Below are 57671 nucleotides of genomic sequence, written 5' to 3'. Positions count from 1 at the left end.
GCTATCTCTTACAAGAAAAATCCGTAATATCTTCGTCGCATTATTCCTGTGTGCCTGGTGTATAAGTGCGGTGCATCTTGGCAAACAGCATCTGAAAGCTTCCAAGGCCAGTAAGACGGAAATAGAAAGTGTAATTCCTTCCTCCACAACAGCCAAATCACTGGAAAATACATCGTTGTTGGTGACAACTTTTGTAGGCGTAATCCATTACTTTTATCAAAAGTAGAGGTTGCCTGTGCGCGTAATCATCCTTCTTTTTTGCATCTTGTGTTTTCATTGCGGAAGTGATTCTGCCTCTGAAATGATTTCTATGAATAATCAAAGTGAGCAAAAAGAAATGCGGCAGTTCCTTGCATTGGGCGATTCTTATACGATTGGTGAATCCGTGGGGGAGGATGACCGCTGGCCTGTTCAACTTGCAGAGGAGATTAATAGTTTAGCTGACTCAGCATTTGCAGCTCCGGTAATCATCGCCAGAACCGGATGGCGAACGGATGAGCTGATCTCTGCAATTGGTGACAGGAAACCTACAGACGATTTTGACCTGGTTAGTCTTCTGATCGGGGTGAATAATCAATATCAGCAGCGTCCGGTTGAGGATTATCGAAAGGAATTCCGTGACCTGGTCGAAATAGCGATTCAAAAAGCCCGGGGTAATCCCGATAGAGTGTTGGTTGTGTCGATCCCTGACTATGGCTATACACCGTTTGGTGCCGCCAACAAGGAGAAGATTTCTGCCGAACTGGATAACTATAACGAGATAAACAGATCCATCGCCCAAGAATATGATGTGATTTATGTTTCCATTACCGATATTTCCCGGAGTACCGATGCGTCACTCGTGGCAGATGATAATCTGCACCCATCGGCAAGGCAATATGAGTTATGGGTGGAGCGGATTCTGGCCAGCGAACGATTTGCCGCAGAATTTCTGAATGATTAAGCGCCTTTGGCTACCCGCAAGGTTCTTGCAAGTAAAAGGGCCAGCAGACTAAAAACGACGGCGATCCATCCTACATTTTCATAACCTACCAGTGCCTTGGCGCCTTCAGTAACTTCCGATGGTCGTTCTGTGATCATCGTACCCGCTATCAGTGTTGCCAATCCGCTACTCATTTGCTGAATGGATGACCGTGCGCTCATGAAGCTTCCGCGGTTCTCAGGCCTTATCACAGAGGTAACCATGGTGGTCGACGGGACCATTCGTCCATTCGCCAGCACAAAAAATAATCCACTCACAACCAACGCCTCCCACAATGGGATTGGCGGCATATGTGTTATAATGATGATTGGTATGAGCACGAGAAATCCGAATATCGTGAATACTTTCAGTCTGCCATTCTTGTCTGCCATTCTGCCTACCCAGGGCGATGAAAATATGGTAAGAGCACCGCCAACCAGGTAGATATAGGTAAGCTCCTGTTCGGTAAAACCTACATTTCCCACCATGTAAGGTGCAATGAACGGGATGATCGTGAAGTGACCAAACATAAGAACTGAAGTGAATAAGAGTCCAAGAAGCGGATTCTTTCGCCCAAAGACATTTTTTATAACTTCCTTAATACCAGCAGGTTTTTGCCCTTCAGCTAAATGAGATTTGAAAGCAGGCACCAGGAACCTGATCATAAAAAGGATGGCCAGGGAAATTCCTGCCAGGAAGAAGAAGGGTGCCTGCCAGCTAAAGAGGCTGGCCAGATACAATCCGAACGGAACACCAAAAACTGAAGCAGCCGAGAACGATGCCATCACAATCCCAATACCTGCTGCCCTGCGTTCAAGCGGAATGGCATCGCTGACAATTGAGAGGATTAGCGCTCCTAAAACACCGCCAAAAGCACCTGCAAGGCAGCGGGACAACAGGAGGATTTGATAATTTGGCGCCAGAGCGCAAGCGATCGTACCGAGTAAAAAGCCGGTATAAATGAAAACGAGACTGCTTTTACGATCGAATCGGTCAATCAGAAATGCAGCAAGGAAACCACTTGCACCCGCTGTGAATGAATAGGAAGATACCAGGAAGCTAAATTGCTGCGGGGTAATATCGAAAAGGCGCATTAGTTGCGGACCTAGCGGCATCATGATCATGAAATCCATAATATGGGTGAACATGGCACTTGCCAGGATCAGCAGGAATAATCGCTCTTTGTTCATTCGGATGTCATCAAATATCGTTTATTGTTCAATCCACTTGCCTTCACATGCCAGCGTGTTTAGCGGCAGCCTTTTGCGGGGTGCGCGTTCGCTTTCTTCCAAATCCTCAGGCAGGACCGATGGATCTCCCCCGTAATAGCCCACTGCTACAGCCGTGGTAATGTGAAAGCCTTCCTGAACATTAAATATTTCCTGGAGTTTCTTCCAGTCCAACCCTGCCATGTGATGTACAGCCAGTCCCATGCTTTGGGCCTGTAAACTCAGATTACCCATGGCTAGTCCGAGGTCGTGCAACGCGTGAAAATTTTCTTTACCCGAGTTAAACTTTTCTTTATATGCGGTCAGAATGATTACAGGGGCATTTTTTACCCACTGTTGATTAAATTCCGCCAGGTGTTTCAGTATTATTTTATAGGCATCTGATTCTCGTTTTGCATAGATGAATCGCCATGGCTGTTCGTTCATTGAGCTGGCAGCCCACCTTGCTGCTTCAAAAAGTGTATAGATGGCCTCGTCGCTTACGGGAGTATCTGCAAAAACGCGTGGACTCCACCGGGATTTAATTAAAGGGTGAATAGGAAAGGTTGTATTTGCTTCTTTTATCATAAGATGGAAAGTTAAATAAACTAACGGAAAACTAACGGAGAAGTCCTGAACGTTGTTCATTAAAATACAGTCATTAATTCGTGGTGAAAGAGGCAACATAATAACGCACGTAAGTAATGGTTGGGAATTCAAATGTTTAGCTAGCAATAAATTGCAATCTTCGAGATACAGAAAATTTCTACCGTTTACCGAAAATTTCTGTTCATTGGTCTTGAAGTTTATGTCAAAATTCAAAATGAACGTACCTTCAATGATTGAATGAGGGGTTTAAATAGTGATTCATAATTGTATGATTAAGAGGGATTTGATATTATTGGTTGAGGATGATGATACGGATGCGTTCATCGCACGTACATTATTGTTGCGGCAGGAGCCCGGGTTAAAGATTGAGAGACTCAACCATGGACTTGAAGCGCAAAAATATCTGGACGAGTTCGATGAGATGCCGTCGCTGATTATTCTTGATCTGAACATGCCTTTCCTGAATGGGCGTGATTTTTTAAAGGAACTCAGAAGTTATCCCGAAGGCAGAGAATGTGAAGTGGTTGTGCTGAGCAGTTCTGAAAATAAAGAGGACCTTCGTCAGTGTAAAGAACTGGGTGTCACCAATTATTTCATTAAGCCTCTTACACTTGATATGGCCAATAAGATTATTTCTCTTTCACGGTCTACTGCAGGTTGATAAACTTTTATCTTTGACGGCCGTCGATATTTACTTATTTTTCTAAAATATTAATCAACCCTTTCACACATGAAAAGATTACTGGTACCCACTGATTTTTCGCCAGCATCCGAAGATGCATTGAAACTTGCTTCCAGCATCGCAGATAAATCAGGCGCAGAAATATATCTGGTCAATTTTACCGAACACCCCTTTGATGAATCCTTTACTACAACAGGGGACATGCGAGCTAAATTTGATGATGAGGAAACACTCTTTACAGTCCAGTTGATACGCAGGAATAATGAGCGTCTTCAGGCACTGGCTACTAAATATACTGAAGGCCGCGTAATCAATATCCAGGTTTACGGACAGGACCTGGTAGACGGAGTTGAAGAATATGTGCATGATAAAAACATTGATCTGATCGTGATGGGAACAACCGGTGAGGAAACTGCACGAGAATTCTTCACAGGAAATCATACCGAGCAAATCATTGAAAAAGCCACCGTTCCCGTGCTTTCGCTTAGAAGCGGACAGGAAAACGTAAACTTTGAAAACGTGGTAGTGGGTATTGAACTGGATTCAGATTCCAAGGATAATTTCCGTGCGGCCACTCAACATCTGAATGCCTTCGCAGCCGCGATGAGCTCCAAACTACATCTGGTCCATATCAGTAAACCTGGTGATAAGAACAGGGATGAGGTAGAAGCCCAGATTCATTCTTTTGCAAAAAAATTCAACATTGAAAATTACACATCCAATCTTCATTATTCCGATGATATTGAAGATGGACTAACACGATTTGCGCGATTGAATGAAGCAGGCATAATCGCTGTTCTGTCACATGCGGAAGGAGGTTTTTTCAGGATATTTTCGTCCAGCGTGTCCGAAGAACTCAGTAAAGAATCTGAAGTGCCTGTCTTAAGCATTAATCTGCACAATGTATAAGGCAGATTAGCCTCAAAAAACATTTTAAAGCCAGTGGAATCACTGGCTTTTTTGTTTCTTTGATGTAATGTTTAACCGGAGTTTATTATTATCAGGGATCATTCTGAGCCTGTTTAGCCTGCTAAGCCTCAGCGCATGCAATACGGTCAAGCCTTATTATGCCAAACAGGAGAAGGAATGGCAGACGCGTCCACTGCCCGAATCTGAGCCCGACCACGTGGTTTATCTTATCGGTGATGCCGGTGATCTTCAGGCAGAAGATCCCATAGGAACAATCCTGACCACACAGCTCGCAACCCATCCTGATGGGGCAAGTTCATTAATATTTTTGGGGGATAATATATATCACTACGGTCTTCCGCTGCCAGACGCGCCCGATAGAAAGGAAAAGGAAGAGATCATCGAAAACCAAATGAAACTGGCTGATGGTTATTCCGGAAACACCTTTTTTATTCCGGGAAATCATGACTGGAATAAGTCAAAGGAGGGAGGTCTCAGTGCGATTCGCAGGGAGGAGAATTATGTAGAAGCCCATTTTGGCGGTCAGAATGTTTTTCGCCCTGACAACGGATGCCCCGGCCCGGTAGAATTGCAATTAACCGATTCCCTGGTTTTAGTTATAATAGATTCAGAATGGTGGCTTCATAAATATGAGACAGGGCTTGGCATTAAGGATGGCTGTTCGGTAGATTCCCGGGAACAGTTTGTTGAGCAGCTTTATGCGGCACTGGAATCTAATTCGGAACGGGAAGTACTCCTGGTTGCACATCATCCGGTAGTTACAAACGGTGTTCACGGAGGTCATTTCGGGTTTTTGGATCACCTTTTTCCTTTGCGTAATGTTCGGAATTACCTGTATGTCCCGCTTCCTGTAATTGGTTCGATTTATCCGGTTGCCCGAATGAGTGGCGTTTCCAGGCAGGATACACCCAATAAGGTTTTTAAATCTTATAAAGCTATCATCGATACAGCTTTCACTAAACATCCCAGGCTGATTTACGCTTCAGGTCACGAGCATAATCTGCAAATGATTGAAAAGGACAACATACGGCAGATCATAAGTGGAGCTGGTTCAAAACTCAATTATGCTGCAAGTGGTCATAAAGCAAACTTTGTGCATCAGAACAGGGGATACAGCCGAATGTTATACTATGCTTCCAGCGAAATTTGGGTAGAATTCGTAGCTGTTGATCCGGAGAATGGAGAAGGAAGGGTGGTGTATCGCAAACAAATTTTTTAGTCTTTTTTCATTGAAAATAAATTCGCTTTTACCGCAAATTCATTTTTTTAATATTTAATGCGGAGATTCGCATTATGAGCAAAATCGTGATTTCATTCCTGATCGCCGCTTTATTATTGATAGCGTTTTTCACGTATCAGGCGTATACTTCTTCAACACAATCCCTGAAGATCCGGTATAATGTGCAAACTACACTCGCTGCGTATGACGATATTACACTTCAGATAAAGGATGCGTATGAGCAGGTATTGATTTTTAATCTTTCTGGCGACCGGAGCCATATCGACCGGTACCTTGGCTCTGAAGAAAATATTTATCGAAAACTCTCGGAAATTGAAGGGATGGTTTCTGAATTGGGACGAAGCGACTTGCCCTCAGATAGCCTTCGAACCCTGATATCGCGCCAGTTTCTGCGGATGGAGAAATTCCGGCTGCGAAACGACGCATCACTTGTTAACGATACGCTTTCATTAAAGCTGCTGAATGAATCCCTGGAAGATCAAAACCGTATTCAGGAAACGATAGATCATGATAAAGACAGTATCGCGGGATTATCGGAAAACCTTGGACAATCAGGGGTTCTAACTCCGGCATTCATCGCATTTCTTGCGCTTTTGGGAATCGGAAGTGTGGTTTATATTAGCCGGCAGGTAGTGAAAATGGAAGGGGAGGTCGCTGGAATCGAGGAAAAATTGCGTAAAAATCAACAGATTCTGAGTGAGGAGATTGAAGATCGGGAGAGGCTTGAATCTTCCAGGAATCTGATCCTGAATATTTCAGATGAGTTTTGGGTGGAAGTTCGTCCGGTTCGTGACCTTGATGAAACTGTTGATTTCCACGTGAACATGATGAATTCGAAGGCTGATGCGATCCTCCGTCCGGATGGGGAAACATCTCTTCAACGGATTCTTTCAAAGACGCTGACTGAGGACACCCGGGACCAGTTTCTGGATGAATTGATTGAAGCTTCAGAATCAGGGGATTTAAGGACAACCCAATTCAGACTCGAGCATGAGAATGTGGCAGGTGAGTACGGTGTGCTGATTCAGCCTCATAAGGATATTCTGTTACTGAAGGGATTATACAAAGGATATGTCTCTGAACTCGAAATGAGAATATCAGAATTAGAGCAGGAAAACAGTTATTGGTTCAATGAGTCCGGAAATTATCTGGCGGTTTTAAATTCCCAGGGAAAAGTTATCCGAATGAATCAGGCCTTCTCTGAATTTGCGGGAGCTGCAGAGTCCGGTCGTGACTACCTCTGGGATATTCCGGTATTTGAGAAATCCGAATCTGACAAGCATGAACTTCGGCAGGCCATCCGTGAATTGTCGGAATCAAACATTATCGTAACCATTAGTAAGATTGTTTCCGGCGGGAAATTGCATGGAATTCTGGATAAAAGGAACCAGATCAATTCAATTTTGGTAATCATACCAGAAACCACTGAAAAAGATTAAATTTTCTCTGAATGAAATCTATCAATCCATATAATCTGAGTGTCATCCGTGAGTATGAACCCATGTCCTGGGCACAGGTGGATGATCTTTTGCATAAAGGTGCCAATGCCTGGGAAACATGGAAGTTCAGCAGTTGGACATTGCGTTCCCATCACATGAAAAAAGCCGCAGCCATTTTACGCGAAAGGAAACATGCCCTGGCAGATTTGATGATGGAGGAGATGGGCAAACGCAGAAAGGACGGTATTGGCGAGATTGAGAAATGTGCCTGGGTTTGTGACTATTATGCTGAGAATGCCGAAAGTTTTCTCAGAAAGGAAGAAATAGAAAGTGATGCATCACAAAGCTTTGTCGCTTTCAGGCCACTTGGGGTCGTGCTGGCAGTTATGCCCTGGAATTTTCCGTTTTGGCAGGTTTTCAGGTTCCTGGCACCAGCCTTAATGGCTGGTAATGCCGCAGTATTGAAACATGCTTCAAATGTTACCGGATGTGCACTGGCCATTCAGGATATTATTTCCAGTGCAGGATTCCCCAGGAACCTGTTCAGCACACTTATCGTTCCTTCCTCGGATGTGGCTGATATTATTGAGCACCCGGTTATCAAGGCGGTGACCCTCACGGGAAGCACGCCAGCAGGGAGGTCCGTAGCAGAATCTGCAGGAAGGGCCATTAAAAAGTCGGTTCTTGAACTTGGAGGGAGTGATCCTTATGTAATCTTGAAAGATGCGCCCCTCGAGGAAACAGTAGAGTCATGTGTTACCAGCCGACTGATTAATGCGGGACAAAGCTGTATTGCAGCGAAACGATTTATTGTTCATGCCGACATATATGATGAGTTTTTGGATCGCATGAAATCTAAGATGTCTGAGGTTTCCATGGGTGACCCTGCCGATGATCATACAGGCATCGGGCCTATGGCGCGTATCGATCTGCGCGATGAGCTGCATAAACAGGTCAAAGATAGTATCAAGGCAGGTGCGGTGTGTATACAGGGAGGAGATATTCCGGATTTGCCTGGAGCCTTTTACCCGCCTACCATTCTTGCTGATGTTATTCCCGGAATGCCGGCATTCGATGAAGAGCTATTCGGACCGGTTGCGGCTGTAATAAGAGCTGAAAGCGAAGAGGAGGCTTTTGATCTTGCCAATCAAACAATATTTGGACTGGGAGCGGCTGTATTTACATCCGATATAAATCATGGTCGTGAAATCGCTGAAAAATACCTGGATGCAGGCTGTTGCTTTGTAAATGATTTTGTGAAATCAGATCCGCGGTTGCCCTTTGGCGGGATAAAGACCTCGGGCTACGGACGGGAATTATCCTCGTTTGGAATTCGCGAATTTGTTAATATCAAGACGGTCTACGTAAAATAAAAAAGGCCCTCCGGGTATTCAGGAAGGCCTTTTTCTCCAAGCTAGGATCTGATTAATTTCTTCACTTCCTTTCGAAGATTATCCAAACTGGATTCCAGTCTTTCAATCCGTTTCGAATCGATTAATCCGGCAGAGGTAAAAGCGGTTGTCACTTTTCCCTTTATGACCCAGATTTCATCGATCTTGTCGTGATGTAAATTAAGATTCTTTACTTTTCGGTTGTCACTTTTCAGAATAAGAACGTGTTTTTCATTGGCATAGAAATGTACCCGCCGGATGATAACCCCGTCTTTATTCACGATTACCGCCAATGTGCCGTTTTCAATGGTTGTATGATCTGAAACAGGTGTACCGATCACATATTCCTTTGGTGATAATGATGGAGCCATAGCATCGTCTGCGACCTCAAACATGCGATAATTACCATCTTCAAAGCCTGGGATCAGAAACATGTCCAGTCCCTTTATAAAATCACCCTGATTGAACTTTTTGGCATATTGTTTTTGCTGACTGGCTTTCACCAGTGGAAGCCCCGGCTTCTTCACCCCGGTCGCTTTTACTACGACTTGTTTTACTTCTTTTTGTTTAGGGTGTTCACTTTCACCATTCATGAAAATGTTTCCCTGCCCGTTTACTACCCAATTGCAGTTTACATTCAGCTCATGGCTGATGTTTCGTAATGTCTCGAGCGAAATTTGCGATTTTCCATTTTCGATTTGCGATAAGGCGCCCTGCGAAATGTGGATTTTCTTTGCAAAATTCACCTGCGACAATTGCAGCATGTTGCGAAGCATAATGATTCGCTCTGGTTTGAATTCGTTGTCAATGTTCATGAAAATAAGGTTACTTTAGTTGAGTTGAATTTTTATATTACTTCATATAGGTTGGTTTTTATTGAGTTAGCAATATACCATTAATTAATAAGTTAAACCAGTTACAAGGTCCAGCAAAGCTACAATTCACTGCCATGATCTGGACTGCTGGTATAGACTTCCGAAACTTGATCAGCGACCCTGTTTAACTGTCCTATACGCTGCTTTAAAATTTCAGCATGCTGCGGTCCAATACGGTTGTAAATTGGTTCCGGGTAGGCCCTGAAAGCGTCTTCAATTACCGATTCAGATAAATTGGTTTGCAGTGAATCAGCGATTCTTATCCATTCTTTTGATGAAATCGATGGCAGTAACACCGAATCTAATTCCTTTCCATTGATCAAATAGCCGGAAATATCATCTATGTCAGCCACAAATGACTGGAATTTAGGGTTTACGCGAATCGCTAATGCATTGATCAGCCCGTCGTGAAACTTGTAAAATGCCATATCCCTGTCCATGGGAAGTGGATGTGCGGTAAATGTCGAATCGACTGACCATTTCCACTGCTTTCCGTGCCGGTCCCAGTCGCCTATTGCAATATCAAATAACCTGCAATAGGCATATTCAGAGACATTAACTTTGATCTTACCTGCTGATAAAAGTTCAAGCATACTGGTGGAAGAGATCACCGTCTGAGGACGACCGGTTAGATCATGGCCTTGCCAGGTTTGATCAGGCTCTATCTCCAGAAGCATTATTCTGTTGGCGAGCAACTTTTTGTATTCTTCCGGAACCATATGGCTGTCTTTGATGAAATACAATTTCGGTTGTGTGGAAAAAATTCCCGCGGATCGTGCCAGCCGATCGACAACAGTGGCAGCAAATGGGTCCAACGCTGAGGCCTGATCCCTGAATAGCGTGCGAATTCCTGTTTTTTGCAACCAAAATGGTAAAGCGTTGGCCTGATCTTTATTTACCGAACGTAACGTATATGATAATCCATTTTCATCTTCCAGAGCAAAACTCGTTGTCTGCTGCCCGCCGCCGAGTTCAGTAATTAACAAACGCGATGAATCATTCATCCATTGAAATACAGGTAGTGTCACCGGGACAGACCAAAGTTCACGATGATGCGTTCCCAGTAACCACGTAATCACTGTTCCACGGTCATAGAAATCAGAAATGCCAGCGGTAGTGTATGTATCGGAGTCCCTTATGATATACCTGCCGGATAAACGGTCGGAACCATCAAAAGCCGCTGTTTCACGGGCGTTGAAAATATTTGGCAAAAGCAGCAGGAATACCCCTGATACAAGTATCATGATGGTTTGAACGCGAATAATACGATGCATCATGCCGAATTCGATTCAATATTACAATCAACTATTTCCAGCTCCCCGGCAGTTCCAGACGATAATGATACACATTCCGGAAAGGACGAAAGAAAACCCATCCCATGCGGTAAAAATCAATAGTCATGGTTACTGAATCATGCTGCCGGATTTCATTCCATGCAGCAGACATTTCAACAGACCAATGAATATCATCCAGTATCACAATGCTTTCCTCATTCACATAATGCAGAATTTTGTTGAAGTAATCAATGGTTGGGGAGAAGCGGTGATTGGCATCGATGTAGGCAAGATCTACATGTCCCATTGTTTTTAGCGCCTGATCAAGCGTGTCATCTATATTTCCACGGATTAGCGAAATATTCTCCCGATTTATTTTTTTAAAATTTTCAAGAGCCAGCCTGATCAGATCAGGATTTGCTTCCATCGTGGTCACCTGTACGTCAGGATTATCAGAAAGATAAAGTGTGGTAAGTCCGAGAGAAGTACCAAGTTCAAGCACATTCCTATATTTTCTTTCTGAAATAAGTCGGTTGATCACACATGCGATCTGTGGTGTTGTACTTCCATCACGGGCAATTTGACGAAGAGACCTGTCGCTCTGATGAGATATAGCACCAAAAGTTGGTAATTTGATATGTTGTTCTGAAGTATAGCCCTGACGAATTTCTTCGATCAGTGGAAAAGATGCAGGACGCTCTTTTCCGCAAATGACACGATCATATAGATCATATATGAATGGTTCATGCAATGAATGACGCCCGGTTGAAAGCAACCAATGGCGCAGAAACATCGTTGCCTGATGGGTGAATGACAATACTAGTTGAGCTTGAAGGGAACAATAAGGCTGAATTCCGGAATCTTCACCTCAAACTGCTTACCGTCAACAATGCGTTCCATAAGGTAAGTACCTGTCATTTTCCCTAAACCTGATTTCAAATTACATCCCGAAACATATTCATGCTTCTGACCGGGTTCGAGCACAGGTTGTTGCCCGACAACACCTTCGCCTTCCACTTCCCGGGTTCGGGCACCGGCATCATAAATGTGCCAATGGCGTCGCAACAGCTGAATTGTGTTTTCACTTTGGTTCTCAATATGTACGCGATAGGTGAAAACAAAATGATACTGACTAGGGCTGGAGTACACTGGTTGATACTCCGTGACCACGCTTACTTTGATCCCCTGTGTGATTTCAGTCACCATATTCAATAATACGATTATTTATAGTATTAACGTCGTTAAAAGATAAGAAGTTATAACTTTAAAAGAGTATTTTTTCTATTGCAAAACATATGGATGTACGAATTGAACCTTCCTGGAAGGAGAAGTTAAATGGGGAGTTTGAGAAACCTTATTTTCTTGATCTGGTGAAATTTGTAAAGGAGGAATACCAGCAATTCACGATTTATCCCCCCGGGCCGAAAATCTTTAACGCTTTTGCACAATGCCCTTATGATCAGGTTCGAATCGTCATACTGGGTCAGGATCCCTATCACGGTGCCGGGCAGGCACACGGCCTCTGTTTTTCGGTTCCTGACGGTATTGCTAAACCACCATCACTTCAGAATATTTTTAAGGAGATTTCGAATGATATAGGAATTCCGGTCTCGGAAAGCGGAAACCTTGAACGTTGGGCGGATCAGGGCGTGTTACTGCTGAATGCGACGCTTACAGTGCGCGCATCCTCGCCGGGCTCCCATCAGAACAAGGGCTGGGAGATTTTCACCGATGCGGTGGTCAGAAAGTTGTCGGAAGATAAGAATGGCCTCGTGTTTCTGTTATGGGGTGCTTATGCACAGCGTAAAGGAGAAATAATCGATACTAACCGACACCTTGTACTCAAAGCCGCTCACCCTTCACCCTTTGCAGCACACAAAGGCTTCTTCGGTTGTCGCCATTTCAGTAAATCAAATGAATTTCTGACCAAAAATGGTCGTAGTCCCGTCTTATGGTAATTTAGTTGAAATGAGGCAGGTAAATTTTATTACATTAGGGGTCTTTATTATGAGAAAGGGTGCCATACTTTTTTTTATGCTGTTCCTGTTCAGCGGATCCTTTGCCCAGGCGCCGGTTCTGAACAGTAATCCCGGATCTGTCCGCTGGGACCAGGTGGTTACACCTTCCTTTCAGGTTATCTTCCCGTCGGGTTACGATCAACAGGCGCTGCGAATTGCTAATACACTCGAACATCTGAAGGGGCAGGAGGCAAAGACCATGTCTGTTACGCCTGTACCCAGAATTCCAATCGTTCTTAATCAGTTTCAATCAATCAGCAATGCATTTGTTACCATGGGCCCATGGCGTTCTGAGTTCAATCTGATGCCATCTCCGCGGCCAGAACTGTTAGGTACCAATACGTGGGACGATCTGATTTCGGCCCACGAATATCGCCACGTTGTTCAGTTTCATCATAGCCGCAGAGGTATAAACAAGATCCTGTATTACATATTCGGACAGCAAACACAGGCTGGAATGGCCTTTGCCGCGGTGCCCCGATGGTTTTGGGAAGGGGATGCCACACTCATTGAAACCCTTTATTCAGGAAGCGGGAGGGGACGCATTCCCGCCTTTGGCCGGGTGTTCCGGGCCAATTTACTTGAAGAAAAAAGATATAATTACAACAAACAGCACCTTCGGAGTTATAAGGATTTTGTGCCGGATCATTACAAGCTTGGTTACTACTTTGTTGCTCATATACGGCGCAGGACAGGAGATCCGCAAATTTGGGAAAAGATTACGGGTGATGCCTTCAGTAAGTCCCTGGTTCCATTTACGTTTTCAAATTCCATGAAGAAGTACACCGGTACTCACCTGGTTCCGAATTATGAAATGATGATGGATGAGTTGTCTGAAATATGGCAGGCAGAAGAGGCGGAAGTCATTTTCGATAACCCCGGTGACGTGAACCGCAGGAAGGAAACAACGTTTACCGACTATTTATATCCCCAGCAGTTGGAGGACGGCCGAATTGTAGCCCTCATGAGCGGCCTGGGTGATTTTTCGCAGTTTGTTACGTTCAATAGTCAGGGGTTCCCTGAAAAGCTCTTTATCCCGGGAGTGATCAACGATGCCGGAATGCTGTCAGCGCGGGGAAGTAAAATTGTATACAATGAATTCCAATTCGATCCGAGGTGGCGAAACCGTACACACAGCGTGTTGAAAATGTATGATATTTCCACGGGACGAATTAAAACTCTTTCAAAAGGCACGAGGTACATAGGTGCAGATCTCGCTCCTGATGAACGGAAGGTGGTGACCTCAGAATCAACCACAGATCAGACGGGCAGGCTGGTTGTCCTTGATGCGCTCACTGGAACCCGGCTGAATACAACATCTAATGCGGCTGGCTCCGTGTATCTCATGCCACGATGGAACGGGGATGAGGTTATCGCGGTCAGGCTGGACGACCAGGGAAAAAAACTCATTGCATATGATTATCTGCGTAATACAGAACAGGTTCTCTGGGATGCAGGGGATGAAAACATCGCCCACCCTGTACCGTATGATTCTGTAATATTTTACAATACACCTCGTACGGGCATCGACAACATTTTTGCATTCGACCGGTCGGCAGGTATCCACTACCAGGTGACCAACAGTCGATATGGCGCCTATAATCCGGAGGTAAGTGAAGATGGTCAGTGGATCATCTACAACGAACATCGTCTCAATGGCATGGATGTGGTGCGCAAAAGGATCCAGCGTGATCTCTGGCAGCAGGTTCCGGATTCTGTGCCGCAACCGGAAATGTATTTCGAACCTTTGCTGGCGCAGGAAGGAGGGGATATACTCGATTCGATTCCGCAGCAGGATTTTGTGGTACAAAAGTACAGCAAGGCGGCCCATATGTTTAATATCCATAGTTGGGGACCGTTGGCTTCCACCGATCTCAATTCCATTGAAGTGGGTGTAGCGAGCAAGGATGTCCTGAGCACCACACAGCTACGAGCCGGTTATATATATGATCTTAGTGAAGAAACTGGTGATATTTACGCAGAAATCAGCTATCAGGGGCTATATCCGATCCTTGATTTTGGTGTGGAACTGGGCAACCGCCGATCCAACCGGGGAGGATTTGACGACGGTCGGGAAGTGGTGTTTGACTGGAAGGAAACCACTATTTATGGTGGAGTTCGATTGCCATTCCTGCTGACCAGATCCAAAATGCTCAGTGAGTTTACAATTTCGGAGAGGGTGGAGTATACGCGCGTTTCTCAATTCACAAATCCAACAGCTCCGCCAAGGGTGGATGATTCGGTGTTTGTGCAGCGACTGGTTCCACTCTTAAGGAGTCCGCGTGACAGCCTTGCATTGTTTTTTGAAGATGAGCTGGCTGATGGGAACCTCATTTCGAACAACCTGTCTGTTACCTATTATGCGCTGTTGAAGCGCAGTGAGCGCGATATCAACAGTCGGTATGGCATTATTTTGAATGGCCGCTGGCTTTCCACGCCATTCGGAGGGGACTTTAGCGCGCATACATATGCGGCAAGGGCAACGGTTTATCTGCCGTCGCCATTGCAGCTGACCGGAATGCCTGCCTTTAAGCATCATTCGCTTTTTTTTACTGGTGCCTGGCAGTCTTCAGACATGGAGTTGACCAAAGATCTGTATGTCTTCAGGAATCAAATACCGCGACCACGGGGATATTCATATCCCTTGTATCCTGAATTCCAATATGCCGGAGTAAATTATACGCTGCCACTATGGTATCCTGATATTTCACTGGGGCCGGTCCTTTTCATCAAACGGTTGAGAGCCAATCTTTTCTATGATTATGGTAAAGGGACAACAAAATTCTTTTTCTATGATTACAAGAATAATGTCGGTTTGGAAACACCGGAGCAGACAGATATTTTCAGGTCTGCAGGCATAGAAGCCTCCCTTGATTTGCATGTGATGCGCTTCCCGCAGGAGTTTGGTGTGGGGGTACGATATTCAAGACTTTTAACAACTGGAGAAAACACTGTTAATATTCTTCTGAATATTGATTTCTGAAACTGACTAAATTAGAAATCATTTATTTTGTCAAAAGTAGATATAACCGCTATTTTTGACGTTCATTTACGTAAAGACAAAAATAATGGCTGAAGTAATTCGAATGCCCAAAATGAGCGACACCATGGAGGAAGGTGTGATTTCCTCCTGGCTGGTAAAGGAAGGCGATAAAGTAAAATCAGGCGATATTCTCGCCGAGGTTGAGACTGATAAGGCCACCATGGAACTCGAGTCATATGAAGACGGGGTATTGTTACATATTGGTGTAAAGGAAAAGGATAGTGTTCCGGTTGATGGCGTGATTGCGATCATCGGTGAAAAGGGTGAAGACATATCAGGTCTTCTGAAAGAAATGAATTCCGAAGGAGGCGAAGCTAAAAGCGATTCTTCTGCACCGAAGGAAGAAAAGAAAGAGGAGGCTCCTGCTGCAGCAGAGATTGATACATCGTCAATCAATGCATCGGTCATCACAATGCCGAAAATGAGTGATACGATGACGGAGGGAACGATTGCTTCCTGGCTGAAGAAGAAGGGTGATGAAGTGAAGTCCGGAGACATACTGGCAGAAGTGGAAACCGACAAAGCGACCATGGAGCTTGAAGCGTATGAAGACGGAACGCTTCTCTACGTTGGGGTTGAAGAAGGGAATGCGGTGCCGGTAGATGATGTAATCGCCATTATCGGGGAAAAAGGGGCCGACTACGAAACACTGCTGAAAGCCCATAAACAAAAGTCAGCCTCCGAAGAAAAAACAGAAAAGGAACCTGCTAAAGAAGAAGCGGTGAGCACTCCTGCAGCCAGCAATGGTGCAGCGAAAGCAACACCCGTTCAGCAACCTGCGGTAGCGCAGTCCGGTGGTGCCAGTAATGGCCGTGTGAAAGCTTCTCCACTGGCTAAAAAGATGGCCGAGGATCTTGGATATAGGCTCGACGAGATTCCTGGCAGCGGGGATAACGGCCGAATTGTGAAGCGTGATGTTGAACAGTTCACACCTGCCCAGGCTCAGCCAGCCGCAACCACGTCCGGCGCTGCAGAAATGGCTATTCCTGCCGTAGTAGGTGAGGAACGGTTTACTGAGGAAGCAGTCTCCCAAATGCGTAAGACAATTGCGAAGAGACTTTCAGAAAGCAAATTTACCGCACCGCATTTCTATCTGACCATGGAGATCAATATGGATAAGGCCGTTGAGGCCCGTAAATCCATGAATGAATATGCTCCGGTGAAGATTAGTTTTAACGACATGGTGATCAAGGCGGTTGCGGCAGCGCTTCGCCAGCATCCGGATGTGAATTCTTCCTGGCTGGGTGATAAAATCAGGTACAACCAGCATATTCATATCGGAGTGGCAGTCGCGGTTGATGAGGGACTCCTGGTTCCGGTGATCCGCTTTGCTGATAATAAATCATTGTCCCATATTTCCGCTGAAGTAAAGCAACTTGCTGAGAAAGCACATAGCAAAAAGCTTCAGCCGAGTGACTGGGAAGGAAATACATTCACCATTTCGAATCTGGGAATGTTTGGCATTGAGGAATTTACGGCCATCATTAATCCGCCTGACGCCTGTATTCTGGCCGTCGGAGGTATCAAGCAAACTGCCGTAGTGAAAGACGGGGCACTCGTACCGGGCAACGTGATGAAGGTGACCCTGTCTTGCGATCACCGCGTGGTGGATGGCGCAAAAGGTGCTGCATTCCTCAAAACCCTGAAGGGTCTGCTTGAAGATCCGGTCAGGATACTGATTTAAGACAATTTTAAATTCGAACCCTGACCGTTACCGGATCAGGGTTTTTTTTACCATAGGAAATAATGACGAGAGTAAGATCAACAACAGTACTGGCGATAGTCCATAACGGTGAGGTGGCGATAGGCGCTGATGGTCAGGCGACCATGGGAAATTATGTGGCCAAGAGCAATGTGCGTAAAATCCGTAAGCTTCAGGAAGGAAAGATTGTTACCGGTTTTGCCGGTTCGACGGCCGATGCCTTTACACTGCTGGAGCGGTTTGACGAAAAGCTCAACAGCTACGGCGGAAATATGAAAAGGGCCGCCATTGAATTGGCAAAGGACTGGAGAACAGATCGTTATCTTCGAAAACTGGAAGCGATGCTTATAACGGCCGACAAGGACGAACTGCTGGTGGTTTCGGGTACAGGTGATGTACTGGAGCCGGATCACCAGATTGCTGCGATCGGGTCGGGTGCGATGTATGCACAGGCAGCCGCACTGGCACTGAAAAAACATGCATCTGGATTAACCGCGGAAGAAATCGTTAAGGAAAGTCTTCATATCGCTGCAGATATCTGTATTTACACGAATCATAATCTGATTATAGAAACGATCAAGTGATGCTTACCATTTACCATAACCCACGATGCCGGAAAAGCCGGGAAACGCTAAAAATTATTGAAGATGCCGGCCAGATGGTGCAGGTGGTTGACTATTTGAAGATGCCTCCATCCAGAGGTGAACTTGAGCATATTGTTGAGAAGCTGGGAATTAAGCCCGCTGAACTGATCCGTAAGGGGGAAGCCATATACAAGGAAAAATACAAAAACCAGTCACTCACCGATGCGGAGTGGCTGGATGTTCTGGCTGAAAACCCCATATTAATGGAGCGTCCTGTAGTAGTTGCCGGAAATAAGGCGGTTATCGGCAGGCCGCCTGAAAATGTAAAGGAGTTATTTTAGGGAATCAAAGCATTCCTGTATTCTTCTGCATGCTTCCCTGATCTCACTGTCGGTAATTGTTAGCGGGGGCGCAATCCTGAAGCTATTGGGGTTGGAAAGAAACCAAAAGCATATAATGCCTTTTTCAATGCCAAGTCTGACGATCTGATATACCTCATCAGGCGTGTTGAATTCAATGGCGAACATAAGTCCCTTTCTTCGTATTTCCTTTACCCGCGGATGTTGTAAAAGCGACTCGAAGAGTTTGCCTTTTTCTTCTGCTTGCGGTAAAACCTGATCCACCACATTGAGAGTTGCTAATGAGGCAGCACAAGAAACGGGATTTCCTCCGAAAGTTGTAATGTGTCCCAGCATGGGGTCGTGCGTCAGCGTTTGCATCATGTCATAGGATGCAATGAATGCGCCCAGTGGGAGTCCGCCACCCAATGCCTTGGCAGTGGTAAGGATGTCTGGAATAATGCCATAATGTTCGAACGCGAATAATTTTCCGGTACGTCCGATGCCTGTCTGAATTTCATCGAATATCAGGATTGCCCCGGTTTCATCACAGCGCTGCCGCAGAGCCTGTAGAAATGTTAAATCTGGAATCCGGACCCCCGCATCACCCTGGATCGTCTCAATGATCACAGCAGCCGTTTTGCGCGTTATTTTATCCAGGTCCTCCACCTTGTTGAAAGTCAAGAACCGGACATCAGGCAGGAGGGGGCGGAAAGCGAATTTCTTGTATTCATTACCGGAAACACTTAGTGACCCATGTGTACTTCCGTGATAGGATCCTCTGAACGCAATTAATTCGGTTCTTCCGGTCACACGCTTTGCCAGTTTGAGGGCCCCTTCATTGGCTTCGGTACCGCTATTTGTAAAATAACAGCAATTCAGGTTTTGGGGAAGGAATGAAATGAGGCGATGAGCGAGCAGGTTGGAGGAAGACTGTACAAATTCACCATAAACCATCACATGAAAGTGTCGGTCAACCTGGTCTTTCACAGCCTTGACAACATCGGGATGACGGTGGCCGATATTGCTTACGGCAATTCCTGAAATCAGATCCATGTATTTCTTCCCGGACGGACTGTACAAATACAACCCTTCTGCTTTTTCAATGTCCAGCAGGAAAGGTGATCCGGTTGTCTGGGCAATATTTTTCAGAAAGACATCGTGACTGAATTCCATGCCTCAAAAGTACAAAGGAAATTGAGACCTGAGGAATACCGATGTTAAAATACTGTGAAATCGATACGAGGTGCCGACGTGTTGCTCGCGAGGGGCTGGTTTCCTGTAATGGATAGCAATGTCTCATCTACACCCATGTTCACCATCAGGCTTTTTACACGTTCCATACGTTCGGCTGAGGCCTCTGCCGAGCCTAAATGTCCGTCGATAATAATGATCCTGCCCTGTCTGCCAAATTCAACAGCCATGAGGAAAGGTCGCATGTTTGTTATTTCAAGCTGACCATTATTGTCTTTAAACAACAGTGGGTCAAGTTTGAGCGGTGCGCCGTCCTTCTTATTAGCAATCATTTCAGTTACCTCACTACGGATGTCTTCCATTTCATCATCAGAAGGCATTTGCATGCTGTTGAAAATGATAACATTGGTTCCGGCAAGACCTGCCTCGGTAGTTGTTGACTTCTGCTGTTTCACCTTCTTTTTAGTAGGTGCAGACACAACGGACGATTCGGTTTCAGCCATTCTAAACGGCTTGGGATCTTTGGATTTCTTAACGCGTGGTCGGCGGGACACAGATCTGTGATATTTTCCCTGACGCTTTTTAATAAGGACTTTACACTGCTTCCCGGGACTTATGTTTTGTGCAGACACAAAAGATCCGGAAACAGAGAAAATCAAACATAATATCGTAAATAACGCTACTCTCATCACTTTCCCTTCCGCCGTATAACGACAGATTCTTACCTTTCATACCCCCTGACAGGGTACAGTAACCTCTTTCTTCGACGACGAACGGCTGGAAACGATGAACGTACAGCCTTTGCCGTTAAAATACAGTGATGTGTAAAGGAGAATTGTCGAAAAGTGCCTGAATCATCGTTTTTAGGCCGTTTTGACGGTTTTTAGATAGATTGAAGGAGAAATAAAGAGGTGAGATTCGGATCATTTAAACGGCTGTAGAGGGAGTTTTTGCCGGTAAATATCTGGGGGTTAGTGCTTTGAGGCAATTGGTCATTGCCGAATTTTGCTGATCAAACATTTTATATCGGATCCAGCTAATCAATCATGCCATACAATTTCAGGTAATCATGAATTTCGTTGCGTACGTCACGTGCATTTCTTCCGTCAAAAGGGGCTGTGGCAATGGCCTTAAAGAAGTCCCCAACCAGCGATGTGTCGATTCCAAGTTCCCGGGCATACAATATTGCAATTTCCAGTTCGATATCTTCCACAACGTCATCCAGATAGATCATATACACGAGATTGTAAAGAGATCTTGCCTTATCTGCGGTATCGGTAAACTCTTTTCTAAGCGCAATACTTTCGTATGCCTTGATATCCTGAACATTCACATTCAGGTGAACACCCCATTTGAGAAGACACGTAATATATTTGGTTTCAACGACTTCCTTGCTCAGGAATAATTTGAGAATTTGTATGTAACTGTCTTTAACTGAACTGATTTCTTCGGGAGTAAGCTGCATGATTCAGAGTTTATGGATGCATGATAGATTGATTTTCCATTTCTTCAAAGTTAAAAACCACAATTTGAACGCCGGAGTGCTTCAGCCTCTTCATTTCCTAATTCAGTGGCTTTCGTCCAATCTGCACAAGCTTTACGAACGTCTTGCTGCCGTAAATGCATTCGGGCACGAAGCATGTAGGGCGCAACCAGGGTTGGCCGAAGAAAGACAGCCCAGTTACAGTCGGTAATGGCTTCTTCAATATTGTTCAGGCGCGAATTCAGATCAGCCCGTTTCATAAAAAGTTCGAAGTAGATATCAGGTGTTTGGTCGACAGGCATGACGAGCTCGAATGCCTCCCCGTAACTGGTTGCCTGGAATTTCTTAAACAGTGCCTTGGCATCGTTGTAATATGCCAGAGCTTCGGTGGGTTCATTGAGGTTATGATCGTATATGCCCGCAATTTCGAGCAACAAGGAGAGGTTATTCCTGTCACGTATAAGAATATAATCAAGGGCATGGACCGCTTTCCGGTATTCACCCATCTTATATTCACACATGGCAATCTGGTACCAGGTATTCAGGTTGAGGGGTTCCTCGAAATCCTTGACAATTACATACGTTTCCACCGACTTGTCATAACTTCCCTCGTTGAAATGATCTGCTGCCTTGCTGCGAAGGAAATTTAGCATTTGGTCCCTGGCCTCGCTGTATCTTTCTTCATTGGGTATACGTACGGCGAGTGTTGAGACCTCCTGAAGAGCTGTTCGGTAATCCCCCCGGGAGAATATTTCCTGTGCTTCATTTAACCTTGAGATGCTTTCTTCACGAATCCTAAGCATTTCGCGATGCGATATATAATCGTTGAGCCAGTAAAAGCCAAGGAAGAAGCCGCTTAGAATGACGAATAAACCCAGTGAAAGAAAGAGGTCCCGGAAATACTTCCTGTCAACCTGATATTCCTTATGCCTGCCGAAATCGGTGCCTCCGTAATCCTTAAACCGTGCATAGCGCGGATAGATCGGTGGTCTTTTACGAACAGGCTCCTGTGCTTTTTCGAACGCGGAATAGGCGATATGGCCGTACTCCAGGATAAAATCATATCGGGAACGTTTCTCAGGGTTCGACAGAACCTGATAGGCTTCATTGATCTGTTTGAATTTTTCCTCTGCGGCAGAATTTCCGTCATTTTTATCGGGATGATGCCGTATTGCAAGCTTTTTATATGCTTTCTTTATTTCATCGTCCGATGCAGTGGAAGAAATCCCAAGCAATTCATAATAATTCTGCATGCATTCCTTTTATGAAGTCTTTGAAGTTTTCCTGACATTAATGTAGTTACGCCGATAAAAGTAAACGGCTGCCGCAATTACAAGCAAAGAAATAAATTGGGAATGTGATAAAATTCCTTCAATCACATAACCGCGGCTTTCATCGCCACGGAATATTTCAACGACCGACCGGCCAATTCCGTATAGGATAAGGTACAATAAAAACACCTGACCCGGAAACATCTTACGCCGTTTTACCATCACCAATGTCAGGCCTATTGCTGCGATCATGAAGGCTGAATAGAGCTGAGTAGGGTGAAGGGGTGTATCCAGGGGACGGGCAAAACAAGCCGGATCGGAAAAAATGACCCCCAGCCATCCATGGGTTTCTTTTCCGTAGCAACATCCCGCCATGAAACAGCCAATACGTCCGAATCCATGCACAATTACAGTTACGATTGCCATGATATCAAGCATAGGTAGTACGGGTAATTTATTTTTACGGAAATACCACAGCATGACAGGAATACAGAAAAGCAGCGAACCATAAAACACAAATCCGCGTCCTGAGAAAAGATCTGCCGGGTTTTCCCTGTAATACGGAGGGTTCTCAAAAAACAGGAATACCTTTCCGCCAATGAAGGCGCTGGCCAGCAAAAGAAGGAAAAGGTTATTAATGGTATCGAAGGGTACGTTAAATTCCTTCCTTGCCTGACGCGCCAGGTAAATAACGGCGAGAATGGCGCCAAGAACAATGAAGAAACCATAGCTGTAAACCGTGAATTCCTTACCGAATACTTCAAAACTAAACAGTATGGGATGCATAGTGTGGCATTTTCCCTGAAGATAGGAAATTTAGCCAAGTTCGGTTGGGGCAAGTCATTTCAAATCGTGTTATTTAGGGCATGATCTCAAGAGGAGTAGGCTTCATGCTGCTGGCGACATTTGTTTTTGCCTTAATGAACGTATTCGTCAAACTATTGCCAGCGATTCCTGCTGTTGAGATAGTGTTTTTTCGCTCACTGATCTCGCTGGTGATCAGTGTGGTTATTCTGCGTTCGCAGGGTGTATCCATTTGGGGTAAAAGCAGGGGTTGGCTTCTCCTGAGGGGAACTGCCGGAGCAATCGCGCTTGTCCTTTATTTTATTACCATACAGCTCATTCCTCTTGCCACTGCAGTTACAATTCAGTTCATCACCCCGATCTTCACCACTATAATTGGCATTTTTATTAACCGTGAACGGGTCGCACCTGTGCAATGGATATTTTTTCTTATTGCCTTTTCAGGGGTGCTGCTGGTACAGGGATTTGATCCGCGCATTACCCCGCAGTTATTACTGATTGGTGTTGTTGCTGCATTTTTTAGCGGATTGGCCTATAATTTTATCCGGAAATTGAAGACTTCCGAACACCCGCTGGTGATTATATTTTATTTTCCCCTGGTCACCATGCCACTTACAGGTGCTTACAGTGCCTTTAAGTGGGTTCAGCCTTCAGGTTGGGAATGGGTTTTCCTGCTTATGGTGGGTGTTCTTACACAAATTGCACAGTATTATATGACCCGTGCCTACCAGGAAGAGGAATTAAATAAGGTGGCAAGCGTGAGCTATATCGGGATATTCTATGCCCTGATTTTCGGGTGGGTGATTTTTGGTGAAAACTTCAATCTTCAAACTTACCTGGGTATGGCCGTTGTTTTACTCGGAGTTGTTCTTAATCTGTGGTACAAGCAATATCGGATGCCAAAAATTAATTAATTTTACAACTGGATCATTTTTATTCAATTTATGGCAGGACATAGTAAATGGGCGAATATAAAACATCGCAAGGGTGCCCAGGATGCGAAAAGAGGTAAAATTTTTACGAAACTGATCAAGGAAATTACCGTTGCTGCAAGGGAAGGTGGCGGGGACCCCGATATGAATCCGCGCCTGCGGCTGGCGATTCAGAATGCCAAGGGGCAAAACATGCCTAAGGATAATATTGACCGGGCGGTCAATAAAGGGTCAGGAAAGGATGCAGTCGACTACCAGGAACTTACCTACGAAGGCTACGGTCCTAATGGCGTCGCAGTATTCGTGGAATGTGCCACCGACAATATAAACCGGACTGTTTCCAATGTGCGTAGTTTGTTCTCGAAATATGGTGGAAGTCTTGGGGTAAATGGATCTGTGGAATATTTGTTTGAGCGTAAGGGCAGTTTTCTCATCAAGGAAAAAGACGGAATGGATCATGATGACATGACCCTGGAACTCATTGATGGCGGTGCCGAAGAAGTGGAATTTGACGAAGGATACATCAGTGTGACCAGCGCGATGGAAGATTTTGGGAGTATGCAGACAAAGCTGGATGAACTTGGGCTTGAAGTTGAGGAGGCGGGTCTTGTGAGGATTCCTACTACCAATGTAAGTCTGGATAATGATGGGTTTGAAAAAGTGATGAAACTGATTGAGGCGTTGGAGGACGATGATGATGTGCAGAAGGTTTATCATAACCTTGATGCCACCGAAGAGCAGCTTGAATCTTTGTAACTGATTTTGAAAAGTTAGAAGGCATGTCCGGGACATGCTTTTTTTATACCTAAAAATGAGTATTTCCCTTCTCAATTGACTGTAGATCATTGATTATCAGCTGAAAAAGTTGTAAATAATAGTAAATGCAACTTGCCATGAAGCTGAAACTATGGTCATGTTTTTTATTGCTTGTCACAGCCATATGCGCAAAGGCTCAATCGCCGCAGGTCTTTATGGAACATTATACTGTGGAGGATGGGTTGCTCAACAACAAAGTGTACCAACTTGCGCAAGATTCCTCAGGTTTTTTGTGGATGGTTACCCAGGAAGGATTGAGCCGTTTTAACGGTACCAGTTTCAGGCATTACCTGAATAACGAGCTTTCAGGCCCCGGATTTCCGGAAACATCCGCCATGCGTATTTACAGGGATCCGCACGGTGGGATTTGGACAGCCACAGCATCTGGTGCCATTTTGTCCTATGACCCCCTGAGGGATTACTTTGAAATACGTAATGACTCAACTACCCGCCTTCCGGCCGTGGCGCTCTCGTTTTATCAGGATTCACTTCAGAATTTCTGGATCGGAACCCTCAACAGCGGATTGTGTTTCTGGAACCGTCAACAAAATACCCTCAGAACATATCGCATGTACAATCACCCGGATAGCTTATCCGATAATCTGATTACCGATATTTCGCCGGGTACAGAGCAGGGCTTTATAACCATCAGTACGACAAAAGGTACTTGCCTGTTGAACATTAAGGAAGAAAAGTTTTACCGCCTCTGGTATAATTCGGAAAACCCAGAAGATAACTATAAGCACAATGTGATCCGTGACTTTCTTGAAACGGAAGACGCATTTTATGCAGGAACATATGGAGGGCTGCATATTACTTCCAAATCAGATTTCTCAGTGCGCCACTATTATTCTACCGGGGAAGCTGGAAAATCATTGAACTATAATTCAGTTTGGGCTCTGGTGGAAGTTGGTAACGGGGACATTTGGATTGCAACCTATGGGGGTGGTATTAATATTTATCATCCTGAAAAGAGAAATTTTTCCTACATAACGCGTGAGAACTCATCCCTGATGGAGGATAATATCACCGGCCTGTTCAGGGACCAGGATGAATCTGTTTGGGTGCTTACCGATAATACCGGGTTATTTAAAATTGATGCCCGTAAAAAGTGGATTCAGCAGTTCACGCATGATCAATTATCTATTGATGGAATCATGTCTGCTGCGTCTCTGTCTGATTCCATTGTTTGGATCGGGGCCAACGGCGGGGGACTGGTAAAATTGAATCTCATCACGAATCAAATAGATCACTTTAAGCATGATGCCTCCAATAAGTCTTCAATTGGCTATAACCATGTGAGCGGTGTGAGTATAGACGGTAAGGGCGACCTCTGGCTCAGTCTGGCTGGGGGAGGTCTTAATCACTTCAATGTTCGGGAGGGGATATTCGATCATTACCTGTTTGAAGCAGGGAGAAACAGTGTCTCTAATAATGCACTTAGTACTGTCCTGGCTACCGACAGTGTTATATGGTATGGGTCATATGGGAGCGGCTACGGGACCTATAATCCTGATACAGGTGTTTTTGGCAATTATAACTTTCCAAAATCCTCATTACAGGAATACGTTGATGTAAACAATATTTACGAGGATTCATCCGGTAATGTATGGATCCTGACAAGTTCGGGAGTTGTCCTCTATGACAAAAAACTACATGAGTTCGTAAGCGTAATCGATAATGCAAAGCCTGAAATGCCGGTCAGTAATTTCAATTTTTACAGTATTGCTGAGTCGCCTTCCGGAAGAATCGTTCTCCTCAATGATGCAAATGATCTCATAGAAGCAACGTACAATGGCATGTCTTCAGTTGATTTCAGGAAGTTCGACCTGCCCCCCGGGATTGTCAAGGATAAGCGGCTGATCGAAATTATGAAAATAACAGATTCGGTCACTTGGTTGGTCAGTCGGCGGGATGTACTTCGGCTCGAATCCGACGGAGGATACAACCAGTTTGACCGTAAAGATGGATTGACAGGTACAGAATTTTATTTACTGCACCGATCAAGGCCTGATATCAGCATGGTCATATCTGATAAGGGGCTTAATATCTTAAATGAAGATGAATTTCAGTCCCCTGTTGATGGGCCTTCCGTGCATTTTGAATCGCTCAGTATTCTGAACCGGCCGGTACGGGTGGGGGTTCGGGATAGCATACATGGTGTTTCGTTGGAGAGGAACCTGGATTATACTGACCAGATCAAACTTAATTACAGGCATAAGGAATTTACCATTGGATATGGCGCGCTGCAGTTTTATTCAAGCGGGTCTTCGGAATATCGCTATCGACTCAAAGGGTTTACCGATGAATGGGTGAGTGGCATTTCTGATTCTAAAGTATCATTTACAAACCTGGATCCCGGAAACTATACGTTTGAGGTTCAGGCTTCTCTCGTGCCAGGAATTTGGGGCCCACCTGCTCAACTTGATATTCTGATCCATCCACCGTTCTGGCAGACCTGGTGGTTCATTTCGCTGGCTATAGTGCTGGTTGCCGGATTGCTTTATTTTCTTCACTATTATCGTTTACAGAAGGCACTCGCCGTGGCAAACCTTCGAAATCAGATTGCCCAGGACCTGCATGATGATATTGGATCATCACTCACCAAGATATCTCTTTATTCGAGTCTTCTTAGTAATAGCGAAGAAGATGACCAATCAAATGGATTTCTGAGAAATATTGGTGAATTAAGCCGTGACGTGATCAGTCAGATGAGCGATATCGTCTGGTCGATCGATCATAAAAATGATACGGCAGGCAACCTCATCATACGTATGAAACAATTTGCCACAGAAACGTTTGAGGCATTCAATATTGATCTCGAATTCACCGTAAAGGGCGTGCAATCCGGTGCATTTATTGATCCGCTTTTCAGACAGAATTTCTATCTGATTTTCAAGGAGTCGGTAAATAATATTTGCAAGCATTCACGGGCAACAAAGGTATTGGTGGAAGTAATGTTTGATCATGGAAAATATTCGTTGCGCGTAACCGATAATGGTAGGGGTATGATGCTGGAAAATGGAACCCGGCAGAACGAATTGAATGTTTCCATTAAGGAACAAAAGGGTAATGGTTTGCAAAATATGCAAAAACGTGCCGATCGGATAGGTATGAGATTCGCCATGGATTCGATGCCGGATCGGGGTACCACCATTGAGGTGGGGTGACCATTTGGCACCACATAATCATGTGGTTTACACGAAACGATGCTTTTGGTATCTTGAAATCACTTTACGGGACAGATATGATCGGAATTGGTATAATTGAGGACGATGCGCAGATCAGGACGGTATTACAAACGTATATAGACCGTCAGTCGGAATTCAATTGCCTGGGTGCGTATGAAAGTGTTGAGAAAGGATTGTCCGGGTTTAGTGAAAACCTCATGCCTGACGTTATGTTGATGGATATAGAGCTGCCGGGTATGTCGGGAATTGAGGGAGTGAAGCTGCTCAAGCAGCGTCATCCCACAATGGAATTCATCATACTTACCATATACCATGATGTCAATAAGATTTTCCCGGCGTTAAGGGCAGGTGCAAGTGGTTATCTGTTGAAGAACACACCGCTCCCCGATATCAAGGAAGGAATTTTACAGGTGCAGTCGGGAGGCTCACCCATGTCGCCCCAGATCGCCCGGCTGGTCATTGAGACCTTTACCGGCAAAAGGGAGAAAGAGGAAAACCATCGGAACGTGCTTACTGATCGTGAACAGGAAATAGTGATTGCGCTGGTGGATGGGTTGAGTTATAAAATGATTGCCGATCGGATGTCTATTTCGATTGAAACGGTACGGTATCATATTCGAAACATTTACAGCAAGCTTCATGTGCACAGCAAAGCTGAGGTGATTGGCAAATCCCTTCGGGGTGAGATATAAAAAAAGGCCTGGTTCACAGGCCTTTTTTTAATAATGCTGATCAGGTATTACAGTCTTGCGATTAAATCTGCAACACGGTTTGAATATCCGGCCTCGTTATCATACCAGGATACTACTTTTACCAAATTTCCATTGGCTGTTGTAACGCCTGAATCGAAGATGGAAGAGTGTGGATCACCAATAATATCTGTTGAAACGATCGGATCTTCCATGTAGCAAAGGATTCCCTTCATTGGTCCATCGGCTGCCGCTTTCATCGCTGCGTTGACTTCCTCGGCAGTTACTTCTTTCTTCAGGATACAAACCAGGTCGGTAAGCGATCCGGTAGGAGTAGGAACGCGTACTGCATTTCCATCCAGTTTCCCTTTCAGTTCCGGAAGTACAAGTCCAACCGCCTTAGCCGCACCGGTAGTAGTAGGAACGATGTTAAGTGCCGCAGCACGTGCACGACGAAGATCTTTATGCGGGGCATCCTGCAGGTTCTGATCTGCCGTATAGGCGTGGATCGTAGTGATAAAACCTTTTTCAATACCGAATGTGTCATTCAACACCTTGGCTACAGGAGCAAGGCAGTTGGTGGTACATGATGCGTTGGACAGGATGTCTTCGTCGCCGGTAAGGGTGTCATCGTTTACGCCGAGTACAACGGTTGTAATGTCTCCTTTGGCAGGGGCAGAGATTACTACTCTTTTGGCTCCGGCTGCAAGGTGTTTTCCGGCACTTTCGCGGTCGGTGAACCGTCCGGTAGACTCAAGTACGACATCTACCTTATTTTCTCCCCAGGGCAGGGCAGCAGGATCGCGTTCTGCGAGGGCAAGGATTTTCTTTCCGTTAACAATGATATGTTCATCGGTTGATTCAACGGTGCCATTAAATCTTCCGTGGATAGAATCGTACTTCAGAAGGTGAGCGAGTGTGGCGTTATCGGTAAGGTCGTTGATGGCAACCACTTCGACATTCTCTTTTTCCAGGAGGATCTTGAATGCCAGTCGGCCAATGCGACCGAAACCATTGATAGCTACTCTAGTCATGGGTATAAGTGTTTAAGTTAGAATTTCTTTCTTTTTTTGAGAGCGGTAAAATTACATTACCTGCAGGCGAAATGCAAAGGAAGCGCCGGAGTAAAAAATGAAGGTATTGTAAATTTTTTTTCGGGGAAGTTTTGCAAATATTTAAGAGCCATCTATATTTGCAACTCCATTTAACAAATGGCCCGTTCGTCTAGGGGTTAGGACGCCAGGTTTTCATCCTGGAAACAGGGGTTCGATTCCCCTACGGGCTACAATGCGAAGGCTACCAGAAGGTAGCCTTTTTGCGTTGTAGCCCTTCGTGGAAGCTTGCGCGACAGGCTGGCCTCTTCGCTAAAAAGCTCTACTGGAGCTTTTCTTATCACCCGGTGCTCCTATTGCATCCGCCGTAGCTTTAGCGAAGGTGGACGGGCTACAAATGCAGAAAGAGAAAGAGAATGAGAAAGAGAATGAGAATGAGAAAGAGAATGAGAAAGAGAATGAGTGATTATTCTACTCAATCTCATTTACCGGTGATTCAGAAGGCATTTCATTAAAATGCTCCATCCAGCTCATAAATCCAGTCATCCTCGATTCGATAACGTTTATTGAAATTTTTGGATCTTACCCCAAGGTAGATCATGGCCGAGCCGGGGATGATCAGTAAAAATCCTGCCGGATTACCGAACGCCCCAATAAGGACTCCTATTCCTGTAACAACCGCCCCGCCATAGATGAGTACTCCGCGGGTAAGTGCCGATTGTAAAATGGGAACACGTTGAATCTCCTGGATATTTACTAATTCTATGGTCTTTCCGTCAATTGATATCTTTCCCCGGTCAGTAACGACAAATCGTCCCGCGAATTCCTGTCCGAATCTATTCTTAACCCGCACTCTTTTTGATTCCTTAATGAAGATCTCCTTGCCCGATTCCCGATTTATGATTCGCAGACCAGGCTCCTGCGCAAAAACGGCTATGGAAAACAGAATGCCAAAGAAAATAAGCGTGATGGTTTTCATGTATCTTAAGGTCTATTTAGCTATTATTCATTTAATAACTGCTTAATAATCAAAATGTTGTAGAGGGATCTGACTTTTTAACTCCACTCACTTCAAACTTTTGATCCATGCGATGTGGATCAGTCATTTCTTATCGGATTTATATTCGTTACCCTTCGTCGAAATTCGCATAAAATACGCGAACCGCAATAGGAAATAGATTTCTACGTTTACCTTTCAATCGCCGGGGTTATGTATAGGCATACCCCTGAGGAATTGTCTAAAGGCTTTATTTATGAACAGAAGTAAATTTTTAACGGCACTGGCTGCCGGTGTTATTCCTCTGTCATTACTACCGGCAGGTTTCATTAACGCCCTTGATAACGACTCAATCGTGGATGCCCGCAGAAATTTCATGCGGATATATAAGGATGAAAAACTGCGGAATGAATTCTTTCTGTTTCTGCAAAATGTATTCAACCTCTATCCCGAAGATGATTTCCACAAACTGATCGGACAGGTGGTAAGCGTGAAAGAGGGTGACCGGGAAGTTTACCTGGAAGTTCAGTCGAAGCTCAAGGAAATCACCCCATTATTTTCAATATTCAAGTATCAGCTGCCTGCTTTATTTCATCAGAAGGATGTGATGGCAGCGCAATCCATGGAGTTGCTCGGGAAGAATAGCAGTTATAATGGCTACCTGGAGATTGGTTCATCGGGCAGATACCTGGATTACCTTGAAGAAAAAGTAAAAATAACCGGGGAACGCTATTATGCCGATGGAAAGAAGCCCGGCTATTCTATTACTGAAATGGTTGATCGGGGTCAAATCCCAATTGGAGCCAGCTATATTCCCTTTACAAATTATGAAACGCAGTATGGATGTGAAATCCCAAGGGGAAGCCTCGACCTCGTGACAGTCTATATCGGCTTTCATCACTGCCCGATTGAATTACGAACATCCTTTATTTCTTCCATTCGCGATACCCTGCGAACAGGTGGTAAACTGGTTTTGAGAGACCACGACTGTGATACAGAGGAACAAAAAACACTTGTGGCCCTGGCCCACGATGTTTTTAATATGGGAACGAAGGAGCCGTGGGAGAATAATGAAAAGGAGATTCGGAATTTTTACTCCCTGGCATTCATTCAAAACTTTGTATCCAACCTGGGTTTCAGGTATGAAGGATGTTCCCTCTACCAGGCGGGTGATCCAACCAAAAATGCGCTGATGCTTTTTACCAAAATTTAGAGACCAACTCATGAGACTGTTGAAAATAATTTTCATTAAGGCGTGGGTTGTACTCGTCTGGATATTTCGGTTCATTGTAAGAACCATTACCTCATTTTTCAGATTCATCAATAAGAAAAAGAGGAGGGCTATTCCGTTTTACCTCGTTTGTGCATACTTCCTCTTTGTCTTCATACTCATCGCCATTTCGGGTGATTCGGAATATCAAAAAGTACTTCCCGATAAACGTGTAAATGACGTTACCGAGCTTAATCCTGTCATGGTGGGTAAGATCGTTCAACCGCATTCGGTTGATGATATCGTAGACGCCATTCGGTCTACCACAGGACCCATATCAATTGGGGGAGGTAGATTCAGCATGGGCGGACAGACTGCGTTTGAAAATAGTCTGCACCTGGATATGCGGCAATTCAATAAAGTGCTGGACCTGGACGTAGAAAAAAAACAGGTTACCCTGCAGGCTGGGATCGTTTGGCGCGACCTTCAGAAGATTATCGACAAGGAAGACCTTTCCGTAAAAATTATGCAAACCTACGCCAACTTTACCGTGGGTGGATCGATATCGGTTAACTGTCACGGACGCTATGTTGGTCATGGTCCGATCATTTCTTCTGTGATTGCATTGAAAATAGTTACGTCCGATGGCGAAGTGGTTAACGCAAGCCGGCAGGAGAATTCCGAACTGTTTCGGGCAGCGATCGGAGGGTACGGCGGTGTCGGGGTTATTGCCGAGGCAACACTCCAGCTGGCAGAAAATGTGAAGGTGGAGCGCAGAACGGAATTGCTCAATGTGGAGGATTATTTGACTTATTTTGATGAAAATGTTAGAAATGACAGCACAGTTATCTTTCAAAACGGTGATCTGTACCCGCCTGATTATGAGGTCATAAATAACGTTTCCTGGCGGACATCAGAAAGGGAACTTACCGATACCACGCGTGTGACCCCTGAAGGGGAAACCTATTGGCTTGAACCCCGGTTGGTGAACGTGGTTTCCTGGGGAGATTTTGGTAAATGGGTTCGGAAAAAAATTATTGACCCCTATGTTTATAAATCTGAATCAGTTGTGTGGAGAAACAAGGAAGCCAGCTATGATGTAGCAGAACTGGAGCCTTCATCCCGGGAAAAGCAAACCTACGTATTACAGGAATATTTCATTCCGGTAAAAAGGATAACTTCCTTTATTCCTAAAATGAGAGACGTTTTTGAGAAATATGATGTGAATGTCATCAATGTCTCACTTCGACATGCCTATCCGGATAAGGAGTCCTTTTTATCATGGGCCGATGAGGAGGTCTTTGCCTTTGTGGTGTATTATAAACAAGGTACGGATGTCAAGTCGCGCGAGAAAGTTAAAGAATGGACGGTAGAAATGACCGATGCCATCCTTAGTGAAAATGGAAAATGGTACCTGCCGTACCAGCCGCACGCAACTCAACAGCAGTTTTATCAGGCTTTCTCATCAGCTCCACGCTATTTTGAAGTGAAACACCAGTTTGATTCTTTGAACAGATTTACCAATAAGCTCCTTGATAAATATGATCCTTCTCAATCCAATTCGATTGAGTTAAAAAAAGGTCAAATCCCGGGATATGTACGTGCCGAGGAGCAGACTATTCTCACTGTGCCGGAGTGGTACCTCGTCTTCAACCCGAAAGAATACGCCGACTGGCTGGAATCCGGGAACAACCCTTCAGATTTTCCGTACTATTCGTCAATTGATGAATATTGGAAACTATATGATCGTTCGATTAAACTGGCCTCGAGTGCATACCCACCTAACGACGAATATATCACCATGTTAAATGTGATCGGCGTTAGCGTTACGATGGAGTATGCTGGTAAAATGATTTATGAGAATACGGTCGGACGAGTTTTTGGTTGGTTCGCCAATGAGGAAATATCAACGCAGGAACGAACAATCATGGAGGCACAGCGAGCCTACAGCAACTTTATTTATCATACAGCCTGGTATGAATTTGAATTTTTGCCCTGGATTGGCAAAGTATGGAGGCAGCGGGATGAATCCTCTGCGAGTTGGTTACGGAAATGGGAGCGGACGCTGTTCTTTACTTTCGAATTTACTTTGAAAGCAGGATATGCTCAATTGATTGAATGGGCTGCCAGGGCCAGTTATGAAGAACCTGTTACAGATATTTATGTAAGCGCTTCCTCAGTAGAGGATATTCAGCCCACCAGTGATCTAAAGATTATTGCGGCAGAGGGAAATGAATATATTCTGGCCATTACCCGTTGGGGAGCATTTACCGAAACTATGCTAACACTCACCAGCAGCAATATGATCATCCGGGACATTGGGGGGAATGATGAGATAGCGGTTTCCGTAATTCTGAATAAGGATCAGGATTTGGAATTCAGCGATGCAGAAATACTGTATACATCGGAACTTGTCACCCAACCGGATCAAAAGCGAATGGTTGTACTAATGAATGTGGATGACTTGCTTCCTTTTATCCGTTCAATGAAACGGTCTTCATCCACAATTGAGCATATCTTCGATTATTGAACAAATTGCTCTCATTTTAACTATGCTGACGCAATTGCATTAGCATTCCACAAAAGATTTCTAAGAACACTTCCTGGTGTGTTAAAAATTTGCATTAATTTCTTTGGTTAATGTTTATATTACCACGGAATTTTTGAATCTGACTAACAACTTTAAACATGAGATTAACTGCAATCTTCCTTATTCTACTCATTTCCTTTGCCGGCTGTAAAGACAAAGTCCTTACCGATGAAGAGCTCCTCGCTTTCGCAGATAAGGTAGAATCCGACCAGTTCAGGTATCATGTAGCCCTGCTGGCTGACGACAGCATGAAGGGCAGACTTCCCGGAACTCCTGAATATGAAAAGGCAATGGGATATGTGGTAGACCAGTTTGAGGCATTCGGACTTGAGCCGGTAGGGGATAACGGAAGTTATTTACAACACCTGACCCTGCGAACGGTACGAGTGAATCCATACCATTCTCATTTGTTGCTTGGAAGTGATACCCTCAAGGCCGGTTCGGATTATTTGTATATGGGAAATGCGAATCAGAAGCAACAGGCCGTTGAGGCCGGCGTTGTATTTGTTGGCTATGGCATTGAAGCCGATACTTTTGGTCATAATGATTATGCAGGAATAGACGTAGCCAATAAAATTGTGCTTGTGCTATTGGGTGCTCCTGAAACACTGCCACCAAGCGAAAGGGCATACTTCAGTAATCTCTCAACAAAGATGCAGACGGCGGATGCCAAAGGTGCCAGTGGAGTTTTACTGATCTATCCGCCAAATGGAAGGGGCAGCTTTGAGGGTGCCAGCCGCCGGTATTCTGAATCGGGAATAACCAATGTGCTGATGCCATCGGGTCTGGCTGATGGAAGGGCAAATTTAGGTGAGAATTTAAAAATTGCCGGTTTCTATAACATGGAATCACTTGACCGATTGATTCCAGGTGCAATGGATTCACTGCTTATCAAGTATGAACAGGGAGAACTCCTCCAGCCTGGTGAAGAACTAATTCTGTCTGGCAGTGTAGTCTCTGACTGGCAGGAATTTGAAAGTGCGAACGTGCTGGGCTTGCTGGAAGGGACAGATTTAAAAGATGAATATATTATCCATACAGCTCATTTAGATCATGTTGGCATTGGCGAGCCTGTAAATGGCGATTCAATTTATAACGGTGCTCACGACAACGCATCGGGCATAAGTGCGATGCTTGAAATTGCCCGACTTTACACCTCCATGGACTCAAAGCCCAGGAGATCTGTAATCTTTGCGGCTGTTACGGCCGAAGAAATGGGATTACTGGGATCAAAATACCTGGCCCGTAATCCGCCGGTTCCAAAAGAACAAGTTATTGCCAATGTAAATACGGATATGCCAACGCTGATCGCCCCTTTGTTGTCGATCGAGCCCTTGGGTGCAGAACACAGCAGCATTATGAAACATGTACAGACCAATGCCCGCTTGTTGAACCTACAGGTGAATGAGGATCACATGCCCGAGGAGGTGAGGTTTGTAAGAAGTGACAACTATAATTTTATCCTTGAAGGAGTTCCGGCGTTGCGCATGAAATACGGACTTAAAACGGAAGACTCCGAAACCGGATTAGATTCCCTGATTAATACATTTACCAGAAATGTCTATCACAAACCTTCGGATGAGGTGGACGGACTTTTTGATTTTGAAGCGGCCAGGACATATGTGAAGCTTCAGTTTATGAACAGTTACAAAATCAGTGTGGATGATGAACGTCCGAAGTGGAATGAAGATTCCTTTTTTAGAAAATTTGAGCGATAAGGAGGAAATCCCCGGGGGCAAAATTCTGCTCTTGATTTAAAGTTGAACGATGGTAGCTGCAATATTGAGTTTCTTCCTTGCATTAACAGATTAAATTGATTTATTAGTAAGAGTATAATTGAAAAGAGAATTACATTTTAAATTATACTTATGAATAAAAATCTTGTTTATGATATCGGAATGTGCGACGGTTCAGATACCCGCAAGTATTTATCCCTGGGCTATGATGTTGTTGCTGTAGAGGCTGATCCCACACTCGTAGAAAAGGCAAAAAGAAAGTTCAGCAATTACATTAAATCGGGCAGACTCAAGATTATAAATGTAGGAATAACCCAGGAACGGGGCACGGATACTTTTTATGTAAACGATGCAATGCCAATCTGGAATTCCTTCGATAAGGAAATAACCGGACGTGACAACATGCCATACCGGGAAATTAAGATTACCTGTGTTCCGTTTGCTGATATCATCGAGGAACACGGCGTTCCGTTTTATCTGAAGATTGATATTGAGGGTAATGATATTTATTGTGTCAGGGATCTGAAGCCTGGGAATTTGCCAAAGTATGTTTCGCTCGAAGCGGATAACAAGGCAGATCTGGAATCCCTTGATGCACTCAGGGATGTTGGATATACCAAGTTTCAATGTATCAATCAGAATACATTCACTCCTGTGAGCGTTCCCTATGAAATGAAATTGAATCCCGGTAAAATGAACTTTAATGACCGGCTTTACTTACAGGTCATGTATAATAAGAATTTCTTTATCAGGGCACTGCGCAAATTTAAAGGAAGGGAAATCTTTAAATTTCTACTGAATCCTTCTTCCAACCTGACATATCAGATCGGTACCTCTGGTCCGTTTGGAGAATTACTCCCCAATGACTGGCTCACCTATGACCAGGTTAAAACGGAGTTCCTGGAATCCTTCAGATCCTTTGATGAAAGACATCCGAATTCCAGTTATGGATTTTGGTGTGACTTTCATGCTACCTATTAGTCGTATAAACCCAATTCTCGTCTAACCCCCTTCACTGTCACCGGGGGTTTCAAATTGGTGCTGGCTTAAAGTTTATCAACTGTATTTTGATGCCATAGTTCATTTTTCAAACTGACAATCCGCATAAAATAAATCCGACAAAGGGATAAAATTTAGGGAACAAAAAAAATCGTGCTGCCATGAATATTAATAACTATTCAAAACCGCAGCTGAATATCCTTATTATCCTAAGAATATTAATCGGCTGGCACTTTCTGTATGAAGGTGTATTAAAAGTATATAATCCTGAATGGACGGCAAAGGGCTTTTTGCTTTCCTCTCAGGGCATTTTTCGTCCGCTTTTCACCTGGATGGCAGGTGACGGGCAAATTGGATTTATTGATTCTGCCAATATCGTGATACTGATGTTTGTGGGCATTGCCCTCATTGCAGGAATTCTGGAAAGACCGGCGGCATTGTCTGGATTCGTATTGCTCATGCTGTATTACCTGGCCCATCCGGCGTTTCCCGGACTGGAGCAGGGTCCTACAGAAGGCAACTACTGGATCGTGAATAAAAACCTGATTGAAGGATTTACCCTTCTTGCCCTGTATTATTTCCCTACAAGTGCTGCATTCGGCTTGAGGAGGATATTTACCGGGGATAAAAAACTCGCTAACACCTAAACCTGTAACGCTATGAAATGGACCAGAAGAGATATGTTAAAGGGCCTCGGAGGCTTACCGGTAGTTGGAACCGTATGGTGGGCAGGAGGAAGATATGCCGTTAAAAAGAACAGGGAACGTGAAGCGATCCTTGAGACCCTGAATATTCAGGCCGCAGCTCCCGCTACGACGGGACCAATGAGTGGTGATCCTGTTCGAATTGGAATCATTGGATTTGGTATACGCGGTCAGCAATTAACCCGGGCACTGGGTTTCGCTACCAAAGAATGGCTCACCAGTATGGAAGAATCAGCCAGGAATAATCCCAGGGATACAAGGCTCGCTGAATTTCTGGATCAGGAAGATTTGAATGTAAAACTCACAGGTATCTGTGATCTGTTTGACGTTCGTGCAGAAATTGCACAGGAATCCTTTGAAGGAATCAGGCGTTACCGGACACATGAGGAAATGATCAATAGCGGTAATGTGGATGCGGTGATCATTGCGACCCCTGACCACTGGCACGCACCCATTTCGATCGCTGCGCTTAACGCCGGGGTTCATGTGTATGTGGAGAAACCAATGACGCATAATATTAAGGAAACCTATGAATTACGCGATGCGGCGCTGAATTCAAGTGCTGTATTTGCAGTTGGGCACCAGCATCGGCAGACTCAAAGCTTCCGTACTGCCCAGGATATTATCGATAAAAAGGTGATTGGTCATGTTTCACTCGTGGAGACCAATACCAACAGGAATGACGACAATGGAGCATGGCAATATGAAATTCATGAGAAGGCGAGTCCGGCCACCATCGACTGGAAACAGTTTCTCGGAAATGCACCGGAAGAGCCCTTTAATAAAGAACATTTCTTCCGATGGAGAAAATGGTGGGCATATGGTTCCGGGTTATCGGGAGACCTGATGACGCACGATTATGATCGCCTCAATTGTGTCCTGAAAATGGGAATCCCCGCATCCGTAATGACATCCGGAGGTATATATACCCATAACGACGGAAGGAACGTGCCTGACGTCATGCAGATCAACATGGAGTTCCCGGATTTTTCAACCGGAAGTAGCCAGGAGCCAGGTAAGGAAAACGGAATGACACTGGTATACAGTGCAACACTGGGCAACCAATTCAACCGACCGACCCTTCTCATGGGACATGATGGAACCATGGAACTCGGTAACCGGCTGACCATCTGGGCAGATCCTCGGTCTACACGTTACCAGCAGGCATTCGAAGAAAAGCGAATGGATCCGAATGTTCCGATTTATCAGTATGACCCTGCGGCAAATGCAGTAGACGGAGTGACTTCAGCCACGTCAAAATACTTTGCAGACAAGGGCTTGTTATGGACCTATGTAGATGGCAAACGCGTGGATTCCACATTCCTCCACCTGCGCGAATGGCTGAGTTGTATTCGTAATGGCGGTAAACCAAGTTGCGGCATTCAGGAAGGGTTCGAGGAAGCAATCACCGCGCACATGGGAGGTTTATCCTATAAATTAGGGCAGCGGATTTACTGGGATAATAACCGCCAGGAAATTTTGCCGGTGGAAGGTTATGACCTCGATGAAGTGCTGTTGTTAAACAAGGAGCAAATCAAACCCCGGGCGGTATACGATCCTGCCTGGTCCTGATCATCGTTCCATATTTTCTAAAGATTTTCCCCCGGATGATGCTGGCTGCTTCTCCGGGGGATGTTTTTTGAAAACGGGGTTACCGTTTAAACTACCGTTCGTCCGTAGTTCCAATGAACTTCGAAATATTTTAAATATTCATTAGATTCATCCGACAGAAACATGAATATGATAAATCCTTTCATAGATGCTCACGTCCATTTGAATTCCCTTTCAGTGGAAAAAATATCGGTCGCCCAGGCTATGGGCGGCAAATTTGTATCGATTAATACCGACGTGCCGGATTTCGTATCCATTGAAGAACAGCAACACATTACCCGTACGCTGGCCTTTGCTTACCCGGAAATGGTGCGCTACATCGCCACCTTTGATTTTAAGGGTTTCCCTTCGCCAGAATGGCTTGACAGAACCATCTATAACATCCAATCCGCTGTCAATGAAGGCGCTGCTGGTATCAAGATTTGGAAGAATCTGGGAATGGATCTGCGTGATGAATCCGGCAATTTTGTGATGATCGATGATGATCGTCTTGATCCGGTGTTTGATTACCTCGAAACCCATCAGATTCTTGTGTTGGGGCATCAGGGTGAACCGCGTAACTGTTGGCTTCCATTAGAGCAAATGACGGTTAATTCCGACCGAAATTATTTTAAGAACCATCCGGAATATCATATGTTCCTGCATCCGGAATTCCCATCATATGAAAAACAGATCGATGCCCGCGATAACCGATTACAGAAAAATCCGAAATTACGCTTTGTAGGACTACACCTGATGAGTCTTGAGTATTCCATTGAAGAAGTAGCCAGGCGCCTGGACCGGTTTCCCAATGCAATGACTGATCTGGCCGAGCGCATCTGTCATCTGCAGCTACAGGCCCGGGAAAACCGGGAGTCAGTAAGGGATTTCATGATCAAATACCAGGATCGTATAATCTATGGAACGGATGTGATTGACGACGGTTCTGACCCCGGTATTGCCGCACGTTTTGGTGATTTATGGAAACGTCATTGGAATTTTTTTGCAAGTTCCGAATGGCAGGATGCTCCTGAATTTGATGGAGATTTTCAGGGGCTTGATCTTCCTGAAAAAGTTCTTTCTAAATTGTTTTATGAAAATGCAGCCCGTGCATACGGGTTTTAACCTTGTATATATGAAATCTACAGATCGAAGGTCATTCCTCAAAAATTCAGGTCTCTTAGGGCTGGGATTGTTTGCTGGCAGTGTGAGCCAGGTAAATGCCCGGACAACTATGTTCCGCACCATAGGTAGAAATGCCGAATTCAACATGAGCGGATATGCGGCACCCCCGCTGGAGACCGTTCGGGTAGGTATAGTCGGACTGGGTATGCGCGGGCCGGGTGCAGTGAACAGACTCAGTTTTATTGAGGGCGTAGAAATCAGGGCTCTTTGCGACCTGATCCCGGAACGTGCGGAAAAAGCGAAAGCCTCCCTGAAGGATACTCCGCATAAGCCTCAATTGTACAGCGGTTCATCTTTTGCATGGAAAGAAATGTGTGAACGTGAAGATCTGGATCTGATATACATTGCTACACCCTGGGAATGGCATACTCCGATGGCTGTATTCGCGATGGAAAGCGGCAAGCATGCCGTTGTTGAAGTTCCTGCCGCAACGACACTTGACGAATGCTGGCAACTGGTGGAAACGTCGGAAAGAACCAGGAAGCACTGCATGATGCTTGAAAACTGCTGCTATGATTTCTTTGAATTAATGACCCTTAATATGGCCCGTCAGGGGTTTTTCGGCGACATTATTCATGGCGAGGGAGCTTACATCCATAATCTTGTTGATCTGAATTTTAACAAGGAAACTGGTTATCAGGGCATGTGGCGGCTTAAACAGAATTTCAGGAATGGTAACCTTTACCCAACTCACGGATTGGGGCCTGTTTGCCAGATCATGAATATTAACCGCGGGGATCAGATGGATCATCTCACTTCAATGAGTACAAATGATTTTACCATGGCTGGTCATGCCAGGGAACTCGCGCAGGAAGATGCCTTCTTTAACGAGTTTGCGGCGCATACCTACCGTGGTAATATGAATACAACACTTGTGCGTACGAAAAATGGAAAAACCATTATGATTCAGCATGATGTTTCTTCACCCAGGCCTTATTCCAGGATTCATTTAATCAGTGGTACCAGGGCTATGGCACGAAAGTGGCCGGAGCCTCATATTTCCAAAGGCCATGGATGGTATAGTACTGAGGAAGTGAAGGAGCTTGAAGAAAAATATACGCCGGGAATCGTGAAAAAAGTGGGCGATCTCGCCAGGAAAGTTGGGGGGCATGGCGGTATGGATTTTATCATGGACTGGCGATTGATCGATTGTTTGAGAAATGGCTTACCGCTCGACCAGGATGTATATGATGCTGCACTGTGGAGTTCGATCAGCCCGTTAAGTGAATGGTCTGTTGCCAACCGGTCGGCATCAGTGGATGTTCCCGATTTTACACGGGGTCATTGGAAAACGAACAAGCCAGTAAGCGTATTGGAGGACTATTCATAGCCGTTCGGCTGAAAAAAGCCTTAATCATATACGTATTTCCAGGAGCCGTCAGACATCCGTTTCCAAACTGTATGGAACGTACCCTGATTGGTGACTGAATTGCCTGCGCTATCGGTTCGGATCAATTCATAAGGCCCGTAGGTATAAGCCATGTCACCTGAGCTGGATACATCGATATAGGATGGGGACCACTTCAGGGTTATCTGATCAAAATTTGGATCGCTGTAATATCGGTCAATCTCATCTTTGCCTTTTATAAGTTCCCCCCGGTTCAATACGGCATCAGGATGGGCATATGCAACGAAAGCGGCTCGCAGACCATCACGCTGGGCCATTTCCGCGAATGCCGTTTCAGCTTCACGGACGGAATTGATCAATTCCTCTGAACCTTCCCCTGTTTGACTGCAGGATGCCAATAAGGCAAGCGATATGGCCGTTATAATCATTAAAACTCTCTTCATATTATTCTGTTAAGTTCAATCGGTGTAATTTTGGTTGGTTAAAGAAGAATTTCAACACCTCATAAGGTTTTTAAACCATTAGTCAATGTGTTACTGGAACACATTAAAAATTCTTTTATCATTGTACCTTCGGGCAATCCGTAATTTAACAAGTAAATACCTCAAGCGATCACCATGTTTAAAGTTAGAAATTTATTTCAGTCTGTCATATTAATGCTATTTGCCGGGTTAATGATTGCAGCTGTTTCCTGCAGCGGTCCGAAAGGGCCTTCAAAAGTCCTGGTATTTTCAAAGACTGCCGGTTTTCGTCACGAATCGATAGCCGCAGGGATCAAGGCAATTGAGAAACTGTCTAAGCAGTACAATTTTGTAATGGATACCACCGAAAGCAGCGATGCTTTTAACGAAGAAAATCTGCAAAATTACAAGGCTGTTATTTTTCTGAATACTACGGGAGATGTGCTGAATAAACAGCAACAGAATGATTTTGAGCGATTTATTCAGGCTGGTGGTGGTTTTGTGGGTGTTCATGCTGCGGCAGACACCGAATATGACTGGCCCTGGTACGGCAGACTGGTGGGAGGGTACTTTAACGGACATCCCAACGGTCCGAATGTGAGAACGGCATCGTTTGATATTGTCGACAATACCCATATCTCAACCGATTCCCTTCCGGCACGTTATGAACGCACTGATGAATTTTACAATTACCGAAATATTCAGGAGGATCTGAATGTACTTATTACGATCGACGAGAGCACCTATGAGGGCGGAACCAATGGAGATTTTCACCCGATGGTCTGGTATCATGACTTTGACGGTGGAAGGGCATTCTACACGGCTATGGGACATACAGATGAATCCTATTCAGAACCTTATTTTCTATATAACCTGGCGGGCGGAATACAGTATGCATTAGGCGGAGAAAAACCGGCCGATCTTGATTATAAAATGGCCAGCACAATTCGGGTGCCGGATGGAAACCGTTTTAGCAAAGTTATACTGGCTGAAAAATTGAATGAGCCCATGGAACTTGCCGTGATGAGTTCAGGAAAGGTCCTTTTCATTGAAAGGCTGGGAAAAGTTCGACTTTTCGACCCTGAGGCTGGAGGTATAAAAGAGGTCGGACAAATCGATGTAAGTCATAAATATATTAACCAGGACGGTAATCAACCTGAGGCTGAGGATGGACTGCTTGGTCTTGCACTTGATCCGGATTACGATAATAATCACTGGATATATCTTTATTATTCACCTGCGGGAAATGAACCTGTGAACGTACTTTCCAGATTTGAATTCAGAAATGATGAATTGAACATGTCTTCAGAAAAGGTGATGCTGAAGGTACCTGTGCAACGAGACCAGTGTTGTCACACAGGAGGCTCCATCGCGTTTGATTCAAAAGGCAACCTATACCTGAGTACGGGCGATAATACCAGTCCGCGTGCAACACCCTATGCGCCGATTGATGACCGTCCGGGGCGTATTCCATGGGATGCGCGTAAGGGATCATCAAACACGAACGATCTGCGGGGTAAAATTCTTCGCATTCACCCGGAAGCTGACGGTAGCTATACCATTCCTGAAGGAAACCTGTTCCCGGTTGGAACAGATAAAACACGTCCGGAAATTTTTGTAATGGGTACACGTAATCCTTTCCGGATATCCGTTGATCAGCGAACCGGTTATGTTTACTGGGGAGATGTAGGACCGGATGCCCGCTCAGATTCCTCCGGTATCGGTCCGATGGCCTATGATGAAATTAATCAGGCCCGAACCCCTGGTTTTTTCGGATGGCCGCTTTTTACCGGAAATGATGCAGCGTATAATGATTATGATTTTGAAACAGGCGTATCCGGACCAAAATTTGATCCGAAGAGGCCTATAAATGATTCAAGAAATAATACGGGATTGACTGAATTGCCGCCAACATCGCCCAATTTCATTTGGTATCCGTATGCAGTATCTGAGGAATTTCCCCTGTTGGGATCCGGGGGCCGCACGGCCATGGCTGGCCCTGTGTATTATTCAGGAGATTTTGAGGGTGCTGCACGCGCGTTTCCCGATTACTACGACGGAAAGCTGTTTATTTATGAGTGGATGAGGGGATGGATTATCGCCGTCACAATGGATGAGGAAGGTAATTATGCCGAAATGGAGCGTTTTATGCCCGACTATAAATTCAGCAACCCTATGGATATGGAGTTCGGCCCTGACGGTGATCTGTATGTGCTTGAATACGGTACCGGTTGGTTTGTGCAAAATGATGATGCCCGTCTTGTTCGAATCGAATACAACGGAGGAAACCGAAAGCCGCTGGTTCAGGTTGCCGCAAGCAAAACAAAAGGTGCAGCTCCTTTAACCGTTGCATTTGATACCAGGGGCACCGAGGATTTTGATCGCGACCCTCTGACCTATGAATGGAAGGTTTTAAATGCAACGGGCACCCAGGTAGCGTCATCTTCAGAAATGAATCCTACCTTTACACTGGATGAACCCGGGGTTTACAATGCCAGACTTTCAGTTACAGATGACAAGGGAGAGCGAGCCATTGCTGAAACGGAATTGATTGCCGGAAATGAACCTCCGTCATTATCGTTTAACATCATCGATCATAATACCAGCTTTTTCTTTGAGGGAATACCGTTCAGTTATGAGGTAGAGGTTTCTGATGCTGAAGATGGTGAATTGGGGAATGGGATCGACGAGGATCAGGTAGCGGTGACTATCGATTATCTGCCTGAAGGATTTGACCGAATTGAAATTGCGCAGGGTCACCTGATGGCCAATGATGCGGTTGCGGCTGCTGGAGGTAAAAAACTAATGGAGGAAAGCGATTGCGCTGCTTGTCACAAGGTTGACAGCAAGTCTATTGGCCCGAACTTTAAAGAGATTGCGGCAAAATACATGGACGATCCCGGTGCGATTGATTACCTGGCCACTAAAATTATTAACGGTGGAAGTGGTGTCTGGGGGGATGTAGCTATGGCAGCACACCCGCAAATGTCCAACGATGATGCTGCAAACATTGTAAAATATATTTTTAGTTTAGGAAGGGAGGCAGAGCCGGTGGTATCATTGCCTGTACGTGGTTCCTATACTACCAGAATTGAAGATGGTCAGTCAAAGGACGGCGTAGTCATTATACGTGCCGCCTACACAGACAGGGGAGCGAATGGGGTTCCGCCCATTACATCTCAGGATATGTTTATTTTGAAAAGCCCCAACATAATTCCCGCAGATGCCGATGAAATGGAAGGTGTAAACGTCTATACAACAAATAATCCCACCCGGAAGCTTGCGATTATTCAGGAATCCGGAGCCTATGCTAAGTTCAGCGCCATAGACCTGACCGGGATTAATGGGGTTCTTTGTGTGGCATCAGTTCCGGTTAATATGTTGAATGCGGCTGGCGGAATCATCGAGATTCACCTTGATAGCCCGGATGGCCCAGTGATTGGTACCTCAGAAATGCTTTCGCCCGTCGAAGGGCCTATCATGAGTGTGGCTCCAAGAACAGCCATGATTTCATTATCGCCAACCTCGGGTAAGCATGACCTTTATTTTGTTTACAAGAATGAGAATGCGCCTGAAGGGCAAAGCCTGATGGTGCATGTGGCAGCAAGCTTTATGCCTGCAGAGGGCAATGCCCTGAGTATGAAAACTAATTAAGGAATATGTGGATTAGTTGGCTTCAAAACAGAAGTCAACTAATCCATTGAACAGCTTGAATAAATCCGGGTCCTTTGGTTCGGGCTTTTCAAGGTCTCCGCGGAAAGTATTGAAGGCATAACTTTCGATTGTCACATCGCCACTGGTTACAGGATAGGAAAAATCCTGTATCGAAAAGAAATATGTTTCCAGTTCTTCAGGTTTTGCTGCAAAATATATTGCTATCAGGTATTCATCCTCTGCAGAAAGAGGAACACCTGTAACTGTATTATAATGCCAGTCGGCATTATTTGCACTTACAGTCGTTTCAGCGAGTACGGTATTATCACTCAGGTCCGACCGGTAGAGCCTAACCTGGTAATTACCATTTTCAGGCACCTGAATTCCAATTTCCTTCAATTCTCCGTCATATGCGATTGTGAAAGTATATCCAAAAACAGTATAGACACCCGTGTGATCTCCAAGGGCTTTAAAATCACCCTGTTCAATGGTGTAGGAACCATCTGTAAGAATATCATGAATGGGATACTGGCAACCTTCGATATCGCTTCCATCATTGCCTCCATCGGTACCGCCAGAATTTCCCCCGTTGTTACCATTATTGGCAACCGGGTCGGGATCTTCAGAATTGTTGCATGAATCTATGGTTAGGAGCAGACCAAAACATAACAGTAAGGCCGGAATTGATTTTATAAGTGAGTTCATCAGTATGGGTTTTATGCAAAATCCAACTAATGGCTTGGTCTGACCATACCGCATTTGGGGTATATTCAGATATTTGTATTATTTTTCATAAGAAAAGAAATCAGTTCAACGGTACTGTGGACATCGGCTTTTTTCAGGATATTTTTACGATGGGTTCGTACAGTTTCATAACTGATATTCAGCGCTTCACTTATTTCCTTGCTGTCTTCCCCCCGGATCAGATGGCGGAGAATTTCTTTTTCCCTCGATGTAAACAAATCTTCTGAGGGTCTGAGCTCCATATGCTTCATGTCCAGATGAAAATGTTCATTTCTTTTTTGGTTAAATAATGTGGCTTGCGGCAGATTGCTGATCTCCAGGTGCGAAATATCCGTGATGATGTTGGCAAAAACGAACGGGACCCTGTTTTCATCAAAAACGAGCGGAATATTCTGATTTTGCGTGGTAATAACTGATCCGTTCTTATGATTTGAACGGTTTTGAAATACTACATATACGCTTTCTTTTTCATCGTCAGGTACTGAGTTTATATACATCATGGCACGTCCAATGATTGACGTGATAAAGGGAAAATCAGGTGGGTAGATGAAGGCCTCCACGAATCGCTCATTATTCTGAAGAATCTCGTGGTGGGAATAACCTATAACCTGTTGACTGTTTCCGGTTACGAGTTCAAGCTTTTTGGTAAAAATATTGGCGATAAAGCAAAACCATGGGCCTACCGACCACAGTCCGCCAACGATGGGGTTCTCAAGAATTTCCGGAATGTAGTTCCTGTCATGCACTACGTAGTCCTGTTTTCCGATGGCCCGGAAGATGTCAAGAAAATTATTATGGTTATTCAATCGATATTTTTAATTATAAAATACTTATTCCGAATTGAATATCAAATACTTATATAAAGAAACAGGCCGTCAAAATCTTTTGACGGCCCGTCTTGTTACCTCGTAAATTCGTGCTTTGCAGTTTCAGGTATTTACTATTTTTGCCTGGTTATTTTTTATTCCGAATTGCCCATTGCAGATTTTCTTTGTTGGCGTATACCAGTTCAAGCCCGTTTTCTTTAACAAATTCATCTACTGCCAGAAGAACACCATGGTGAACATGATTTGGATCTGAATTATAATCATCCCCGGCGATTATACCACCATTTTTCACTTTATGTTTCAATATGTTCAACTCCTGGCGGGTATGCTCATACTGATGACTGGAATCAACGTAGGCCCAATCCAGGTAATCATCAGCAAACGCCTCCAAAACTGGAATATCAAAGTCAACGTGAACGAGAACCTGGCCGGCCTCAATTTCTTTCTTATATGTTTTAAGGATTGTCCGAACCGCGCGAACAGTACTCTTATTTCCATTGGCCCACTCCCAATGTGGCTCCAGGAAATACCAGGGGTCAACAAGATGAAGTTTCTTGGGTTTGGCCACATCCAGCAGAATCTGACTAAAATGTCCATTGAGTACACCTAATTCTGCCCCAACACCATTCTTAGGGAAAATGGAATCGACAAATTCTATACGTCTGTTGTAAATTTCTCTCTTCACATACCTTCTGTAACGGAAATAAACATCGGTCTCCTTTAGTTTTCGGGCGATTATGTTGTTTGAAATAAGGTCTTTCATCAGGTGTTTCTTATGATTCTTATGTGCTTATTTTAACTTCAAATATATTAAGTATATACTGAATAACTATTGGTCAATTAACTATCTGATATGCAATATTGAGAATTTCACGAGTCTGGATTTTTCATTATTGCCAGGTAGGAATACCACTTCTTAATGCCCTTCAAATACATGAGGTAACCCTCTTCGAATCAGTAATTTGTCTTAAAAATTGGAATTCATCCAAAATTCAAATTTAGGATGTGATTTGGGTTTAATTCCACCCTGATGATGTTTTTATAATAAAAGAGCCGCTCCCTGCTGGAAGCGACTCCTTATAAACTCAAAACAACAACCTTAATTACAGTGGTACAATCTTGATGCCAGAAATATTTTATGATAAAAGCAAGTACATATGGCTGAACTCACCAATCATTCTACGGTAATGATTTCGTGGAACAAACATCATTGAAACGTGTTAAAAGAAATAAAAAAATATGGCTCAAATTACACTTGGTGGTTCAGTATGTCATACCAGCGGCGAACTGCCTTCCCACGGAACACACATTAAGAATTATGCATTTTCGCAGAACAATTTGCAACCCTTTCATCTTCAGGATGCCAGGGGCAAACGGGTGATCCTGAATATATTTCCGAGTATTGATACGGCGGTATGCGCAACTTCGGTGCGAACTTTTAACAAGGAGGCAGCGAATCTTGATAACACCCTTGTATTGTGCATTTCGAAGGATCTGCCTTTTGCGCAGGCAAGGTTCTGCGGTGCAGAGGGAATTGAAAATGTTCAGACGCTCTCAGATTTCAAAGACACATCCTTTTCGAAAGATATGGGTGTGCTGATCGAGGACGGACCTTTTGGCGGTCTCGATGCCCGTGCCGTGATTGTTTTGGATGAAGAGATGAAGGTAATTCACACAGAACTGGTAAGCGAAATTGGACATGAGCCTGATTATAAGGCTGCCATGAAGGTTCTGCAGGAATAAAAATTCATCAAATTAACAGGGTAGCAGATTACCCTGGTTCCAAAGCCCGATGAGAAGTATTGCCGTTCATCACCTTCTCATCGGGTTCCTTTTATTTTCTCAAAAAATTCAGCTATTTAAAGTCGGATTACATTTCCAGGCTTATGGACAGAAGAACGGCAATTCGTAATATTGCACTTGCTACAGGGAGTGTCACACTCCTTACAAGATGCGGCTTTGGTGAAGAAAGACTTCCTATCGCATTGAACAACCTTAAAGTTTCCGTCGAACAGGAAGATCTCCTGAAGGAAATTGTTTCAGTCATTATACCTCAAACCGACCTTCCCGGTGCTGAATCTCTCGAAGTACATAATTTTGTCTGGGTCATGGCCGATGATTGTATGGATGTGAAGGATCAGGACCGGTTCATGAATGGAATAGGGGGGGTCAACAAGCTTTTGAAGCATACTCGGGGTCAGTCATTTTCGGAAATTGAACCTGCAGTGCGATCAGAAGTACTCACTGAAATAGTATCCTTTCCGGCAGATTATGCTGTGCCTGAAGACCGGGAGGGGAACCCGGAGTTCAATTTGGCTGATATCCAATATTTCGTCGGACAGACAAAGCGATTTACAATCGAGGGGTTTATGGATTCTGAGTATATAATGACGGAAGTGATGCCTTACAAACTTGTACCAGGACCTGCTTCAGGATGCCTGAAGGTAGATCCAGCTAAACGAATCAATATCAATGGCTAATTTAAATATCAACGCAAAAAAACAGAATACCTTCGACGCCATTGTGATTGGCTCCGGAATGAGTGGAGGATGGGCTGCAAAAGAGCTGACGGAGAAGGGTTTAAAAACGCTTGTCCTCGAACGAGGCAGGGAAGTAAGGCATTTGCGGGATTATCCGACCACAAATACGATGCCCTGGGAATTTCCGCACCGGGGAAGGATTCCCGAGGAAATCCAACGGGAAAATCCTGTTATCAGCCGTTGTTATGCATTCCGTGAAGATGCGGCACATTTTTTTGTTAAGGATAAGGAACATCCATACATTCAGGAGAAACCGTTTGACTGGATTCGGGGTTATCAAACCGGTGGCAAGTCATTGATGTGGGCCCGTCAGACACAACGATGGAGCCAATATGATTTTGAAGGTCCGGACCGGGACGGGTTCGCCGTACCTTGGCCAATAAGCTACGATGACCTGGCACCATGGTATAGCCATGTAGAAAAGTTTGTAGGTATTTCAGGTAATCCGGATAATATAGATGTATTGCCTGATGGTGAGTTTTTGCCTCCGATGGAAATAAACTGTGTGGAGGATCACTTCAGTCAGGTTGTTAAAAAGGAATACGGAGGCAACCGCCACATCATTATAGGAAGGTGCGCCCATATCACAGGAAGCGCCGAGAAATTTGCGGCCCAGGGCAGGACGCTCTGTCAGCATCGCAATATTTGCCAGCGGGGCTGTCCTTTCGGAGGTTATTTCAGCAGCAATTCCAGTACGCTGCCATGGGCAGAAAAAACAGGTAATATGACACTAAGGGCCGATTCTGTAGTGCATTCAATCCTGTATGATGAAAAAGAGAAACGCGCTGTGGGCGTTCGTGTGATTGATGCAAAAACCAAGGAAGAGACTGAGTATTATGCAAAGATCATTTTCCTGAATGCAGGAGCACTTAACACCAACCTGATCCTGTTAAATTCAATTTCAAACCGCTTTCCGGAGGGATTGGGAAATGACAATGGTCTGCTGGGTAAGTATATCGCCTTTCATAATTACCGGGCAGTAATTAGTGCGGAGTATGATGGCTTTCCAGATATGCATACCGTGGGACGCCGCCCGAATGGCATGTACGTTCCTAGGTTCAGAAATGTGAAAACGCAGGAAACAGACTTCTTACGGGGGTATGCAGCTGGATTTGGCGCTGACAGGATGGTACGAACCGATTATGACGGATTTGGAGAAACCTTAAAAAATAATCTTCTCAATCCTTCATATGGCCCCTGGCGTGTCGGGTCTCATATGATGGGTGAAACCATACCTAAGGAGACCAACCGGGTCACGCTCGACAAGGATCAAACTGACGAATGGGGAATGCCTCAGCTGCGGATTGATGTTGACTATGATGAAAATGATGAAAAGATGATAGCCGACTATTTTGAGCAATTCACTGAAATGTTTGAAAAGGCCGGTTTTACCAATATTCGTCCGTATGACAAGAAACAGGCACCCGGGCTTGATATCCACGAGATGGGAGGTGTTCGAATGGGTAAAGACCCGGCTACATCACTTCTTAACAAATGGAATCAATTGCACAACTGCAAGAACGTATATGTAACCGACGGGGCCTGTATGACTTCAACCTCCACGCAGAATCCATCACTTACCTACATGGCATTTGCGGCGAGAGCGGTGGACCATGCTGTTCGTGAGTTCTCCTGATGTTTGTGACATTTTATTACAATCAATATGCAACCCATAGATAAATCTGAACGTCTTTAGGTTAAACGCAATCATACTATGAACAGATTTATCGCAATTACCCTGCTGTTGTCAGCTCCCCTGGTTCTAAATGCCCAGCAATCCTTTGAACGTGAAACAGGTGATTTTAATCGCCTGGTGCTATCGCCACATATAAATCTGGTTTTGGAGACCGGTGATACCCCAGGAGTTCGCATTGAATATGATAATGTTGACAAACACGAGATTAATGTAGAAGTCAATGGCTCAACCTTGCGGATTTACCTCGAACACGCTAAAATGATTGAGAAGACTGAGCAGGTAAATTATCATTACAGCAAAGGCATCTATGACGGAGCAGAGGTGACCGCTTATGTGACATTTACGGAACTTGAAATGCTTGAAATTCGGGGTGATCAATGGGTAAAAGTTCAATCGCCCATCAATGCCAGACAGTTCAAGCTGAAAATCTATGGTGAGAATGATGTTACATTCGATCGTGTAAATGCTGAGTATTTTAAAGTATCTCTGTTTGGAGAAAATGAGCTCACGGTCAAGAATGGAGATGTTGAATACCAGAAATATACACTTTACGGTGATAATTCAGTGGAGGTTTCCGGATTGAAAAGTCAGCATACCAACACTAAAATATATGGTGAAAGCGAGCTGTCTCTGTATGCGAGCCATGAGCTGGAAATAACCTCCTTCGGAGAACCTATCATCACCTATGCCGGGGATCCAATCGTTAATAAAGGAATCATTATCGGCGAGCCAAGGATATTTGGCAGGGATTGAGTATTCGCTATTTAAGAATAAAAAAAGGTCCGCTTAGTTAGCGGACCTTTTTTATGCCTGGTAATTTTTATTTAGTCCAATACATAAACATCCAGATCCTTAAAAATATTGAAGGTCAGGGCGAAGTAAAAGACATGTGCATCGAGGTCTTCATAAGGCCTGAAAGGTGTGCCATCTACAATCGCCTCATAGTCTGTATTCAGAAAACTGTTCAGATAATACTTGAACTTAATATTGGTTCCGTTGACAAACTGGAATCCTACAAACAAGCCATGTGCCAGGGTAGGAGTTCTGTCGCTGAACCATGAATTGAATTTATCTTCTTTCTTCTCGTTTATAAAGGTTTTCTGCTTGAAATTGAAAGGCACTTCAAATTCATATCCGGCGTAGATTCCAACATTCTGACTGAAATCATATTTGAATCCAACAGGAACGCCGATGTTGTAGGTTCTGAATTTTACACGTGTGTTGGTGGAACGATCCTCAGCGATAAATCCGACGTTCCGAATGGCCAGTCCATGAAACAGGCCAAATTCACCCCAGTCATAAACTCGCCAGGACTGGGCGTTAAAGAAGGGTGAAAAACGAATGATATTGTCATAACCTGAACCTACATTGGCAAAAGAAAATATCAGTTCACCACCCGATAGGATGTATTTATCCGGTTTGTCCTGGGCCGTCGAATAAAGGCTCGTGCCTAATATCATTGCCGTAAATAAGATAATTCTCTTCATCTTGATGTGTTTAGTTGGAATGCTAAATTGTAAAAAAATAATCATATACCCCTGATTTTCATCTTCGAATTCACTGATGTGTATCATTGGAATACAACATTGTCTTTTATACATTTTGTAAACAATAAAGCCGTGAAAAAGATACTCTGTCCGACCGATTTTAGCGACATTTCGCTAAACGCCATTGCATACGGGGCTAAATTAGCCCAGGTATCGAATGCCGACCTTGTTCTGTTTCATGAACATTCACTCTGGAGTGCGTCACCGGAAGAAATCATTCTGGGTAAATCATCCCTGACCGAGTCGATAGCCAATGAACTGGAGAGCCAGTGCATACAGATTTCGAAGGCATTTCATATTTCCTGTTATGCGGATGTAATTGCTTCGGGTCGTTCGCTTGTGGGGCTGATCGAGGAGTTTTCAAGTGAGTTTGATATGATTGTCATGGGCATTGATCAGGATTATGATCTGTTCAGCTACGTTTTTGGAAGCAGGGCATTTCAGGTATCTAAACATACTGAATTGCCAATGATTCTGGTTCCGGATGAATTTACATTTGAAAAAATTGATCGTATTGCTTTTGCTTTTGATCCGTCGGAAAAAAGAGAAACGCCGATAGAACAACTGACAATGTGGGCAGAACGATGGAACTCCAAGATCACATTGCTCGAAGGCGTTCAGACAGAGGATCCTGCTCCGATTTCACGTGTTTCCCATCCCGGTATTGGCTCAGAAGCTATTCAGGTACAACATCTGAGTAAAAGTAAAATGATCGATGAAATTGATCAGTTCATGTTGGAGCATAATGCGAACGTTCTTGCATTATTTTCACGCCAGCGGAAATTTTTTGAATCGATGTTCCACAAAAGTGTGATTCGGGAAATGACCCGTAAAGCAACCTATCCGCTTTTTATATTTCACCGCTAAGTTTCCGCGCTGAAATATCTTTTTCCGGAGACTTCAGACTATCAGAATAACCTTTTATTTATTTTTACCGGATGTGGTTGAGAGTTTCGATCGTCTGTTCGCTTTTGTTTGCACGTATAATTACCCTGCCCGCTCAGGTTCTGTATACCGAAAAGACATCAAACCCGGGTTTATTCTCAATTAATGGAGCCCGCGGAGTTGCCGTGGCTGACTTTGATAACGATGGCGATGAAGACTTCTTTGTTACAGGACGGCCATCCCGGTTTTACCGTAATGATGGCAACTGGAATTTTACAGATGTAACCGCCTCCGCTGGAATGGGGGGTACGGAAGCATCAGTAGCGGTCTGGACTGATCTGAACAATGACGGCTGGCTTGATCTTGTTTCCAGTAGCTGGACTTCCTCTGATGTATACATTAATAATACCGATGGAACATTCCGCGAGGGATTTTCTCCTGGAATTGCGCGAAGACAATCTCTATTGGCCGGGGATCTGAATCATGATGGCTGGGTTGATATTTTCTCTGCGAATTTCCGCGATCCGCATGAACTTCTGCTAAATGCCGGTGATGGGCTGCTCATCGATGATGCGAAAGACAGGGGCGTAGCGACGGTTCATACCGGTATGGGAGGCGTGTTGGTCGACCATGATCTTGATGGAGATCTTGATATCTACCTGGTTTATGACACCTATGAGCCAACGGAAATCTTTGAAAATGACGGATCAGGTAATTTCTCGGATGCTTCCGAAAAATGGGGCTTAAAAACGGAAAGCCAGGCCATGGGAATAGATGAGGCGGATATCAATGGCGACGGGAAGCCTGATTATTACATAACAAACCTGTTTGACAACTATCTTTTTGAAAGTAATTCCGGCGATTATAATGAAAGAGCCATGGCATCTGGTTCAAATGATTACGGAATGAGCTGGGGAATTCGCCTATTCGATGCTGACAATGATGCCGATATTGATATTTATGTGCACAATGCGTACGGATTTTCTTCCTACATAAGCCGCTTATTCATTAATCAATCTGATAATACGTTTGAAGATATCGCAGAAGGCACACCTCTTGAAAATAAACTGACCGGCTATGGTATGGCCACTGCCGATTTGAACAATGATGGTCTGCAGGACATCATCCTGGTGAATGGTGAGACCGACAAGGCGGTAAGGATATTTCAAAATGAGACGGTTTCGGCAAACAACTGGCTTCAACTGGATCTGGTTGGTTCAACGGTGAATGCATTTGCGCTTGGGGCCAGAATCTCCGTCTTTTTTGATGGTAAAAGCCAGGTATCACAGGTAAGGGCAGGAACCGGCTGGGCAAGTCAGAATGGATTTCGTCAATATTTCGGACTTGGGCAGGCGGATAAAGTTGATTCGATAATTGTGAATTGGCCCGACGGTACCAATTCCAGACATTATCCGGACCAGGTGAATAAGAGGTATATTTTGTCCCAATCAGAAAGCCTTTTACCATACACCTCCGGAACCTACAATAACCTGATCACGTCCTCGGACCTTGGATCCCTGCCTCTTGTTGCACTTCCGCCGTTGCCCGATGCTTCTAAAAGCATTGCCCGGCAATGGAATGAGGCCTTGCTCTTTGCAATACGCAATGATCTCGCAAGACCTACAGTTCATGCCAGGAATTTATTTCATTTGTCAGTTGCCATGTACGATGCATGGGCCGCTTTCGGGGGGAATACATACCTGTTGGGCAAGGAACGGGGTTCCTATAAAAGTCAGTTCGCAGGTATAGTGATGCCTGAGGATGCTCAGATAAAAGCGATTAGTTATGCTGCGTACAGGCTTCTGGATTACCGGTTTCAAAACTCTCCGGGAAGTGGAGTTTCAAGGGCTTATTTCAGAGCCCTGATGGAGAGGTTGGGGTACGACGTGAACTATACCAGTTCGGCGTATCTTGATGGCGATGCTGCGGGCCTGGGAAATTATATTGGGAGAGAGGTGATCAATTTTGGTAAAACCGATGGCTCGAATGAATCCAATAATTATTCAAATACCTATTACGAGCCTGTAAATGATCCGTTAAACCCTTTCGATCCGGGCAATCCGACTATTTTTAATGCTAACCGGTGGCAACCGCTTCAGCTGGAAAATTTTATTGATCAAAGTGGCAATGCAGATGGTACAACGCCGCCGTTTCTGGGACCTGAATGGGGTAACCTGGTTCCTTTTGCCCTGGATACACTTGCGGCTGTTAAAAGGATCCGGGATGGTCATGAATATCGCATATTCCATGATCCTGGTGCACCGGCATATATCGGGAATGAACCCGGACTTACAGATCCCTATAAATGGACACATACCATGGTGAGTATCTGGGGTTCGCACCTGGATCCGCATGATGGGGTTATGATCGATATATCCCCTGCGTCGTTTGGGAATAACCTGGCGTATCCATCCAGTCCATCCGGTTACAGCAACTTTTATGATTACTTTAATGGCGGGGATGCAGGGACCGGTTATGAAATAAACCCCGTCACTGGAAATCCCTATGATCCACAGATTGTTCCGAGGGGTGATTTTAGCCGGGTTTTGGCAGAATTCTGGGCAGACGGGCCTGATTCTGAAACCCCGCCCGGACATTGGTTTACCTTACTGAATGATGTGACCGACCACCCCGAATTTGAGCCTCGCTGGCTTGGAGAGGGGCATTTTATGAATCCATTGGAATGGGATGTAAAAGCCTACATGGCCATGGGAGGCGCAATGCACGATGCTGCGGTCACGTCCTGGTCTATCAAGGGCTACTACGATTACGTGCGTCCCATCTCAGCCATTCGGTATATGGCGGCAAAAGGTCAGTCTTCTGATCCGGATCTACCGTCCTATGATCCGCATGGATTACCCTTGCTGGAGGGCTTTGTAGAACTCGTATACCCGGGTGATGAGCTTCAGGGAACGAATGGTGAAAATGTACATAAGATTAAACTCTACACGTGGCGGGGACATGAATTCATTGATAACCCTGAGATTGATGAGGCAGGCGTTGGCTGGATACTCGCAGAGAATTGGTTTTCCTATCAGCGCCCCACGTTTGTAACACCTCCTTTTGCCGGGTATATTTCAGGGCATTCAACTTTTTCAAGCGCGGGTGCTGAAGTACTGAGTATTATAACCGGCAGTGAGTATTTTCCAGGTGGTCTGGGGGAATACATCGCCAGAAAGAATGAGTTCCTTGTATTTGAGGAGGGGCCGAGTATGGATATCAAATTACAATG

General features: G+C 44.6%; 49 protein-coding genes and 1 tRNA gene (2 of these 50 cut by a window edge). 32 read left to right on the top strand and 18 right to left on the bottom strand.

Annotation, left to right across the window (positions count from 1 at the left end; translation table 11 throughout):
• Positions 1 to 226 carry the 3' portion of a hypothetical protein gene (locus LDX50_RS14290; RefSeq protein ID WP_225697979.1) on the top strand. The gene continues 2 nt to the left of window position 1, outside the view, so 226 of the gene's 228 nt are visible here — the last part of the coding sequence; only part of the start codon is in view: it crosses the left edge, with 1 base visible at position 1; the stop codon is at positions 224 to 226.
• Positions 227 to 310: 84 nt separating this feature from the next.
• Positions 311 to 943: an SGNH/GDSL hydrolase family protein gene (locus tag LDX50_RS14285; protein ID WP_225697978.1), complete on the top strand. Its 633-nt coding sequence runs from the start codon at positions 311 to 313 to the stop codon at positions 941 to 943.
• Here LDX50_RS14285 and LDX50_RS14280 read toward each other — a convergent pair.
• Positions 940 to 2151 carry an MFS transporter gene (locus LDX50_RS14280; protein ID WP_225697977.1) on the bottom strand — a complete coding sequence of 404 codons (1212 nt, stop codon included), beginning with the start codon at positions 2149 to 2151 and terminating at the stop codon, positions 940 to 942. The two genes, LDX50_RS14285 and LDX50_RS14280, sit on opposite strands and share 4 nt — an antisense overlap.
• Positions 2152 to 2172: 21 nt before the next feature.
• Positions 2173 to 2757 (bottom strand): nitroreductase family protein, encoded by a 585-nt coding sequence (locus LDX50_RS14275; RefSeq protein ID WP_225697976.1) that lies wholly within the window; start codon positions 2755 to 2757, stop codon positions 2173 to 2175.
• Positions 2758 to 3046: 289 nt separating this feature from the next.
• Here LDX50_RS14275 and LDX50_RS14270 point away from each other — a divergent pair, with 289 nt between their 5' ends.
• From LDX50_RS14270 to LDX50_RS14250, 5 genes are all read left to right on the top strand, one after another.
• On the top strand, positions 3047 to 3439 hold the full coding sequence (locus tag LDX50_RS14270; RefSeq protein ID WP_225697975.1) for a response regulator: 393 nt from the start codon (positions 3047 to 3049) through the stop codon (positions 3437 to 3439).
• A gap of 69 nt (positions 3440 to 3508) precedes the next feature.
• Entirely contained in the window at positions 3509 to 4369 is an 861-nt protein-coding gene (locus LDX50_RS14265; protein ID WP_225697974.1) for a universal stress protein, read from the top strand.
• 67 nt (positions 4370 to 4436) lie between these two features.
• Entirely contained in the window at positions 4437 to 5609 is a 1173-nt protein-coding gene (locus tag LDX50_RS14260) for a metallophosphoesterase family protein (RefSeq protein WP_225697973.1), read from the top strand.
• Positions 5610 to 5683: 74 nt separating this feature from the next.
• A complete protein-coding gene (locus LDX50_RS14255) occupies positions 5684 to 7069 on the top strand; it encodes a hypothetical protein (RefSeq protein ID WP_225697972.1) in 1386 nt (461 codons plus the stop codon).
• Positions 7070 to 7080: 11 nt separating this feature from the next.
• The gene (locus tag LDX50_RS14250) at positions 7081 to 8442 is read left to right on the top strand and encodes an NAD-dependent succinate-semialdehyde dehydrogenase (protein WP_225697971.1); all 1362 of its coding nucleotides are present in this window, start codon (positions 7081 to 7083) and stop codon (positions 8440 to 8442) included.
• Between the two features lie 41 nt (positions 8443 to 8483).
• Here LDX50_RS14250 and LDX50_RS14245 read toward each other — a convergent pair whose 3' ends face one another.
• From LDX50_RS14245 to apaG, 4 genes are all read right to left on the bottom strand, one after another.
• Entirely contained in the window at positions 8484 to 9275 is a 792-nt protein-coding gene (locus LDX50_RS14245; protein ID WP_225697970.1) for an XRE family transcriptional regulator, read from the bottom strand.
• Positions 9276 to 9394: 119 nt separating this feature from the next.
• Complete coding sequence (locus LDX50_RS14240; protein WP_225697969.1) at positions 9395 to 10612, bottom strand: hypothetical protein; 1218 nt, start codon at positions 10610 to 10612, stop codon at positions 9395 to 9397.
• A gap of 28 nt (positions 10613 to 10640) precedes the next feature.
• Complete coding sequence (locus LDX50_RS14235; RefSeq protein WP_225697968.1) at positions 10641 to 11402, bottom strand: O-methyltransferase; 762 nt, start codon at positions 11400 to 11402, stop codon at positions 10641 to 10643.
• Between the two features lie 26 nt (positions 11403 to 11428).
• The gene (apaG, locus tag LDX50_RS14230) at positions 11429 to 11815 is read right to left on the bottom strand and encodes a Co2+/Mg2+ efflux protein ApaG (RefSeq protein WP_225697967.1); all 387 of its coding nucleotides are present in this window, start codon (positions 11813 to 11815) and stop codon (positions 11429 to 11431) included.
• A gap of 89 nt (positions 11816 to 11904) precedes the next feature.
• On the opposite strand from apaG, the gene ung reads away from it, so the two are divergent.
• The 5 genes from ung (at position 11905) to arsC (ending at position 18297) form a co-directional block, all read left to right on the top strand.
• A complete protein-coding gene (ung, locus tag LDX50_RS14225; RefSeq protein WP_225697966.1) occupies positions 11905 to 12567 on the top strand; it encodes a uracil-DNA glycosylase in 663 nt (220 codons plus the stop codon).
• Between the two features lie 49 nt (positions 12568 to 12616).
• Positions 12617 to 15610 (top strand): TolB-like translocation protein, encoded by a 2994-nt coding sequence (locus LDX50_RS14220; protein WP_225697965.1) that lies wholly within the window; start codon positions 12617 to 12619, stop codon positions 15608 to 15610.
• Positions 15611 to 15695: 85 nt separating this feature from the next.
• Positions 15696 to 17354: a pyruvate dehydrogenase complex dihydrolipoamide acetyltransferase gene (locus tag LDX50_RS14215; protein ID WP_225697964.1), complete on the top strand. Its 1659-nt coding sequence runs from the start codon at positions 15696 to 15698 to the stop codon at positions 17352 to 17354.
• Positions 17355 to 17416: 62 nt separating this feature from the next.
• The gene (hslV, locus tag LDX50_RS14210) at positions 17417 to 17956 is read left to right on the top strand and encodes an ATP-dependent protease subunit HslV (protein ID WP_225697963.1); all 540 of its coding nucleotides are present in this window, start codon (positions 17417 to 17419) and stop codon (positions 17954 to 17956) included.
• Positions 17956 to 18297: an arsenate reductase (glutaredoxin) gene (gene arsC / locus LDX50_RS14205; RefSeq protein ID WP_225697962.1), complete on the top strand. Its 342-nt coding sequence runs from the start codon at positions 17956 to 17958 to the stop codon at positions 18295 to 18297. The genes hslV and arsC overlap by 1 nt, the downstream gene beginning before the upstream one ends.
• Here the strand turns inward: arsC and LDX50_RS14200 are convergent.
• The 5 genes from LDX50_RS14200 to lgt all read right to left on the bottom strand — a co-directional run bounded on the left by LDX50_RS14200 (position 18289) and on the right by lgt (position 23028).
• Complete coding sequence (locus LDX50_RS14200; RefSeq protein WP_225697961.1) at positions 18289 to 19470, bottom strand: aspartate aminotransferase family protein; 1182 nt, start codon at positions 19468 to 19470, stop codon at positions 18289 to 18291. The genes arsC and LDX50_RS14200 overlap by 9 nt on opposite strands.
• Positions 19471 to 19514: 44 nt before the next feature.
• Positions 19515 to 19991 (bottom strand): hypothetical protein, encoded by a 477-nt coding sequence (locus LDX50_RS14195; RefSeq protein WP_225697960.1) that lies wholly within the window; start codon positions 19989 to 19991, stop codon positions 19515 to 19517.
• A 533-nt stretch (positions 19992 to 20524) separates the two neighbouring features.
• On the bottom strand, positions 20525 to 20953 hold the full coding sequence (locus LDX50_RS14190) for a hypothetical protein (protein WP_225697959.1): 429 nt from the start codon (positions 20951 to 20953) through the stop codon (positions 20525 to 20527).
• Between the two features lie 50 nt (positions 20954 to 21003).
• Positions 21004 to 22224, bottom strand: coding sequence for a DnaJ domain-containing protein (locus LDX50_RS30940; RefSeq protein WP_275951756.1), 1221 nt, complete (start codon positions 22222 to 22224; stop codon positions 21004 to 21006).
• Positions 22225 to 22233: 9 nt separating this feature from the next.
• Entirely contained in the window at positions 22234 to 23028 is a 795-nt protein-coding gene (gene lgt, locus LDX50_RS14180; RefSeq protein WP_225697958.1) for a prolipoprotein diacylglyceryl transferase, read from the bottom strand.
• Positions 23029 to 23108: 80 nt separating this feature from the next.
• Between lgt and LDX50_RS14175 the strand changes: the two genes are divergently transcribed.
• From LDX50_RS14175 to LDX50_RS14160, 4 genes are all read left to right on the top strand, one after another.
• Positions 23109 to 23960 (top strand): DMT family transporter, encoded by an 852-nt coding sequence (locus LDX50_RS14175; RefSeq protein ID WP_225697957.1) that lies wholly within the window; start codon positions 23109 to 23111, stop codon positions 23958 to 23960.
• 30 nt (positions 23961 to 23990) lie between these two features.
• Positions 23991 to 24734 (top strand): YebC/PmpR family DNA-binding transcriptional regulator, encoded by a 744-nt coding sequence (locus LDX50_RS14170; RefSeq protein ID WP_225697956.1) that lies wholly within the window; start codon positions 23991 to 23993, stop codon positions 24732 to 24734.
• A 137-nt stretch (positions 24735 to 24871) separates the two neighbouring features.
• On the top strand, positions 24872 to 27964 hold the full coding sequence (locus tag LDX50_RS14165) for a sensor histidine kinase (protein WP_225697955.1): 3093 nt from the start codon (positions 24872 to 24874) through the stop codon (positions 27962 to 27964).
• A gap of 20 nt (positions 27965 to 27984) precedes the next feature.
• Positions 27985 to 28677 carry a response regulator gene (locus tag LDX50_RS14160; protein WP_225697954.1) on the top strand — a complete coding sequence of 231 codons (693 nt, stop codon included), beginning with the start codon at positions 27985 to 27987 and terminating at the stop codon, positions 28675 to 28677.
• Between the two features lie 47 nt (positions 28678 to 28724).
• On the opposite strand, the gene gap is transcribed toward LDX50_RS14160, so the two are convergent.
• Entirely contained in the window at positions 28725 to 29708 is a 984-nt protein-coding gene (gene gap / locus LDX50_RS14155) for a type I glyceraldehyde-3-phosphate dehydrogenase (RefSeq protein ID WP_255647357.1), read from the bottom strand.
• Between the two features lie 179 nt (positions 29709 to 29887).
• Here gap and LDX50_RS14150 point away from each other — a divergent pair.
• Positions 29888 to 29959, top strand: a tRNA-Glu gene (locus tag LDX50_RS14150).
• 278 nt (positions 29960 to 30237) lie between these two features.
• Here the strand turns inward: LDX50_RS14150 and LDX50_RS14145 are convergent.
• Positions 30238 to 30705 (bottom strand): hypothetical protein, encoded by a 468-nt coding sequence (locus LDX50_RS14145; protein WP_225697953.1) that lies wholly within the window; start codon positions 30703 to 30705, stop codon positions 30238 to 30240.
• 274 nt (positions 30706 to 30979) lie between these two features.
• Between LDX50_RS14145 and LDX50_RS14140 the strand changes: the two genes are divergently transcribed.
• The 8 genes from LDX50_RS14140 (at position 30980) to LDX50_RS14105 (ending at position 42067) form a co-directional block, all read left to right on the top strand.
• On the top strand, positions 30980 to 31936 hold the full coding sequence (locus LDX50_RS14140; protein WP_225697952.1) for a hypothetical protein: 957 nt from the start codon (positions 30980 to 30982) through the stop codon (positions 31934 to 31936).
• 10 nt (positions 31937 to 31946) lie between these two features.
• A complete protein-coding gene (locus LDX50_RS14135; protein WP_225697951.1) occupies positions 31947 to 34463 on the top strand; it encodes an FAD-binding oxidoreductase in 2517 nt (838 codons plus the stop codon).
• 158 nt (positions 34464 to 34621) lie between these two features.
• Positions 34622 to 36241 carry a M28 family peptidase gene (locus tag LDX50_RS14130; RefSeq protein ID WP_225697950.1) on the top strand — a complete coding sequence of 540 codons (1620 nt, stop codon included), beginning with the start codon at positions 34622 to 34624 and terminating at the stop codon, positions 36239 to 36241.
• Between the two features lie 150 nt (positions 36242 to 36391).
• On the top strand, positions 36392 to 37240 hold the full coding sequence (locus LDX50_RS14125) for an FkbM family methyltransferase (RefSeq protein ID WP_225697949.1): 849 nt from the start codon (positions 36392 to 36394) through the stop codon (positions 37238 to 37240).
• Positions 37241 to 37419: 179 nt separating this feature from the next.
• The gene (locus LDX50_RS14120) at positions 37420 to 37905 is read left to right on the top strand and encodes a DoxX family membrane protein (protein WP_225697948.1); all 486 of its coding nucleotides are present in this window, start codon (positions 37420 to 37422) and stop codon (positions 37903 to 37905) included.
• A gap of 12 nt (positions 37906 to 37917) precedes the next feature.
• Complete coding sequence (locus LDX50_RS14115; protein WP_225697947.1) at positions 37918 to 39534, top strand: Gfo/Idh/MocA family protein; 1617 nt, start codon at positions 37918 to 37920, stop codon at positions 39532 to 39534.
• Positions 39535 to 39750: 216 nt separating this feature from the next.
• On the top strand, positions 39751 to 40677 hold the full coding sequence (locus LDX50_RS14110; RefSeq protein ID WP_225697946.1) for an amidohydrolase family protein: 927 nt from the start codon (positions 39751 to 39753) through the stop codon (positions 40675 to 40677).
• A 10-nt stretch (positions 40678 to 40687) separates the two neighbouring features.
• A complete protein-coding gene (locus LDX50_RS14105) occupies positions 40688 to 42067 on the top strand; it encodes a Gfo/Idh/MocA family protein (protein WP_225697945.1) in 1380 nt (459 codons plus the stop codon).
• A 20-nt stretch (positions 42068 to 42087) separates the two neighbouring features.
• Here the strand turns inward: LDX50_RS14105 and LDX50_RS14100 are convergent, their stop codons facing one another.
• Positions 42088 to 42528 carry a YybH family protein gene (locus LDX50_RS14100; protein ID WP_225697944.1) on the bottom strand — a complete coding sequence of 147 codons (441 nt, stop codon included), beginning with the start codon at positions 42526 to 42528 and terminating at the stop codon, positions 42088 to 42090.
• 231 nt (positions 42529 to 42759) lie between these two features.
• Between LDX50_RS14100 and LDX50_RS14095 the strand changes: the two genes are divergently transcribed.
• Entirely contained in the window at positions 42760 to 46200 is a 3441-nt protein-coding gene (locus tag LDX50_RS14095; RefSeq protein WP_225697943.1) for a ThuA domain-containing protein, read from the top strand.
• Between the two features lie 12 nt (positions 46201 to 46212).
• Here the strand turns inward: LDX50_RS14095 and LDX50_RS14090 are convergent, their stop codons facing one another.
• The 3 genes from LDX50_RS14090 to LDX50_RS14080 form a co-directional block, all read right to left on the bottom strand.
• The gene (locus LDX50_RS14090) at positions 46213 to 46905 is read right to left on the bottom strand and encodes a hypothetical protein (protein ID WP_225697942.1); all 693 of its coding nucleotides are present in this window, start codon (positions 46903 to 46905) and stop codon (positions 46213 to 46215) included.
• A gap of 65 nt (positions 46906 to 46970) precedes the next feature.
• The gene (locus LDX50_RS14085) at positions 46971 to 47750 is read right to left on the bottom strand and encodes a response regulator transcription factor (protein WP_225697941.1); all 780 of its coding nucleotides are present in this window, start codon (positions 47748 to 47750) and stop codon (positions 46971 to 46973) included.
• Positions 47751 to 47898: 148 nt separating this feature from the next.
• A complete protein-coding gene (locus LDX50_RS14080) occupies positions 47899 to 48534 on the bottom strand; it encodes a class I SAM-dependent methyltransferase (protein WP_225697940.1) in 636 nt (211 codons plus the stop codon).
• Between the two features lie 476 nt (positions 48535 to 49010).
• On the opposite strand from LDX50_RS14080, the gene tpx reads away from it, so the two are divergent.
• From tpx to LDX50_RS14060, 4 genes are all read left to right on the top strand, one after another.
• A complete protein-coding gene (gene tpx / locus LDX50_RS14075; protein ID WP_225697939.1) occupies positions 49011 to 49514 on the top strand; it encodes a thiol peroxidase in 504 nt (167 codons plus the stop codon).
• A gap of 143 nt (positions 49515 to 49657) precedes the next feature.
• Positions 49658 to 50251, top strand: a complete 594-nt coding sequence (locus LDX50_RS14070) for a gluconate 2-dehydrogenase subunit 3 family protein (RefSeq protein ID WP_225697938.1) — start codon at positions 49658 to 49660, stop codon at positions 50249 to 50251.
• The gene (locus tag LDX50_RS14065) at positions 50244 to 51947 is read left to right on the top strand and encodes a GMC oxidoreductase (RefSeq protein ID WP_225697937.1); all 1704 of its coding nucleotides are present in this window, start codon (positions 50244 to 50246) and stop codon (positions 51945 to 51947) included. The genes LDX50_RS14070 and LDX50_RS14065 overlap by 8 nt, the downstream gene beginning before the upstream one ends.
• Positions 51948 to 52025: 78 nt before the next feature.
• On the top strand, positions 52026 to 52760 hold the full coding sequence (locus tag LDX50_RS14060; RefSeq protein WP_225697936.1) for a head GIN domain-containing protein: 735 nt from the start codon (positions 52026 to 52028) through the stop codon (positions 52758 to 52760).
• 71 nt (positions 52761 to 52831) lie between these two features.
• Here the strand turns inward: LDX50_RS14060 and LDX50_RS14055 are convergent, their stop codons facing one another.
• Positions 52832 to 53494 (bottom strand): hypothetical protein, encoded by a 663-nt coding sequence (locus LDX50_RS14055; protein WP_225697935.1) that lies wholly within the window; start codon positions 53492 to 53494, stop codon positions 52832 to 52834.
• Between the two features lie 132 nt (positions 53495 to 53626).
• Between LDX50_RS14055 and LDX50_RS14050 the strand changes: the two genes are divergently transcribed.
• Together LDX50_RS14050 and LDX50_RS14045 are read left to right on the top strand one after the other, a co-directional pair.
• Positions 53627 to 54421: a universal stress protein gene (locus tag LDX50_RS14050; protein WP_225697934.1), complete on the top strand. Its 795-nt coding sequence runs from the start codon at positions 53627 to 53629 to the stop codon at positions 54419 to 54421.
• Positions 54422 to 54492: 71 nt separating this feature from the next.
• On the top strand, positions 54493 to 57671 hold the 5' portion of the coding sequence (locus LDX50_RS14045; protein WP_225697933.1) for an FG-GAP-like repeat-containing protein. It continues 418 nt past the right edge of the window; the window shows 3179 of its 3597 coding nt (coding positions 1–3179); it begins with the start codon at positions 54493 to 54495; its stop codon lies off the right edge, out of view.

The organism is Fulvivirga sedimenti, assembly GCF_020328055.1.
Note: the sequence above shows the minus strand (reverse complement) of the source record. Positions and strands in the feature narration are given on the sequence as shown.

Coding starts and splice junctions, on each gene's coding strand:
- LDX50_RS14285 (WP_225697978.1), top strand. CDS start 311: ATGAATAATCAAAGTGAGCAAAAAGAAATGCGGCAGTTCCTTGCATTG.
- LDX50_RS14280 (WP_225697977.1), bottom strand. CDS start 2,151: ATGAACAAAGAGCGATTATTCCTGCTGATCCTGGCAAGTGCCATGTTC.
- LDX50_RS14275 (WP_225697976.1), bottom strand. CDS start 2,757: ATGATAAAAGAAGCAAATACAACCTTTCCTATTCACCCTTTAATTAAA.
- LDX50_RS14270 (WP_225697975.1), top strand. CDS start 3,047: ATGATTAAGAGGGATTTGATATTATTGGTTGAGGATGATGATACGGAT.
- LDX50_RS14265 (WP_225697974.1), top strand. CDS start 3,509: ATGAAAAGATTACTGGTACCCACTGATTTTTCGCCAGCATCCGAAGAT.
- LDX50_RS14260 (WP_225697973.1), top strand. CDS start 4,437: ATGTTTAACCGGAGTTTATTATTATCAGGGATCATTCTGAGCCTGTTT.
- LDX50_RS14255 (WP_225697972.1), top strand. CDS start 5,684: ATGAGCAAAATCGTGATTTCATTCCTGATCGCCGCTTTATTATTGATA.
- LDX50_RS14250 (WP_225697971.1), top strand. CDS start 7,081: ATGAAATCTATCAATCCATATAATCTGAGTGTCATCCGTGAGTATGAA.
- LDX50_RS14245 (WP_225697970.1), bottom strand. CDS start 9,275: ATGAACATTGACAACGAATTCAAACCAGAGCGAATCATTATGCTTCGC.
- LDX50_RS14240 (WP_225697969.1), bottom strand. CDS start 10,612: ATGATGCATCGTATTATTCGCGTTCAAACCATCATGATACTTGTATCA.
- LDX50_RS14235 (WP_225697968.1), bottom strand. CDS start 11,402: ATGTTTCTGCGCCATTGGTTGCTTTCAACCGGGCGTCATTCATTGCAT.
- apaG (WP_225697967.1), bottom strand. CDS start 11,815: ATGGTGACTGAAATCACACAGGGGATCAAAGTAAGCGTGGTCACGGAG.
- ung (WP_225697966.1), top strand. CDS start 11,905: ATGGATGTACGAATTGAACCTTCCTGGAAGGAGAAGTTAAATGGGGAG.
- LDX50_RS14220 (WP_225697965.1), top strand. CDS start 12,617: ATGAGAAAGGGTGCCATACTTTTTTTTATGCTGTTCCTGTTCAGCGGA.
- LDX50_RS14215 (WP_225697964.1), top strand. CDS start 15,696: ATGGCTGAAGTAATTCGAATGCCCAAAATGAGCGACACCATGGAGGAA.
- hslV (WP_225697963.1), top strand. CDS start 17,417: ATGACGAGAGTAAGATCAACAACAGTACTGGCGATAGTCCATAACGGT.
- arsC (WP_225697962.1), top strand. CDS start 17,956: ATGCTTACCATTTACCATAACCCACGATGCCGGAAAAGCCGGGAAACG.
- LDX50_RS14200 (WP_225697961.1), bottom strand. CDS start 19,470: ATGGAATTCAGTCACGATGTCTTTCTGAAAAATATTGCCCAGACAACC.
- LDX50_RS14195 (WP_225697960.1), bottom strand. CDS start 19,991: ATGGCTGAAACCGAATCGTCCGTTGTGTCTGCACCTACTAAAAAGAAG.
- LDX50_RS14190 (WP_225697959.1), bottom strand. CDS start 20,953: ATGCAGCTTACTCCCGAAGAAATCAGTTCAGTTAAAGACAGTTACATA.
- LDX50_RS30940 (WP_275951756.1), bottom strand. CDS start 22,224: ATGCAGAATTATTATGAATTGCTTGGGATTTCTTCCACTGCATCGGAC.
- lgt (WP_225697958.1), bottom strand. CDS start 23,028: ATGCATCCCATACTGTTTAGTTTTGAAGTATTCGGTAAGGAATTCACG.
- LDX50_RS14175 (WP_225697957.1), top strand. CDS start 23,109: ATGATCTCAAGAGGAGTAGGCTTCATGCTGCTGGCGACATTTGTTTTT.
- LDX50_RS14170 (WP_225697956.1), top strand. CDS start 23,991: ATGGCAGGACATAGTAAATGGGCGAATATAAAACATCGCAAGGGTGCC.
- LDX50_RS14165 (WP_225697955.1), top strand. CDS start 24,872: ATGAAGCTGAAACTATGGTCATGTTTTTTATTGCTTGTCACAGCCATA.
- LDX50_RS14160 (WP_225697954.1), top strand. CDS start 27,985: ATGTGGTTTACACGAAACGATGCTTTTGGTATCTTGAAATCACTTTAC.
- gap (WP_255647357.1), bottom strand. CDS start 29,708: ATGACTAGAGTAGCTATCAATGGTTTCGGTCGCATTGGCCGACTGGCA.
- LDX50_RS14145 (WP_225697953.1), bottom strand. CDS start 30,705: ATGAAAACCATCACGCTTATTTTCTTTGGCATTCTGTTTTCCATAGCC.
- LDX50_RS14140 (WP_225697952.1), top strand. CDS start 30,980: ATGAACAGAAGTAAATTTTTAACGGCACTGGCTGCCGGTGTTATTCCT.
- LDX50_RS14135 (WP_225697951.1), top strand. CDS start 31,947: ATGAGACTGTTGAAAATAATTTTCATTAAGGCGTGGGTTGTACTCGTC.
- LDX50_RS14130 (WP_225697950.1), top strand. CDS start 34,622: ATGAGATTAACTGCAATCTTCCTTATTCTACTCATTTCCTTTGCCGGC.
- LDX50_RS14125 (WP_225697949.1), top strand. CDS start 36,392: ATGAATAAAAATCTTGTTTATGATATCGGAATGTGCGACGGTTCAGAT.
- LDX50_RS14120 (WP_225697948.1), top strand. CDS start 37,420: ATGAATATTAATAACTATTCAAAACCGCAGCTGAATATCCTTATTATC.
- LDX50_RS14115 (WP_225697947.1), top strand. CDS start 37,918: ATGAAATGGACCAGAAGAGATATGTTAAAGGGCCTCGGAGGCTTACCG.
- LDX50_RS14105 (WP_225697945.1), top strand. CDS start 40,688: ATGAAATCTACAGATCGAAGGTCATTCCTCAAAAATTCAGGTCTCTTA.
- LDX50_RS14100 (WP_225697944.1), bottom strand. CDS start 42,528: ATGAAGAGAGTTTTAATGATTATAACGGCCATATCGCTTGCCTTATTG.
- LDX50_RS14095 (WP_225697943.1), top strand. CDS start 42,760: ATGATTGCAGCTGTTTCCTGCAGCGGTCCGAAAGGGCCTTCAAAAGTC.
- LDX50_RS14090 (WP_225697942.1), bottom strand. CDS start 46,905: ATGAACTCACTTATAAAATCAATTCCGGCCTTACTGTTATGTTTTGGT.
- LDX50_RS14080 (WP_225697940.1), bottom strand. CDS start 48,534: ATGAAAGACCTTATTTCAAACAACATAATCGCCCGAAAACTAAAGGAG.
- tpx (WP_225697939.1), top strand. CDS start 49,011: ATGGCTCAAATTACACTTGGTGGTTCAGTATGTCATACCAGCGGCGAA.
- LDX50_RS14070 (WP_225697938.1), top strand. CDS start 49,658: ATGGACAGAAGAACGGCAATTCGTAATATTGCACTTGCTACAGGGAGT.
- LDX50_RS14065 (WP_225697937.1), top strand. CDS start 50,244: ATGGCTAATTTAAATATCAACGCAAAAAAACAGAATACCTTCGACGCC.
- LDX50_RS14060 (WP_225697936.1), top strand. CDS start 52,026: ATGAACAGATTTATCGCAATTACCCTGCTGTTGTCAGCTCCCCTGGTT.
- LDX50_RS14055 (WP_225697935.1), bottom strand. CDS start 53,494: ATGAAGAGAATTATCTTATTTACGGCAATGATATTAGGCACGAGCCTT.